This is a genomic window from Clostridium sp. 19966, assembly GCF_032335695.1.
Taxonomy (GTDB): domain Bacteria; phylum Bacillota; class Clostridia; order Clostridiales; family Clostridiaceae; genus JACTOJ01.
On sequence record NZ_JACTOJ010000009.1, the window covers coordinates 1 to 57671 of the forward strand.

Here is a 57671-nt window from a genome sequence, read left to right on the forward strand (position 1 = left end):
TTCGACGTGTCTTTCGTAAAACCTTTTTGTTAAGGTCATTTATGGATGAAAAGTAAAAGCGCCATCACTTTCGCGATGACGGCTTTATTTTGTCAGTTTTTCAGTGGCCTCGCCAAACCGAAGGAAGTTTTAAATCAGTGTAAAAATCAACACTGATTTAAAACAGAGCCTAAACATTAGAAGAAAGCATTGACATTAAATCTATCTTGCAATACAATATAGTCATAGTATCTTGCATTGCAAGATAGGAGGTGTGACTTTGAATAGTAAATCTCAATTTCTTAAGGGAACTTTAGAGGGATGCATACTGAAAATAATAAATGATGAAGAGATTTATGCTTATCAAATAGCTGAAAAATTAAAAGATTTGGGACTGGAGGATATAAGCGAAGGAACCATATATCCTCTGATTTTAAGGCTGGAGAAGGATAATTTGCTCACTTCCGTTAAAAGAGAATCTCCTCTTGGGCCTAAAAGAAAATATTACAGTCTGACAGAACGGGGAAAAGAAGACTTAAATGAATTTTACTCCAATTGGCAAATTTTAAAAAAGAGTGTGGATAATATATTTTCCGATTATATGAAAAAAGAGGTGTAGGTTATGAATTTAGTAGAAAAAATGATAAAAGAAAATTATGAAAATAGCAAAAAATTAAACCAGCAAAATGATAAGGCATATACAGATATAGTTTGCTATATAAGGGGAAGTTCCATGGAAAATACTAAACAGGAAGAGGTGATTTCAGACATATTGGAAATGCTCTTAAGGGCACAAAGCGAGAATAAAGCCATAGATGATATTATAGGTAAAGATTATAAGCAATTTTGCGATTCAATAATCGAAGCTTCTGGCAGCAGAAAGAGTAGAAAAAGTGAGCTTTCAGAATTTGGTGGCTTAGCTATTTATAGTTTTATCTTTATGCTTACTTTAGATTTTATAATTAGTTATTTACCAATGGCTATAAGAAAAAAAGAATTTATAGCACAATATAATATTACAGTGAATAATATAATAGCTCCCTTAGCAATTCTTTTGGCAGCTTATGGAATAGTTAAATATATAATGAAAAATAGCTTTAAACTTTCAAATAAAAAGTTTTCCAAGCTGACCAATTTTATTTTTGGGGCTTTTGTTGCAGCTATTTTTCTTGCCTTTGGATTTGTCGAATATTTTGCTGGAAAGCTGATATTATTTAAAATAAGCACCTTTATAGTAATTGCGGTATTAGTTGTATTTTGGATATATAAGCTTATTCAGAGCATAGATAGAAAGAGGGCTGCTACTAATTAAATGCGAATGGTTTATATAAATTTAACGAATTGATAAATTAATCAAATATAAAAAAAAATATCGCCATGCTAAAAACTTTCTATTATAATTGAAATAATAAATTTTGATAGAAGGTGATGCTATGGACATAAGAGAAATAATCGATAGAATACCAAAAGTGGAATTGCATTGCCATTTGGATGGAAGTGTAAGACCTGATACTATTATGGAACTATCTCGAAGAGATAATATAGAAATTCCTCTCATGAGTGCCAGTGAATTCAAAGATAATTTTCAAGTTATAGGTGGATGTAAATCTCTTAAAGAATATTTAAATAAGTTTCAATATCCTATAATGGTAATGCAAAAAAAAGAGAACCTTAGAAGAATAGTTTTGGAACTTTTGGAGGACTCGGCAAAGGATGGCATAAGATATATAGAAATAAGATTTGCACCTCTTTTTCATACTTCTCAAGGGCTGAAGCCGGAGGAAATCGTGGAAACTGTTTTAGAAGCCATGAAAGAAGGGGAAAGCAAGTATAATATATTTTCAGGACTGATTCTTTGCTGTATGAGACATCAGGAAGTAAGGGAGTCTCTTAAAGTAGTAGATCTAGCTAAAAAATATATGAAGGATGGAGTAATAGCTATAGATTTGGCTGGCAATGAAAGTGATTTTCCACCTGAACTGCATAAGGAAGCTTTTGATGCTGCCTATGAAAAGGGAATGAATATCACGGTTCACGCAGGAGAAACGGGCATTTACCAAAATATATTGAAATCAATTAATTTGCTTCATGCTGCGAGAATAGGCCATGGATTATCTGCAATTAAGGATAAAGGCACATTGGAATATTTGATAAATAATAAAATTACATTAGAAATGTGTCCCACAAGCAATTTAAATACTAATGCTATAGCAAGTTTAGAGGAGCATCCTATTAGAAAGCTGCTTAATCAAGGTGTTAAAATCACATTGAATACAGATAATAGAACAGTTTCTAATGTGAGTTTAGTAGATGAATATATGAATCTTATAATTAAGCAAGGCTTTACTTTTGAAGAAATAAAACAGGTCATTAGAAATGGAATAGATGCGGCATTTATTAATGATGATAAAAAGAAGCATCTATTAAAGGAATTTTCTAATTGGTAATAAAAAAAGCGGGTTGCCGCTTTTTTTATGCTTTCCAGTTTAAAAATACTTTTTCAGCAGGCTTATTGTAAAGGGCATATCCTTTATCATCATTTGTTACTGATTGATTTATTCCCCAAGACCATACGGAATAACCTTTATGCCATTCATACTTTGAACATTTTTCAAGCATTATTTCGAAATATTGCTTTTGCATATCAAGGTCTATGGTATTTCCTTTGATTTTCGTCCAATCATTTGGTCTATAGCAGCAATCTTTAGCGGAGGGGCATCCGCATTCAGAGAAGAAAAAGGGCTTATCATATTTTGTTACTACCTTTTCAATCCTCTCAAGCTCTTGATCCCACTCATCTATAGGATAGTAACCAGAAGATGATATGCAATCCAAAGCGTCCCACCAATCTACATTGTCCTCTTGATATTTATCACAGTTATATGTAACTAGCCCAGAGTATATTTTTCTAACCTTGCTTACAAGTCTTCTCCACTCAAAGCTTCTGTGGTCTGTGCTGACTAATTCACAACCTATTATAAGCATGTCTACATCGTTTTCTTCTGCAAGCTTAGCATAGTGGGTAACATATTTTTCGTTGCTTTCAAACCATTCAGCCCAAGTTGGCTCACCAGGAACATCTTTATCAAAAAATTTTATCCAAGCTCTCCAATAGCCATCCTCTGGATTTACCATGGTTTTTAAAATGACCTTCAAGTCTTTTTCTTTGCAGTATTTAATAAGCTCTACAAGATCCTGATCTTTAAACATATGCTTCCAGGTAAAGTCAATGTCTGTGGAGAAGCAATGTTCTTGAGTAGCCTGAACAGCTATATTTACTGTATTAATTTTGCAGCGTTCTATCATATTATCAATTTCTGTTTTGGCCATTTCCAAGCTGGAAGCTCCCATATTCCATACAAGAAAATTAAAGGATTTTATGTTCCATAATTGTTTTTCCATAGCTATCACCTCATATGTTGAGTATTTAATTAGTATGCCTTAAATATGTATTTATACTTAACGCCTATTTAAAACATTACATTTTGATATTGATTAAGATTCATTCATATTATATTACGAGAAATCCATACTGCTAAATGGTATATCCTAGCTTTATATGATGTAATAATTTATTGGTACATTAATGAAATTTGTTTTGTAGAAAAAAAGATGTTTTAAATATCTCAAGAGGATATTTAAAACATCTTTTTAGAATTAATATTTACCACTCACCAGGGTATGCTATTATATACACAGTAACAGGTCTTCTTCCCCAATTGTTGCAATCTGCTTCGGAATTCATATATAAATCTATTATGTTTCCTACGATTGCACCACCGGTATCAGCACATATAGCGTATCCATATCCTGGAATGAAAACCTTTGTGCCTAAAGGAATTACACTAGGGTCCACTGCTATGGTACTTAATCCATTAGGATTATAGGCCGGTTTTAAACCTAAGGCAGTGATTCCTCCGCCTGTATAGGCTGTGGCAGACATAGAATAAGTGGTTTTAGCTTTGCTTATGGCATCCATGCCAATAGCACCTCTGTTAGCTGCCCCTAGCTTATTCTTCTCTTCCTGCTGAAGCTTAGCCAATTTATCTTGACCACTTTTAATATATTTTAGAGCTTTGTCTTTTACTGAAGGAGTATTTAGCTGATCCTTCAATGAATTTAATGTAGATATTGCATCTCTCACATCATCTATGCTTGAACTATTTGAGTCTATAACTGATAGAGAATGAGCTATAAGCTTTTCTTCATTATCTTGAATTAATTGAGCTGCAGCTTGTTTCTCAGAGTTAAATTCACTGATAGCACTTTGAAGCTGAGTTTTTTTAGAATTAAGCTGATTAAGGCTGTTTACATTATCAGCTTTAAGCTGCTCTAAAGCTTTATTTTTGTTGCTCACACTTTCCATGTCAGAGGATACTTTGTCCTTATTATTTTTTAGGTTCGAAAGTAACTGCTTATCAAAAGTAGCTATTTTGTCCACAGCTTCGAATCTAGAAAATAAGTCACTTAGACTTTTTGAAGACATTAATATAGATATATAGCCCTCATTGTTATTATTTTTATACATAGCTCTAATTCTTTTGTCCGCTATTTGCTGATTTTTGTCTATTTCTTTTTTCAAAGCGTCGATTTGCTTTTGTAGGTTATCAATCTGCTTCAGATTTTCTTGGATATCCGAATCATTTTTCTTGATTTTGCTGTTTAGTGCATCTATCTGAGTGTTTAATGTTGAGACTTCTGCATTCGCACTCATTATTTTATCATTAAGCTGTTGGAATTTCATTTTGTTTTCTTTGATAGCATCCTGCGGGGAGTCAGCGAACGCTAAGCTACTTATACTAAATATTAATAGAACACTTATTAGTATAGGTAAAGCTTTTTTAAGCACTATAACATCCCTCCTTCATAGTGATTAATTTTCAGTCTTAATTTTTAAAACTGAATTCATTATTTATTATATTTTATTATTATAACAGTAAAACTATGCTTTTTGCAAAAGTATGAACATTTTGTTAATTAAAATACATATAGTTAACGAAATGTTAAAAATTAAATTAATTATTCCATTTGAATATTCTTAATGCATCTTCTACTTTTATAGATACGTCCTCTTCCAATTTGCTTTCATACTTGAGAGCTCTTTTGCTTATATGAAATTTGCTTGGAGTTGTCTTAATTCTTTCAACCAGATTTGAAACCAGTTCTGTATTGATATCAGCATTAAATATAGCTAGAAGCTTCAAGTTAAATATATCCATATAGATGTCCTTAAAGCTTTCCCATTGAATATAATCTTCTCTGTCTTCAAATAGCTTGTCCATAAAATCCTGAAGAGTATTAAGTATTGAAGTAATATTTTCAACATAAAGAAAATCTATAGTGCCAATATAGCTTAGGATTTTAGCTGTGGCAATTAGAAAATCATATTTAATAAGTTCTGCTTCATGTGCTCCAACTAAGGAGTTTAGTTTTGCAAAGCAGGGGCTGTAGGCTATGGTGTCTCTTAAAAAAATCAGAAAGGTTTCGAAATCTTCAGCATTATTTCCTGGTTCAATTTCAAAAAGTATTCTAAAGAAAACATTCCATTGAAAATCCGAATTTATTGCTTTCAATATCGTATTACCTAAGATTGCTGTAAATTCATCATTAAATCTTGGCTTACGCTCAAAATAGATTTCCAAATCAAATTCCGTATTATTTTGAGAGATTTCATTTAATCTGGCAAAGGTTTTAAGCATTACAGCATTATAGTCTTTTACATCCTGACAATTGCTAGAAGTAAAAATGTAGTTGGTTATAACATCACAGGATTTTCTAAAGTCCACTAGAAAGCCTATGTCTTTTTTCATTTTAGTAGAATAGATATCATATATAAGCATGGATATCATCATTTCTGATTGAAACATTATGCTTGGTTTGTTGTTGTTTCCTACATCATTCATTTGATTGTATAGCATATTAAGCTGATTATCTATCATGGTTAAATTCCCTTTTATAGAAGCCATGGTATCTTTTATAAAATCGTTTCCTGGAATATAATTATAGTTTTTATATATGATTTTATGTTCTATTTCGCTCCAAAAAATATTTACTAGGGATTTTATTTGAAGCTCAAAATTTATATCTATGTTATTATAAGTAAAAACACCATCGATCCTGTATATAGTAAAGCCATTTTTTTGCTCCTGAGGCTGCTTTCCGGCAAGTTCTAATTTAACATCTTCATTTTCACAGTTATAATATAAATTATTGGAAGAGACTTTGTTAAAATATTTTTTCAAAAGCTTATATAAGCTGGCTTCATCATCTATAAATCTGCATTCAATTCTTATACCTATCAAGTCTGATAAGTTTTGGAATAATTCACTGCAGGAATATTTTTTATAATAAGAATTTCTAAGAATCTTTTCTTTTAAGCTTATAGCAGATTTAACTCTGCTGGTTACATTTGAATAATCATTTTCTGAATATGATAATATAGTTCTAAAATAAGAACATAAAATTTCAGCTGCATCTTCTAGTGTAGGCTGGTTTTGTTCTAGTATATCGGTTGCTTCTTCAATGTAGTTAAATATTTTTAATTCCATATGGATCTCCTATCAAATTTTATATTCCAATTCATGTATTTTATATTTTACCATATAAATATCACAGCTTATTGACAATTAACTTAAAAAAATATGAATATTTAAATATGTTACTTTAATTTTTATATAACTTTAGCCATATATAGTGAATAGATGAAATATATAATAGTATAATATTGATGTAAATAATTACAGCAAGGGAGATAGAAATTATGAATTATGGATATTTTGATGGAAAAAACAAAGAGTATGTAATAACTAAACCTAATACCCCCGCTCCTTGGGCTAATTACTTAGGCTCTCCTGAATATGGTGCTATAATATCTAATAATGCTGGAGGATATAGCTTCGTTAAATCAGGTGCTAATGGAAGAATAATTAGATATAGGTTTAATTCTATAAATATGGATCAGCCAGGCAGATACATATACATAAGAGACAATGAGAGCAAAGATTATTGGACAACTTCCTGGCAGCCAGTAGGTAAACCTTTAGATAAGTATAAGAGTGAATGTCATCATGGTACAGCCTATACTAATATGATAGCTCAGTACAGTGACATAAAAACTGAAACTCTATACTATGTGCCATTAGATAAGACTTACGAAGTATGGAGACTTAAGTTAACAAATGAAGGCAGCAAAGCTAGAAAGCTTTCAGTAACTGGGTATATAGAATTCACTAATGACAGCAATTATGAACAGGATGGAGTAAATCTTCAGTATACACAGTTTATAACAAACACAGAATTTAAGGAAAACAAGATAGTACAGAGAATAAATGAAAATGTAGATAAGGATTCAAAGGGAAGCAATGGTAAAGAAAGATTTTTTGCAGCTTTGGGAGAAAAAATTTCTGCTTATAACGGAGATAGAGATTCCTTCATAGGAGAATACAGAAACTATTCAAATCCAATAGACGTGGAAAATGGGAAATGCAGCAATACCTTAAATTACAATACTAACTCCTGTGGCGCCCTTCAGATGGATATTGAATTAAATCCAGGTGAAACAAGAGAATTCGTATTTTTATTAGGACCTGGGGATGGCTTTGCAGCTGATGGCATAATAAAGAATTATGATAATTTTGAAAAGGTAGAAGAAGAGCTTAAAGAGCTTAAGGCATATTGGCACGGCAAATTGAACAATCTTCAGATAAATACTCCTGATGATAATTTCAATAATATGATAAATACTTGGAATTCTTATCAGTGCTTTATGACATTTATCTGGTCTAGAGCAGCTTCTTTCACTTACTGTGGACTTAGAAATGGTTATGGATATAGAGACACTGTACAGGATATACAGGGAGTAATACATTTAGCACCAGAAATGGCTCTTAAGCAGATTATATTTATGCTATCTGCTCAGGTAGATAATGGTGGTGGACTACCTTTAGTAAAATATGATCATAATGCAGGACACGAGAATACTCCTGATGATGCTGATTATGTTAGAGAAACAGGACATCCTTCTTATAGAGCAGATGATGCCCTATGGCTTTTCCCAACTGTTGAAAAATATATCAACGAAAGTGGAAATATAGCCTTCTTAGATAAAGTAATACCTTTTGCTAACAAAGATCAGGGAAGTGTATATGAACATTTAAAGAGAGCTATAAAATTCAGTATGGAGAGACTTGGAGATCATGGAATGCCAGCAGGACTTCATGCAGATTGGAATGACTGCTTGAGACTTGGCAAGAAGGGTGAATCAAGCTTTGTAGCCTTCCAATTATATTATGCTATAAACATACTTAAGCCATATGCAGAGCTGAAAGGTGATGCTGAATACTTGAAGTATTTAGAAGAGACTCAGAATAAGTTATTTAAGGCTATAAATGAATATTGCTGGGAAAAGGATCAATTTGTAAGAGGAATAAGAGAAGATGGAGTTGTAGTTGGTTCTCAAAAGGATGAGGAAGCAAGCATTTGGCTTAATCCACAAACTTGGTCAGTAATAAGTGGTTTTGCAGATGAAAAGCAAGCGAAATTAGCTATGGATAAGGTTTATAATATATTAAATACTGATCATGGAGCTATGCTTCTATATCCTCCATATAAGGATCATGCTTTTGATGGAGCTTTAATGCTTCTATTCAACCCTTATACAAAGGAAAACGGCGGTATATTCTCACAATCACAAGGCTGGTTAATACTTGCAGAATCACTTCTTGGAAATGGAGATAGGGCTTTTGAATATTATAACGAGTTCAATCCTGCATCCATGAACGATAAGGCAGAAATAAGAAAATTAGAGCCTTATGTACATGGACAATTTGTTGAGAGTAAGGGAAGCCCTTATGAAGGAAGAGCTCATGTTCATTGGCTAACAGGAACTGCTTCTACTGTAATGGTAGGATCTGTAGAAGGAATACTAGGCATAAAGCCTCAGGTTAAGGGAATAGTAATAGAACCTTGCATACCTTCAAGCTGGAAGGGCTTTACTATGCATAAGGTATTCAGAGGAAAGACCCTTGAAATAGAAGTGGCAAATGAAAATGGAAGCCAAAAGGGAGTTAAGAAGCTTTTCTTAAACGGAGAAGAATTACAAGGCAAATTTATTCCAGAAGAGCTGCTTAAGGAAAATAATGAAGTTAAGATAATAATGTAATATGGTATTAAAAAATGCCGATATAAATGAGTGATTTTTTATTTTGCTCGTTTTATCGGTATTTTTTCTTTTGTGATAAATTCTATAAATAGTTTTATGGTAACTCTAATATTATATAACAAGCGCATAAATGATTAAAATTAGGTTGTTTATTAACGGAAAAGAGAAGGACATTGACATCCTTCTCTTTTTTGTTATCCTATCGGAACGCCTGGAACATCTACTAATACATGAATAATTGGTAAACTGTAGGTTGCTACTGTTACTGTAAGTATAAATAGTATTGAGAAAAGTTTTTTGTGTTTGAAAAACAATTCGGTCACATCCTTTTTAATTATTTTTTAAATAATCTCCGCAATATGCACATATTTCTGTCACTGCTTTAGTATCGTTAAATGTGGAAAAATACTGTAATATGTTTACTAATAGTATGTTACTAACAATACCAGAATTAAATACTAACTGCTTAAATTCTTCTTTAATGTCTATATCTATTTCTTCTTTTGGAATATGTACTGTTTCCATAAGAACATCATTGATTACAAAAGTATAATTAAATGACTTAGCCAGATTTAAGCTTTTCTTTAAATAAGTAATGGCATTTGTAATATTCTTTAATTTAATATACCTTTTAGCTATATCTAAATGCATTTGCGGTAACATATTAAAATCGTTAGATATATTTGGAATGCTTTTTAGTGCCATACTTAAGTATTTATTAGAGGTATCTAATACATTCATATCCATATATATTTCAGAAAGGTTATTATAATATATAGCTCTATTACCATAATCGTAATCAGGAGTATGTGTTAAAAGATTTTCATAAGTCTGTATTGCTTCGTCATATCGGTTTAGGTGATAGAAGCATGAAGCCTTTAAAAGTAATGTTTTTAGAGATATATCTTTAATTTTGGTGTCCATAATAGGCTCTAGCTTGTCTATAAATTCTAAAGCTTTCTCATAGTCTTTTAAGTAGTTAAAATAAAGGCAAATATTAAATAAAAATATTGTTTTAGAATAAGAATCCATTTCTTGGAACCTATCCATGGCATAATTACAGACATCAATTCCTTCCTGATACTTCCCCATATAAAAATATGTCTTAGATAGCTTTATTAGAACAGGAATTAAAGGAATCATGTACATATTTACATTGATAAGACGTTTTACTATTTCATAATAAACTGAAGCCTTAGAAAAATTATTATTGTTATAAAAATAGTCACCCGCTAAGTCGTATATGATTATTTTTTCGTCAATAAAATCCCATCTAAGAATAAACTTCTCAGCATCCTCTAATGTACTTATAAAGCTTGTATCCTTGTTTTTCATAAGCATCCTAAGTTTTTCTATAAATTCATCCAATATTTTTCTTGCTTGTGATTCTTCATCTTCTAATAGATATTCTATACCTATATCTAGAATCATGTTATTTTTCTTTAGTATTTCCTTTACGTTGGATACAATTATTTCTGCTGTATTTTTAGTTAAGTTAGCTTTACCATTTTCGATTTGACTTATTAAGTTCCTTGTTACAGCTGTACCAACAATTTCATCCTGATTCAAATTATATTTTTCCCTAAGCATTCTTAATTTTTCGCCTATAGGGATTACCCTAGAACATTTCACGTATTCTCACCACCTCAATATTTAATTATACATATTATACCACTGTAAAGTCATTTATTAACAGCTAAAAATTATTTTTACAAAAAAACTAATTGTTGTAAAATTATATAACTAGCTATATAGTTGAATTAATGGTTCAAGAATTTCAATATTATCATCGTACTTTACAATTTTTGCATAAAAAGAATTAAGTAAAAAATTAAAAAAATAGACAAAGCATCCCCAAAAATAATTTTACTGAAAATAAAGGTTTTTATTATTACGACAGTAAATAAAAAGACCCGCAATTAGTTAATGATACTAATTGCGGGATTTTAATAAGTCTATATCAACATTCTTTTAAAACATAACCCAATTAAACAAATCTTCCTTCATTGAAATCATCTACGGCTTCAATCAATTCATCTGTAGTGTTCATAACGAAAGGGCCATATTTGGCTACGGGTTCATTTATAGGGTCAGCGCTTAAAAATAAGAAACCTGCATCTTTACCTTTTACTAAAATTTCTGATGCATCAGTAATAACTGCTAAATTTCCTTTTTCAATAACTGAGCTCTTCTCTGATTGAATTTCTACCTTTCCTGTATGCACATATACTAAATTAGTACCTTTGACTTTTTTATTGAAGACTCCTTCCGTTTCTGAAAGTCTTACATCAAAATAATCCACATCAAAATATAATTCTACTGGTCCTTTTGCTCCATGATATTCACCAGAAATTATTTTTACGTTTATTCCATCTTCCTTCACTATGGGCATGATTTCATTGGTTAGATGTCTGTATTTTGGATCTACCATTTTAAGCTTTGCAGGCAGGTTTATCCAAAGCTGATAGCCCCATAGATGACCATTTTCCATGGCTGGCATTTCCTCATGTATTATACCTTTTCCTGCAGTCATCCATTGAACTTCTCCAGCATTAAGATTTCCTACATTTCCTTTGGAATCCCTATGTGTAAAGCTGCCCTCCACCATATAAGTTATAGTTTCAAAACCTCTGTGTGGATGCATTGGAAAACCTGCTTCATAATCCTTCTTATCATCATTTCTGAATTCGTCCAACATTAAAAAGGGATCTGCCATATCTAGGTTTTGTGTACCTATCACTCTGTTTAATTTAACTCCAGCACCATCTTTTACCGATTGCCCTTTAACTATTTTAATCAAAATAACACCACCTTAAAATTTATATCTATATACTAACTAAAAATAATCAAGTTACTTTATATAACTAATATATATTAAAAAATTAAATTAGTCAACTAGTATTACTATTTGAGTTATAATATTAATATACATTACTTAATTTGCCATTTTATTTATATAATTTATATTTTTTCAGGAGAGGTAAGTTCATAATGAAAATTGATCGATTATTAGGCATAGTTACAATTTTACTAGAAAATCCTAAGGTTAAAGCTAAGACCTTAGCAGAAAAATTCGAGGTTTCTATAAGAACTATTCACAGGGATATTGAAGATATATGCAAGGCAGGGATACCAATAGTAACCTATCAGGGCGGAGATGGCGGCATAAGTATCGCAGAAGGCTATAAGCTAAATGACAGTATTCTTACTTTAGAGGATATGAATAATATAATCATAGGACTTAAGGGAATGGAAAGTATATCTAATGAAAAGAATGTAAAAATGCTTTTAGAAAAGTTTCAGAGCAGAAGGGAAGAGATTATAGCTGCTAATGATAGCATCTTTATTGACTTGGCTTCATTTTATAAGGAGGGATTATCCTCAAAAATTAAAAGCTTAAGAGAAGCTATAATGGAAAGACATAAGGTTGAGTTTCAGTATTTTTCTGCCAGCAGAACCTGCAAAAGAATAGTTGATCCATATTATATATCTTTTAAGTGGGGTGCCTGGTATCTTATTGCATATTGCAATCTTAGGAATGATTTTAGAGTTTTTAAACTGAATAGGATGGACAAACTTAATAAGATTGAAACTGAATTTCAGTCTGTGGATATTTCTGATGAAAAACTAAATATGGATAATTATTTTAACGGTGATGAAGAAATTGCAGAGCTTCTTATAGATAAAAGCATGGAATATAAAATAGTAGATGAATATGGTGCCGGTTCTTACGAAATAACAGAAGAAAACAAGATTAGGTTTCAGCTTACCTATGTTAATAAGGAATATGCTATAGAATTCATTCTTAGCATGGGAGACAAGGTAAAAATCATTTCACCTGATAGCTTAGTGGAAGAAATAAAAAATAAAGCTAAAAATATTTTGAGTAATTATGAATGAACATGACATATAGATGACATGTTCATTTTTTTATAATTAGTATATATCAAAAAATATTTATAGGGAGATGAAGGCATGGATAAAAATATGATGGCTATGTGTGGTACTTACTGCGGAGTATGTGAATGGAGAGAAAAAACAAATTGTAAAGGCTGCCAGGCTTCAAAAGGAGATATGTTTTGGGGCAAATGTCAGGTAGCAAAATGCTGCATAGAAAAAGGTTATGAGCACTGCGGCTTTTGTGATAAACTGCCCTGCGATAAGCTTCAGCAGGCTTTTGACAGTCCAGAGCATGGTGATAATGGAGAAAGGTTAATTAATTTAAAAAATTGGGCAAGGGGTAAGCAGGAGTATTTGAAGATAGGAGATATAGCAAAGGAGTAAGCACATGAAGGAGATAGTTAGAAGGTTTTGGAGATATATTAATGATGCCAGCTTTGATAAGCTAAATGAGGTGATGAATGAGGATGCAAGTGTTTATTTAGTTAACACTAGAGAGGTTTTTGAAGGACGAGAGAAATACATAAAATTTAATAAGAGATATTCAGGCAGGTGGTATGCTGAATTAGAAGAACTATATTCCATGGAGGATACTGTTATATCAATAGCTAGAGTATTTAATTCTTTAAATAATGCAAGCAGCTATGTAGTTGCAATTTTTAAATTCAAAAACGGATTAATACAGGAAAGCAAAGAATACTGGAGTGAAAATGGAGAGGCTCCTAAGTGGAGACTTGATGAAAAATTGAGCAAGGTATATTAAAAAACATAGATGGAGGTATAAAAATGAAAAGAGAATTTACAAACAAGCCAGCCAATATTAAAGAGGAATGGCCAGGAGAATTAGAGGCATTTTCTTGGCAGGATTTTATCACAGCCATACCATCACCCATATTTGTTGTTACAACTTACAAGGATAATGGCAAGGAAAATGCTTGTTTACAGTCTTGGTCAACCTTTGTGGGTTCTCAAGGAGAGTTTATCTGTGTTCTAGGGTCAGTATCAAAATATGGTCATCTTTATAAAAGTCTTTTACAGAAAAAAGAATGCGTACTGAATTTTCCATCTTCAGATATTTACAAGAAATGTGAGGAAACTATTGAAAATAATGCTTATGAGGATGACGAGATAACAATGTCGGGTCTTACAGCAGAAAAAGCAGTTGCTGTAAATGCACCAAGAATTAAAGAATGCTTTCTTAATATAGAGTGCCAGCTTTTATGGGAAAAAGAACATTTTCAAGGGTCCGATAGTGTAGTCATAGCTTTGAAGGCAAAGCATATCTGCATGGATAGCGAATTTTATGATGAAAGCAAAAAAGGAAGATATGGGAAGACAGGATATATATATAACATACATGATCCACAAAATCCTGACACCGGTGAAGCTTTTGGCACCTGTCTTGGAGCTCTGGAAAAATATAATATTTAAGCTGGAGGATATTATTATGGGTAAGGAGTATAAAGGTATAATAGTGGAAGAAAGTTTAAATGATAATAGAATTTTAAATAAATTAGATATTAAGAAAATACATATAACAGAAGCTGAAAATTCGAAGGATAGATGGCATATGTATGAAGTTAAGGTTTCAAAACTGGAGATATTAGAGATGTCCAAGCATATCATAGAGGATTGGTACATGCACTTTTGGAAGGAAAAAGAGATTATTGCTGTTTTTAAAAATAAAACTTTTGAATTTGATTATGAAATAAAAGATACTTGGAAGGAAGTATTAGAGTATGGTGCTTCTCTTGGGATTTCTAAAGAACAACTGGATTTTCCTATATTTGGGCTATAAACTACAATTCTTAATTTACAAATTATAGGTAATAAGTAAGAGATAAAAAATAATAGTTTCCAGAACTATAAAATATTAGCCTTGCATATAGATAGAGTAGTGATATAATTTAATTAATAACAATTATTAATTGATAATTTATCTGAGAGGATGATATATATGCAGGTTTTAGAGGCTATTGAAAGCAGGAGATCCATAGGAAAAGTTAAAGAAGCTATGGTTCCAAAAGAGATAATCGAAAAGATAATTGAAGCAGGTACTTGGGCTCCAAATAGATATTTAACTGAGCCTTGGAGATTCTTTGTGATAAGCGGAGAGGGAAGAAAAGCTCTCTCAAAGGTAATGGTGGATATAGCTATTGCTTCGGGAGTGGACGAAAATACTGAAGAGGGTAAAAAGAAAATAGAAAAAGAGAAAAACAAACCCTTTAGAGCTCCAGTAATAATAGCAGTGGCTGCTGAGGTAACTGAAAATGGAAAAGCTTTGAGAATAGAGGAACTAGGAGCTACTTACGCAGCAGTGGAAAATATGCTTTTGGCAGCTCATGAATTAGGAATAGCGGCTTATTGGAAGACAGGAAAAGCCTGCTATGATATTAAAATGAAGGAATTCTTTGGACTTAAGGAAAAAGATGAAGTGGTAGCCCTTATCTACTTAGGCTACGCAGATATGGAAAAGAAGGCGGCACCAAGAAAAGCTGTAAGTGAACTTACCAAATGGATTAACGAATAAATTTCCAAATTTAAAAGGCAGACTACAAATTTATGTAGCTGCCTTTTTTAAAGTTTTGATATGTGTTAAAAATATAATTTTATGGTATATGTATATGAAAGCTATAATATAACTACATTTCAAAAAAAAATTAAAAAACCTTACTATTATGGTAATATAAGGCAAAATATAATATATCAGTACTGATATATTATATTTTATAGGAGGGATAATTATGAGAAAATTCAGAATTTTAACTTCTTTAGTTTTGACATTTGGAATAATAATTGGACAGGCTGTTACAGCCAATGCCGACGGTTTCTACGCTGATCAGCAAGCTACTGTTCAGGGTTATAGTGCAGTAGGTATTCTTGTTTTGCAGGAAACGCTTCATGCGGATGGATATAGTTATAGCAATTCTGGTAGGGTAACTGATTTATGGTTAACGACAGATAGATGTATATTCCCTAATAACGTAGAAAATGAGAAGACATGGAAGGCGTCATATCCAACAGGACAGTATGCTAAAGGTTCTTTCAATAATAAGATAGGTATACCAAGTCCTTGGGGAGCAGTTGGTCTTGGCACATCCACGCAATACATGAGTATTCTTTTCTAAATTAATGGTAATTTAAATTTTATAGTATAAATAATATTATAACTATAGAGATGAATTAACTCATAGAGCTATCCATTTCTATAGAATTTTCTATAGAAAGCTCTAAATTATTATGATGATATTTTATAATAATTTTTATGGTAGGTGTACATATGTTAGAAATTAAAAATTTAACCATAAAATATGATTCAAATATACTTGACAATGTTAGTATAACATTTCCCAGAGGAGCAGTTACAGTTATTAAAGGACCATCAGGTTCTGGAAAATCTTCATTATTAAATGTTTTAGGATTAATCCAAAAACCAAATCCTGAGTGTTCCTATAGTTTGGACGGCCAAAATATAAATTTTAATGATGAAGCTCAAAAAGCTAAATTTAGATTAAAAAAAGTAGGATTTGTATTCCAGCAAAATAATTTATTGCAAGAATTGAAAACAATAGATAATGTCATGTTACCTATGAATATGTTGTCTAAAGATTACTCCTATGCAAAAGAACAAGCCCAGAAATGGATTGATTATATAGGACTAACAAAGGTATCTAATAATTATCCAGCAAGTTTATCTGGTGGAGAAGAACAACGGGTAGCCATAGCAAGAGCACTTATGAATGATGCAGATATTATCTTAGCTGATGAACCTACAGCTTCCTTGGATTTATACAACAGTAATATAATTTTAGAGTTATTTAAAAAACTTGCTAGGGAATTAAACAAAATTGTAATAATTGTTTCTCATGACGAAAAGGTCGCTGAAATTGCTGATGCAGTATATGAGATAAAAGATTTTAAGCTTAAAACAATAAAAACTTGCGCAAATGATATTAGAAAAACAAGTGGAAATAGTGAGGTTGAAGATAAAAAAAATATATATAGATTTATAACACATTATACTAAAAATAGAAGGAAAGAGAAAAGGCTAAATTTAGTATTAATAATAATTACAGCAATAATTGCCGCAGTTGCTACATTATTTATAAATTTTGGGGACTCTTTTAGCAAGCAGCAAAAGGATTTTATAAATGCCATTTCGGAAAGGAGTATGTTTGTAATAAACGACACTCTTGGACTCAATTCTCAAACCGACTATGGAGATGCATTGAAATTTTCGGAAGAAGATTTAAAAAAGATAAAAACTGTCCCCAATGTTAATAAAATTTACTCATACTATGAATTCACATCTTTTGGCATTACAAAACAAAATACTGAAAAAGCTGAAATAAACATATTTGATAAGTCTAAAAGTATAAAAGAAGTAGAGTATAGTAATCCTTATATATATAGCAATCAGGGGGCACAATTTCGTATATTACCACTATATCCAGAAGAACAAATAGGAAATCTTCTGGAATACACAAGTAATAAAAATAGTTACAAAAATGGATTTATATTAACAAGTGCTTTTGCTAAAACACTAAGTGATAATCCAAGTAATTTAATTGGCAAGAGTATGGAGATTAAATGCTTTGTTCCAGTAAAGCTATATGATAGTCAGACAACGAAACCTAGTGGAAAAAATGGGACTAAAAATGAAGAAACATTAAAAATTGATGGAGCTATTAGTAAATTAGTATCAATAAAGAAAGAAATAACAGGCATACTTCCTAACTCGTATTCTTATCAGCGCTCTGAAGAAAATAAAAATATTATTTTACTTGATTATAATGAAATGTCAAAAATATTGAGCGAAAATAAGGAGATAGACTATCAAGAAACATTTTCAGGATTTCCAGAAAAAGAACTTGGACCTAGTGCTTTAGTGATTTATGGTGACAGCTATGAAGATATTTCTAATATTAAAGCAAAAATAGAAAATATATCACCCACAATAAATGTTATTAGTAAAGGACTAGATGTGCACAGGATTCAGGATAATATACATATGATAAAAAACATTATGAGAGTTATATCATTAATCCTTATAATAATAGTAATGATTATGTTTTACTTTGTATATTACTTTAAAAATAGAACTAGAAAAAAAGAGATAGGAATTTTAAAAGCTATAGGATTAACTACAAAGGATGTAGTTTTTTTAGTAGCATATGAGATGGCTAGGGTAGCGACTAAAACGTTTATTCTTTCAATGATAGTTGCTACATTCTTAATGGTATTTGGAAATTTTATTATTGGGTCTAATGATATATTTACAATTTCCATATCATCAGTTGCATTTAGTTTCTTCTTATCCTTCTTTATAGTAATAGTATCTGGTATATCCTCTATATGGAAAACAAGCAGAATTGATATTATTGATGCTATAAGAAATAATAAGTAGTTATTTTGCTAGGGTGCCATATAAAAATATTAGGTTCTGTTTTAAATCAGTGTTGATTTTTCACTGATTTAAAACTTCCTTTAGTTCGGTAGGCTATGTTTTAAAATGTTGATATTATCGTTTGAGTTCATCCCATGGGTTCTGAAAGAAACCATGCCATTGCGAAAAACGCCTTTATCAACATCCTTTTAAAACATAGCCAAATATTAAAAGGGGATGATATTATGACAAAAGCAATTAAGATACTACTTATAATCTTCATTTTAATAATATTTATACTTTTATTCATTTCAGCAATATTTGGCTCGGTAAGTTATAAAAACATATAGTTATATTCTTGAAGAACATTGGGTTTAAAATTTCGTTTAGTCTATAAATCTATATATTATAACAGGATATAATAAAAGGTAAATTACATTAATTTGTAATTTACCTTTTGTAGCATGCCTTTAATAATTTTAATTATTTTCCTGCTATAGTAACATTATAGAACTCTAAAGACTTAGGACCAACAAAGCCTTCATCACTTTCACTTTCCTTTGAAAGGTGCATGTTACCTTCTAACTCCTGTATGTTAGCAGATAGGGATCCGCCAGTTACAGGAGTTACAGTATTGCCATCAAAGTATAAGCCTAGTCTTATTTCTCCACCGAAATCACCTGTGGTAGGGTCCATCTGGAAATCTGAGAAGGTTAAAAGCTCTAAATATGGTTCACTTTTCATTTCAGCTGTGGTTTTATTGCCTGTTTTTACTATAAAGTTTCCAATGCTTCCTGTAGGCTTTTGCTTCAAATAATAGCTGTGTCTAAGGTCTCCATGGTAAGCTTTAAGCACTCCGTCTTCAATGATTGAAACTGGTGATAAAGCGATACCATCATTGTCAAAAGGAACTGAATGAATAGAATTTTTTATAGTAGGATCAAGAGAAACATTTATTAAGTCACCTGTTATATCAGTTCCTTGAACAGATTTTCCAACCTCAAAAGTTGATATTTTATTGTAAACTGCTGAGGCAACAGTTTTGTAGTAATAATAGGATAAAGTTTCTTTAACCAAATCTCCACCAGTTAATATAACCTTATATTTTCCTGAAGGAGCAGCTTCCTTTGCTTTAGCTCTTGCACTTGCACGTGATATCATATCTTTAGCAGTGTTAGCTATAAAATCTGCATCAAAATCAGAGAAAGTGATAGCTTTGTATAATTCTATCTCTTCATCTTCTGGACTCTCTTTCCAGTTGGTTACAAATTCAAGCATTCCGTCGTAGCTTTCGTAGCTTACATCAGTTCCTTCAGAAGTAACTATTCTCTTATAATTCTTGTTTAAGAATATTTCAGTAGAATTGATGCCGCCTTTTTCCTCTGTGTCATATACGTATAGGGCATCAACTATTTTAGGCATCCAAGCATTTAGAGGAAGCTCAGCGAAATTGCTTGTAAGCTTCTTTGTGGTACTTGCTTCACCCTTTGGAAGTTCATAATATTCATTCTTAACAAAACCTGCTGCAAATATTCCACTTTCAATAGATTTCTTTATTTCAGCTTCTGTCATAGTTGGATGGATATCAAGAGCTGCACTTCCTGTAAATTTTGAATTTCCCTCTGTAAAATCCTTATAGACAGTAACTTTGAAATGATGTACATCCTTACTTCTAGTTATATCAACATCTTTTTTTACTAAAAATACTTCTTCAGAAGTTGTACAATCTTCTACTATCTTATAAGCTTTTATATCAAAGCCGTCTAATATGTTTTTTATTGTATTTATCATTATCCTAACCTCACTTTCACCTTCATGTATGGACCACCGTCAGAAACCTTAGCCCATTCCTTATAGCCTTTTCCACAAGCTCCAGAACCACCTATTTCTACTTTTTCAGAAACCATGGAAATGGATTTTAATAAATCAGGTACATAACCTGTGAGAACTATAGGAGAAACTAAATTGTCAGTAAGCTTACCATCTTTAATCTCTATGCCGTAGGTAACCATACACTGGATTCCCCAGTTTTTAGGGTCTTCCATACCACTAGAAGGACATTCTAACATGTAGCCATGCTTTATTGAAGCAATCATATCTTCAAGCTTGTCATTACCTGCTTCGAAGAAGGTGTTTGTCATTCTAGCATAGGTCTTTCTTTCGAAGGAATGTCTCTTTCCATTTCCAGTTGGGGTAGTACCTAGTCTTAAAGCAGATAAGGTATCAGAAATACCAGCCTTCAATATACCTTTGTCTATTACTACTGTATCTGTTCCAAGTACACCTTCATCATCGAATAGGTATGAAGACATATGATGAGCTGCGGCCGCACCATCGTGCATAGTAACAAGCTCTGAGGCTACAGGCTTATTCATATATTCAGGAGCCTTTGCTCTATTTTTAACAAACATATCCATTTCTACTCCATGACCAAAAGCTTCATGGGCAATCATACCTGTAACAGTAGGAGAACAGATTGCATCATATTCACCAGGCTCGATAGGCTTAGCATCAAGAAGCTTAACAGCCATAGCTGTTATAGGCTCAACTCTCTCTACCATTTCATCAAGAATTTCCAAGCCTTTAAGGCCAGAAAAGCTTTCATAATTTACTTTTACATTATTATCTCTTCTTGCTAGAGCGAAGATATAACTTTCGCTCCAAATATAAGATTGGGCTAAATCCTTTTTACTAGAAACAAATATCTTAGATACTTGTACAGTTTGAAGTCTTACTCTAGTATCCACTATTAGATCTGAAGAAGCAATTCCTCTGTCCTTAAGAGCTGTCATTTTTTCAATTACGTCTTTGTCATTCACATTTTGAGGAAGTATTTCACCTTCATCTAGAAAACTTGAAGTAATAGCTTCCTCTTCAATGATTGGATAAGCTGTTAAAGCTACTTTAGCTTTAAGAGTTTCTATTTCAGCTAGTACATTATTCTTTATAGTAGCAGCTACCTTTGAAAGGCTGCTTTCATCAATTTCGTTAAAGGAATACTCAGAATAGCCTACCCCGTTAAACACTCTAGCAACAAAGCCTCTTTCGTTCCACATTTGTGAATCGTCAATGCTTACACCAGTTCTTTGTACAGAATAAACCTTGCCTTTACTGTCAGTTCCAAGCACTGATACATACTTGAAATCTTTTTCAAGTTCCCCAATTAATTTTTTTAATGTCTCTTTTTTTTCTAATAAGAAACTGGACATTTTAACTTGCATTTCATCCCCGCCTTTTATACTATATTATGCTTTAATGCATTATTATATTGATAAGAATATAAGCATGCTAACATGGCATATATTTTAGTCCTATGAGAGAAAAACTTCAAGTGTATTATGATTTTTGCAATAAAAATATAATTTCTGCATAATTAATGCCTTTAAATTAATAAATTGGAAAAAGAGCAGCTTTCCTTTTTAAATTTTAAAATGCATAAAAAACACAATATATAGTGTGGAAAAATGAGTTTTTTATACTACATATAGAAAAATAGACCAATTTATAAATTGCTTTTATTTCATTTTGCTTTTATAATAAATGCAAAAGTAATTGTTATGTAATAATTATTATGTAGAAAGTGAAGGATAGGGGCATGGATATTAAAATAAGAAAAAGAAATGGTGAATTCGAACCTCTCTTTGTAGAAAAAACTAAAAAAATGGTTAGTCTTGCTTGCAAAGGCATAGAAGGTTGCGATCCTTTAGAGCTTGAAATGGATTCAAGAATACAGTTTAGAGATGGTATGACTACAAAGGAAATACAGAAAACCCTCATACAAACTGCTATTGAAAAAGTAATACAGAATGGAAAAGATGAATTTGGAAATGAGGTAAAGAAAACTAATATTAATTGGCAGTATGTGGCTGCAAGGCTTTTAGTATTCGACCTCTACAAGGAAGCTAAAATAAATAGAGACTATGATTATTTTGGTTATGGAGATTATAGTTCTTTAGTATATAAATTAGTGGAGAAAAACTTATATGGTAAGTATCTCATAGAGAATTATTCATCAAAGGACATTGAGGAACTAGCAGCATACATAAAGCCTGAAAGAGATGAACTTTTTAATTATGAAGGTTTAAAGCTTTTAAATGATAGATATTTAATAAAGGGCTATGAAGGAGAAATACTTGAACTTCCTCAGGAAAGATTTATGACTATTGCTATGCATATTGCTATACCTGAAGGGAATAAAAAAGTATATTACGCTAAAAAATTCTATGACATAATGAGTCAGCTAAAAATGACAGTAGCTACGCCAACTCTTGGAAATGCAGGAACACCTTTTTATCAGTTGAGCAGCTGCTTTATATCTTCCGTGGGGGATAACCTATGGTCAATTTATGATGTAAATCAAAAATTCGCTCAGGTATCTAAGCATGGTGGAGCCCTAGGCATATATTTAGGTAAGGTAAGAGCTTTAAATAGTGAAATAAGAGGACATAAAAATGCCTCTGGAGGTGTGATTCCGTGGATAAGGCTTTACAATGATACCGCTGTAGCTGTAGATCAGCTTGGGAAGAGAAAAGGTGGAGCATCTATAACCTTGGACGTCTGGCACAAAGATGTATATGAATTCCTAGATCTTAAAACTAACAATGGAGATGATAGAAGAAAAGCTCACGATATTTTCCCAGCGCTAAGCATTCCAGATTTGTTTATGGAAAGGCTTGAAAGCAGAGGAGAATGGTCTTTATTCGATCCATATATGGTAGAAAAAATCATGGGATATAGTCTGGAAGACTTCTTTGATGATGAGGATAAAAAAGAATTTACAAACAGATATATAGCATGTGAAAAAAATCTTGATATTCCGAGAGAAACAATTAAGGCTTTGGATATAATGAAAAAAGTAATGAAAAGTGCGGTTGAAACTGGAACACCTTTTATATTCTTTAGAGATACTGTAAACAGGGCTAATCCAAACAAGCATGCTGGAATGATCTATGCTTCTAACCTTTGTCATGAGATTGCTCAAAATATGAGTGAATGTGAGCTCATAGAAGAAGAGATAAAGGATGAAAATGGATATAGCACTGTAATAACTAAAGTTAAATCTGGGGATATGGTTACCTGCAATTTAAATTCTACTAATTTAAGCAAGGTTGAAATAGATGAGCTTAAGGATATAATTCCGCTTCAGATAAGAATGCTGGATAATGTTATCTCTTTAAATAAATTACCTGTAATGGAAGCTAGAGTTACTAATGACAAGTATAGAGCTATAGGACTTGGCACCAGCGGCTATCATCATTATCTAGCCAACCACAAAATAAGATGGGAAAGCGATAGACATTTAGAGGTGGCAGATAAGCTTTTTGAAGAAATAGCATACAATGCTATAAAAGCTTCCATGGAATTAGCTAAGGAAAAGGGTGCTTATCCAGCCTTTGAGGGATCGGAGTGGCAGACTGGAAAGTATTTTGAGAGAAGAGGCTATACTTCTGAAAGATGGAGGTCTCTGAAGGAAGAGGTTCAAAAGTACGGTATGAGAAACGGGTATATAATGGCTATTGCGCCAACAGGCAGTACTTCAAATATAGCTAATACTACTGCTGGAATAGATCCTGTATTTAAAAAATTCTTCATAGAGGAGAAAAAGGGAAGCTTCACTCCGAAAACAGCGCCAGACTTAAATGATGAAAACTTCTGGTATTATAAAGAAGCCCACACTATAAATCAGCAGTGGAGCATAAAAGCTTGTGCTGCAAGGCAAAGGCATATAGATCAGGCACAGTCCTTTAATTTATATATAACTCCTCTGGTGAAAGCTAAGGAAATACTAGATATGTATACATCCTGTTGGAAACAAGGGGTAAAAACTATTTACTATGTTAGAAATAAATCTTTGGAAATGGATGAATGCACTAGCTGTTCAAGCTAATAGGAGGGTGATTTTGTGTTAAAGAAAAAAATATTTAATGAAGAAGGGCTTCGTGGAACTGAGTCAATGATAAATGGAAATACTACGAATCTAAGAGAATGGAACAGAATAAAATATGACTGGGCCAATGACATGTACAGAACCATGCTTAATAATTTCTGGATACCAGAAGAAATTGCTCTAAATGAGGATGTTAAACAGTTCCCATACCTTACAGATGGGGAGAGAAATGCTTTTGATAAGATAATATCCTTTTTAAACTTTCTAGATTCTGTTCAAAGTGAAAATTTACCTAATATATCCAGATATATAACTGCTGCTGAGGTATCATCACTTTTAAACATTCAGGCCTTTCAGGAAGAGATTCATGCACAAAGCTATTCATATATATTGGATACAGTAACCAATCCGGTAACTCGAGACAAGATATATGATGAATGGAGGGAAGATAAGCATCTTCTTAAGAGAAATAAGTTTATAGCAGGAATATATCAGGCCTTTAGTGATGATAATAGTATAGAAAATTTTCTTAAGGTTATAATGGCTAATTATATATTGGAGGGGATATATTTTTATTCAGGCTTCAGCTTCTTTTATACCTTGGCTAGACAAGGGAAGATGACTGCTACCAGTACTATTTTTAAATATATAAACAGAGATGAAGTTACGCATTTGGTCCTATTTCAAAATATAATTAAAGAGCTTAGAAAAGAGAATCCAGAAATATTCTCTAAAGAACTGGATGAAGAATTTAGAAATATGATGAAAATAGGTGTGGAGCATGAAATAGAATGGGGAATGTATGTTACTAACAATGAAATACTAGGGTTAAATGCAGAGCTCATAGATAGATATATTAAGTATTTATCTAATATAAGGCTTACAGCTATAGGCTTGGAGATACTTTATCCAGAGCACACACAGCATCCTATGGAGTGGATAGATAGCTTTGCGAGGCTCAATAGCACAAAAACAGATTTTTTTGAGGCTAAAGTAACAAATTATACAAAAGCTGCTGCTTTTGATTTTGATGAATTAGAGTAAATCTCATATTTTACAGAAAAACTGATAAGGATTAACAGTCTTTATCAGTTTTTTTATTATTAAATGTTAGCAAAAAGAAAACGATTTTATGCAAAAACGCGTATTATGTTAATGGGAATTATTGAATAAAATGCTATTTAAGCAATTATTATCATAATTATTGATATATTTTTAACAAATGTATATAATTATCTGCTAAAGACTATATAAATAAAGAATTTATGGGGGATTAGAAAATGCTTAAAAGGTCATACGCTATAATGGTAGTAATACTAACTATAGTTTTTACGTCCGCATTAACTGGCTGCGGATTTACGAAAGATAAAAATACATATGATGTGCCAACTTTAGTACAAGCATCTGCAGCTAGCAACCAAAAAACTGCTAAAGTACAAAGAGGAGATGTAGCAAGAACTGATACTATAATTGGAAAGGTTATAGCTGCTACAAAAACAGACTTATCTTTTGGAAGCGCAGAAGGGTATCTTGCAAAGCTGAATGTAAAAGTTGGCGATACAGTAAAACAGGGAGATGTAATCGCAGAATTAAATAAGGATGAAATCCAATATGAGATAAAGCAGCAAGAAATAAGTGTGCAATTAGCTCAATTAGATTGCGACCAGATAAATAAAACACCTAATGCATCTGATTATGATAAGCAGAAGGCTAGTTTGCAGCTTGAATCTGAAAAATTAAAGTTAGATCAATTAAATGATCATCTAAGTAAATCTGTGCTTGTGGCCAGCACATCTGGAATAGTTATAAGTATGCCAGATATAAAAATAAATGAAAAACTAGAGCCCTTTGAAGCTGTAGCAACTATAGCAGATAAAGGCAGCTATCAGGTAGAAGGTGATGTAAGAAATGCAACACTTACTCCTGGAACAAAAGTAAAAATAAGCGTTAAAGCCACAATATCCATGCCGGATGTAGATGGAGAAGTTGTTAATAATGAGATAGATAATACTGGTGCAGTAAAAGACAATAGTAAAATAATATTTAAATTTGACAGCGATACTAAAGGACTTAATTTGGGAGATGAAGCTACCGTAAAATATACGCAGCAAAAGGCGTCTAATGTTTTATTCTTGCCAGATAGTGCGGTTAAGAAGGGATCTGGAAATCATCCTTATGTAGAAATTATAAAAAACGGTGAAGTAAGTGATAAATATATAGAAACAGGAGTTGATGATGGAACTAACATAGAAATAGTGTCTGGAGTTTCAGAAGAGGATACTGTTATAAGTGAATAGGAAGGAGAATAAGTCATGTTTAATATAACTATAAAGAATATGCTTAAGGATAAAAAAGTTACTATAAGTCTTATAGTTGGATTTCTTCTCTCCATAGCTATTGTGAGCAGTATACCAATATACACTAGAGGCATTTTAAATAATATGTTAATAGATACTTTTGCTAACTATAAGGCAGATAGTACTTCTAATGCGTCAAGCAGCTCGCAAAGCAGTGATGCATCAAGCAACAGTTCTTCAACTACGACAACAACTGCTACAGATAGTAGCTCTAAAAATACTACTAATACTAGTAGTGATAATAACAGTAGTGGTAAAGCAGATGAACTTTATCAAAAGCCTGAGCTTAATTATTCTGAAAATAAGGGCGAAAGCAGCGACAGCAATAAAACTTATCCAGCTATGCTAGGAGTTTCTTATTCAACAAAGGTTAATTCAAATTATCAGAATTTCATAAGTAATTATACCCAGTTGAAGGAAAACTTCGATAAAGAAACATCAAAAATAGATGCCCCAATTGCTGCTAAAAAAAATACAATAACCCTTCAGGGAATGGATTTTAACTATAAAACTAAAAGTAATACTGATGAAGATGCTGAATGCGATATGGTGGGGATTTCTGATATTACTAAGCATATAGATATAATAAAGGGTGAAATGCCGAAAGAAAGCATAGACTCGGAAAAAATTGCAGATGTGCTGGTAGATCAGAACACCTATGATAACTTAAATATGGAGATAGGGAAAACTTATGAAATAACGTCTTATGGAAATGACCATCCACTTAAGATTAAGGTAGCAGCTGTATTTCAGGAGAAAAATGATAAATTTTGGAGTGCAAAGGATACTAACAATTTTTATGGTAAATTAGTGGTGTCTGAAAAAGAACTTTTAAATATATTAAAAACAGATGAATTCTATTTTAAATACTTTAAAGATATGAACCTTAGAATAGATTATGACTACAATTCGATGCAAAGCAGTAAGGCAGATGCTATTAATAGCAATTTACCAAATATAATTCATGAACTTAATGCAAACACAAATACCATTCAAGTAAAGTGTACATTAAATGCATGTCTTGACAAATATGCAAAAAATGAGTCTTTATATGTTACTTTAATTTGGATTTTTACATTACCCATTATTATAATAATACTATTCTATGTGTATGTGGTATCAGGATTTGTAGTGGATTCTGATAAAGATCAGATTGCCTTATTTAAAAGCAGAGGCATAGGTATTTTTGAAATATTGAGAATATATCTTTACGAAGGCTTTATGATATGCGCTTTAGGAATAGTTATCGGTCCGCTGATAGGTTACTATATTTGCAAAGCAATAAGTTATATAACAGGATTTTTAGAGTTCGATGCAGCAGCGAAACCTATTAAGTTTTTAATTAGCATGAACTCATATTTATACGCTATCATGACTGCAGCGGTTATGCTTGCTACTCTCCTTGTTTCGGCTTATTTTGCATCCAAAAGCAGTATTGTGGAGGCTAAGAGAAGTAGAAATAAATATTTAATGTCTATATTAACCAATAAAAACTTAGATATTGTCTTACTGGGAGTATCAATATATGGTTATTATGTGTACTCAAAAGGAAACAGCAATATGTTTTCAAAGAGCGGAGACGTACCAGTAGACCCTCTTTTGTATTTGCTTTCCACAGTGTTCATAATAGGTTTTGGAATGTTTGCATTAAGGATATATAAATATGTGACTAAATTGTTATTTCTTATAGGAAATAGATTGTCAGGTACATCCTTCTACCTAGCTATAATCAATGTGCTTAGATATCATTTAGTCAAAAATGTAATAATGCTTTTTGTGATAATGACAATCGCTATAGGAATATTTGATATTAAGATTGCAAAAAATATTAATTTATCCAATGAAAATACTGTTAAATATTCAGTTGGAGCGGATATGACTATACAACAGTACTGGTCAAGTACTGTTGATACTGAGTATGCTACAGGGGATGAAGAAAATGACAATGGAACAAGGTATATATATAACGAGCCTTCCCAGGCTGGACTTAAAAATGTTAAAGGCGTAGAGGCATATACCAAAGTATTAAATGCTAAAAATCAAGGTGACGTAAAAACAAAAAATGGCACTACTTTAATCACTTCTATTCAGGGAATAAAACCCTATGAATTTGGGAAAATAGCATGGTTTGACAGCAATCTTTTAAACTATAACTGGTATTATTATCTTAACGCTATGACTAAAAACAGAAGTTATGTGATAATATCCAGTGGTTTAAGCAAGGCTTCTGGAATAAACAAAGGTGATACAATATCCTATAAGCTTGGAAATGGACTGTATGTAAATGGTACTGTAATGGAGATAGTAGATTATTGGCCAGGCTATCAGAACTTAAGCACAGATAAGCTGGTTATAGGAAATTTTGATTATATATTTTCAAAGGTGTCCATTTATCCATATGAGGTTTGGATAAAAAAAGATGGAAAGACCTCCAATAAGGACATATATGACTCCATGAGAAAACAGAATTTAAATATAATAGGATATAAGGATACCTCTATAGAATTTTATGAAGCAAAGGAAAATGCATTTCTGAAGGCTACTAATGCAATTTTATCCTTGGGAATAATATCCGTAACCATAGTTACGGTAATTGCATTTGTGCTTTACTGGGTAAATTCATTAAAAAATAGAAAATTGAGCTTTGGAGTATATCGTTCCTTAGGAATAAATTCTAAAAAAGTATCACTTATTCTTATAATAGAGCAGATATTTACCTTGGGGGCTTCAGTACTGATAGGAATAATTAATGGAAATGCAGCCTGTGATTTATTTTTGCCTCTCATAACTGGAATGTGGAAAAGCGGAAGTTTTTCATTGCCAGTTAATTATATAAGTTATATAGACGAATATTTATCCTTTGGCAGTATACTAGCTATTGTATTTATATGCTCACTGATTATACTCATTAGGTATATTTCTAAGTTAAAGATAAATGAAGCAATAAAATTAGGAGAGGATTAATATGAGCACTATAATTAAAACTGAAGGAATATGTAGGGATTTTAAAGTAGGTTCCAGTACTATAAGTGCATTAAAAAATATAAGCATAGAAATTGAAAAAGGGTCGATAACTCTGCTAAGAGGAAGATCTGGTTCAGGAAAAACAACGCTTATGAACATACTTGGCATAATTGATGCTCCTACCAATGGGGAAATATATATTGATAATAAAAAAGTAAGCGAAATGAATGACAGTGAGAAAAATTACTTTAGGCAGAATAGAATCGGGTATGTATTTCAAGCAGGTGCTTTAATTCCCAACATGACTATATATGAAAATGTAGAACTTATGCTGAGAATAAAAAAAATACCTCTAGCAGAAAGAAAAAAGAGGGTAGAAGAAAGTGTAGCTAAGGTAGGATTAACTAAAAAACTCCATAGATATGCTCAGGAAATGTCAGGAGGAGAAGTTCAAAGAATAGGAATAGCAAGAGTATTAGCCTATAAGCCGGATATAATATTTGCTGATGAGCCTACCTCTGCATTAGATTTTAATACTGGTTCTGCCATGGTTAGATTATTTAAAGAAATGGTAGCTAAGGATGGATGCACTTTAGTTTTAACTACCCATGATCCTAAGGTAGTTCCAATAGCTGATTATATATATAATCTTTCGGATGGGGAGGTTGTAAATGAGTAAGAATATAATAGAGTGTGATAATTTATACAAAATATATAAAACAGAGGATGATGAAGTGTTTGCTCTTCAGGGATTAGACTTTACCATAGAAGAAGGAGAGCTTATGGCTATAATAGGAAGCAGCGGCAGTGGAAAGTCTTCTTTGTTAAATATATTAGGAGGATTAGATAAGCCTACTACGGGGAAATTATTTGTAGATGGCATAGACATGTTTAAGCTCTCAGAAAGGCAGATGAGACTGTATAGAAGAAACACAGTGGGGTTTGTATGGCAAAATAGCGGAAGAAATCTGCTAAGCCACCTTACTGCCTTTGAAAATATAGAGCTTATAGCAAGAATGTCCAACTCCAGAGAAAAAAGTAGAAAAATAGCTTCTGATTTACTAGAGATGGTGGGGATGGCAAGTAGAATGAACAACAAAGTAAGTCAAATGTCAGGAGGAGAACAGCAAAGAGTGGCTATAGCTATAGCACTTGCCAATAATCCAAGAATATTGCTTGCGGACGAACCTACAGGATCTGTAGATTCTAAAACTTGTGAATCTATTTTTGATTTATTTAAACATCTAAATAAAAACCTGAATTTAACCATAATAATAGTTACTCATGACATGCAGGTAGCTCATAATGTAAAAAGAGTGGTATCCATAAGCGAAGGTAAGATATCCAAGGAACTCATTGCAAAAGAATCTTATGCTATGGCTGCTAATGGAGAAAGCATAGTAACTAATATAGATAATGAAGACACCCATGAAGAATTTTTGATACTGGATAGGCATAATAGAGTTCAGATTCCAGAACAGTTTTTAGAAGAAATAAATATAAAAAAGCGAGGGAAAATAAAGGCTAAACTTGAGGAGGATAGAATAATATTGCATTCAGGTGAAAAAAATTAATATGTATTGACATTTTATTATTTAGATGATATGTTTTTATCTATGGATAATTATTATTATATTTGGTATTAGCTCCATCCAATTTTAATGAGGAAAAGCCTATGATTATAGAAAAGATAATAAACAATAATGTAGTTACGGTTGTAGATGAGAAAACAAAACAAGAAAAGGTCATAATGGGAAAAGGCATAGCTTTTCAGAAAAGAATTGGTGAAAGCGTAGAGGAAGATAAGATAGAGAAAATTTTTGCTATAGAGAATAAAAGCAAGAATCTAAGATTTCAAAGCATGTTAAAAGACGTAAATATGGAATATATAAAGGTTTCTGAAGAAATAATCAGTTACGCTAAAAAACAGTTAAATTCAGAACTAGACGAGCATATTTATATAGCTTTGACAGATCACTTGGCCTTTGCGTTTAAAAGATACCATATGGGACTGAAGATAAAAAATAATTTAATATGGGAAATTCAGAGGATACATAAAAAAGAATATGCTATAGGTTTATGGGCAATTGATTATATAGAAAAGAAGCTTGGCATAAAGTTTGATTTAGATGAAGCTGGATTTATAGCCCTCCATATTATTGATGCAGCCTTCAAGGAAGGCATGGATGACACCATGAACATGACAGAGATAATTCAAAAAATACTGAATATAATAAAGTATAATTTTTCAGTGGAATTCGATGAAGAGGATATTTTGTATGATAGGTTAATAACTCACCTAAAATACTTCGCTCAAAGAATATTGCTGAAAACAAAGCTTCCTGAAGAGGGAGAGGCTTTGCTGAACATGATTAAGATAAATTATAAATCTGCATATAATTGTGCACTTAAAATAAAAAAATTTGTGGAAAATAATTATGACTATGAAGTAAATGATGGGGAAGTTGTATATTTAGCTATCCATATTCATAGAATAGTATCAAAAAAAATTCAATAGTCGGGATTGTTACTGGTTAAGCAGGCAAGACCTAAATACAGGATTAAATAAGCTAATCCTGTATTTAGGTCTTTTATTTTTTATAAAAAATAATGACTATGTTTTAAAACAGAGCCAAAATAATAAAACAGGAGGAATAATCTTAATGGATTATCAAAACACAGGTAAAGAAATACTTAAACTTATGGGTGGAGAGAAAAATATAGTAAGTGCCACACATTGTGCCACAAGGCTTAGAATTGTGGTAAAGGATGAGCAGGCTGTAGATACAAAGAAAATCGAAAGCCTCGAACAGGTAAAAGGGGTATTCAATAGTTCCGGTCAGCTTCAGGTAATTATAGGTCAGGGGGCTGTAAACAAGGTTTACAATGGCTTTATAGAAGATACAAAAATAGCAGAAAGCAGTGTGTCCGATATAAAGAAGGATGCTATGAAAAACATGAATCCTTTTGAAAGATTTGCTAGAATGCTTTCAAATATATTCGTGCCAATAATACCTGCTATAGTAGCAAGTGGTCTTTTGATGGGACTTTTAGGAATGCTTAATTCTTTCAATCTGGTTAATTCCAAAAGCGGTATATACACTTTATTAGATATGTTTTCTAATGCCGCTTTCGTATTTTTGCCTATGATCATAGCGTTTAGTGCTGCTAAAGAGTTTGGAACAAATCCTTATCTTGCAGCAACCTTGGGAGCTATAATGATTCACCCCAATCTTCAAAATGCATGGACACTTGGCAATGGAATTCAGAATAAAATAGAAATTTTTGGACTTCATGTAGGCATGGTAGGCTATCAGGGAACGGTACTTCCAGTGCTTATAGCAGTATGGATTATGGGATATATAGAAAGAGCTGTAAGAAAAATTGTACCAGATGTGCTTGATATTCTAGTAACACCTTTTGTTACTTTAATGATTACAGCCCTATTCACTATGCTGATCATAGGACCTATAGGAAGAGGGGTAGGAGACGGTATTTCCTATGCACTACAGTCACTTTATAATTCCGCAGGTTTTGTTTCTGGAATAATATTTGGAGGGCTGTATCCCCTTATAGTTATAACAGGAATGCATCACAGCTTCCATGCTATCGAGGCAGGTCTGTTAGCTAATCCTAATATACACAAGAATTTCTTGCTGCCAATATGGTCTATGGCTAATGTAGCACAAGGCGGAGCAGCCTTAGCAGTATATTTCGGAAGTAAAAATAATAAAATTAAAGCAATTGCAGCACCAGCTTCTCTCTCTGCGCTGCTTGGCATAACTGAACCTGCCATATTTGGAGTAAATCTTAGATATGTTAAACCATTTATAGCAGGATGCATAGGCGGAGCTATAGGGGGAGGTTACGTAGTATTTACTAAGGTTGCCATGACTGCGGTAGGAGTTACTGGGATTCCTGGACTTACAATAGTGAAGCAAGGTGCCATGATTAATTATATTATAGGATTGCTACTTGCCTTTGGAGGAGCTTTTGCTATATCCTTTTTATTAGGTATAAAAGAAGATGAAACAGAAAAAAATTCAAAAGTTTCATTAGAAGCTGCGGAAGCCGCTGATAATTCGGAAACAGAAGCTGCTGAAGAAATAGATACTATAGTTTCACCTGCCAATGGAATTGCCTTAAGCCTAAAGGAAGTACCAGATGAAACCTTTGCTCAGGAGCTTTTAGGAAAAGGTGTAGGAATAGATCCTATTGACGGCAGTGTTTTATCTCCTATAGATGGAGAAGTCATACATGTTTTCGAAACAAAACATGCTATTGCCATAAAAGCTTCCAGCGGAATTGAGCTTTTAATACATGCTGGTATTGATACAGTTAAAATGAATGGAGAAGGTTTTACAAGTTTTGTTCAAAACGGAGACATAATAAAAAAAGGTGATAAGCTATTGGAGTTTGATTTAGAGAAGGTAAAAAAAGAAGCTAAATCATCAATAATATTAGTGATAGTTACTAACACAGATGATATGAAATATGTTAAAAATATTAAGCTGGGCAAAGTTAGTCAAAAGGATGAAGTGGTAGCTGTAGCCATTAAATAAAAGGAGGTGTAACAAGGCATTTTATGCTTTGTAATTTTATGAATAATATTTTATGTATAGGAGAATTGCTCATCGATTTTATATGTTCAGATATAAACTCAACTATGGTACAGGGTGAGAATTTTAAAAAGAAAGCCGGCGGTGCACCAGCCAATGTTACTGCGGCAATATGCAAATTGGGAGGAAAAGCTTCATTTTTAGGTAAAGTTGGAAATGATCCTTTTGGAGTATTTTTAAAAAATACCTTAGAAGAAGTCAATGTGGACACATCTATGCTTATTATGGATAAAAACTCCAATACTACCCTTGCTTTTGTTTCTCTTAAATCAGATGGTGAAAGAGATTTCGTATTTAACAGAGGTGCAGATGGACTTTTAAGATATGAGGAGTTAGATGTAGAAAAAATATATTCTAATAAAATCATGCATTTTGGTTCCGCCACTGCCTTATTAGAAGGAGAAATGAAAAATACTTATTTAAGGTTGATAAGGGAAGCCAAAGCAAAAGAAATATTTATTTCATTTGATCCTAACTACAGAGCAAATCTTTGGGATGACAATAGGGAAGATTTTATAGATATTTCAAAGGAATGCATAGCTATGGCTGATTTTGTAAAGCTTAGTGATGAAGAAGCAAGGATAATATCGGGATACCAAGACATAAAGGACGCGGTCAAAGCATTAGCAGCGGGAGAAAAAAAGCTTATTGCTGTGACCCTTGGCAAAGATGGCACTTTGATAAGTGATGGAGAAAATATTGAAGTTGTAGAAAGCATATCAATAAAATCCATAGACTCAACAGGTGCTGGAGATGCCTTCGTAGGTGCTTTTTTGTATAAGGTATCTTTATTGGAGGATAGTAAGAGGTTTTTATCAAGCTTTGATGAGGCAAAAAGCATTGTAAGTTTTGCCAATAAGGTGGGAGCTATTGTTTGCACAAAGTTAGGAGCTATAGCTGCTATTCCAACTTTAGAGGAAGTAGAAAGTTTATAAAGGCGGTACAGTATGTCTAAAGAGCAAGAATTATATATGAATGCTAATAAAGAAATTGAAAAACGTAAGTATAGAATCGATGAGGATTATTATAGATTAAACTATCATTTGATGCCTCCAGTAGGTTTTATGAATGATCCTAATGGCTTTATAAATTTTAAGGAGGAGTACCATATATTCTATCAGTTTAATCCTTTTTATCCAGCGGGAAAAAAAGTATATTGGGGGCATTATAAAAGCAGTGATTTAATTAATTGGCAGCCCATGCCAATTGCCTTATGCCCAAGTGAATGGTATGAAACTCATGGCTGCTATTCAGGCAGCGCAGTTTCTGTAGATGGTAAAATGACGCTCATGTACACTGGAAATGTGAAGGATGAAAATAATAATAGAGAAACTTATCAGTGTCTTGCCCACAGCTCGGATGGAATAACTTTCACAAAAAATGAGAATAATCCTGTTATTTGCAATCAGCCAAAAGGATATACTAGACATTTTAGAGATCCTAAGGTTTGGAGGCATAATGATCTATGGTATATGGTTCTTGGAGCTCAAACAGAAGCACTAAAAGGAACTGCTTTAATTTATAGCTCTGAAGATTTAAAAGAGTGGAGTATGCTGGGGGAGGCTGCTGGATCTAACAATAAGGATTTAAGCTTTTTAGGATATATGTGGGAGTGCCCTAATATATTCAGTGTAGATGGTGAGGATATACTTATGTTTTGTCCCCAAGGAGTTCAAGCTCAAGGAGATCTTTACAATAATATATATCAATGCGGGTATCTGATGGGAAAGCTTAATTATGAAACAGGAAAATTAAGCTATGGAGAATTTATTGAACTGGACAGAGGCTTTGAATTTTACGCTCCGCAGATAACAAAGGATATAAAGGGAAGAACTTTAATCTCTGGGTGGATGGGACTTCCTGAGGAAGAAGAGGCTCCAACAGCAGAAAAAGGTTGGCTTCACTGCCTCACTATGATGAGAGAGTTGAAAATTAAAGAAAGAAAGCTAATCCAGCTTCCAATAGAGGAAACAAAACTCTTAAGAAAAAAAGAAATTAGTTATAGTCAAGTTATTGCTTCTGATGAAAGTGTTTCATTTGAAGGAATATGCGGTGACAGCTATGAGCTATTATGCAATATTTCCTGGGAAAAGACAGAAAGCTTTGGAATAAGACTTAGATGCAACAGTAAGTTGCAGGAGGAGACATTGATTTATTATTCCAGTCGAGAAGAAAAATTAGTGCTTGATAGAAATAGAAGCGGTATGTGCAAACAAGGAATCAGGAGATGCAGCATAAAAAATAACGGTAAGCTGAATTTAAGAATATTCATGGATAAATCGTCTATTGAGATATTTGTTAATGAGGGTGAGGAAGTATTTACTTCTAGAATATATCCATCCAAGGAGAGCCAAGGAATAGAATTTTTTTCAATTGGCGGGGAAATAGATTTAGATATTAATTTTTGGCAGATATAATTAATAAAAATTTAAAGACATCACAAGTCAGAGTTAATCTAGCTTGAGATGTCTTTATGCTTCCATATATAGAAAATAGGGTTACTAGATTTTTTTATTTATGAATGTTAAAATATTAATGTATTAAACATAGGATGATTCAATATATGATAAAGGAGAGAGATTTAATGAAGGCAAACTTAAATGAGATACTAGATATAGCTACCAGCAGCAGCTTAACATATCAGCAGAAACTTTTTAATATTGCAAATGCAGCAGAAAGACTATTTGATCCAAGAGAAATATTAGGCTATACAGATGAAGAAATGACTTATATAGAAAATGAAATGATCTGTGACTTAAATGAAGGGTATGCAATTTACAGACCAAGATATATAGTTCCTGATTACAGCGTATTGGTGAAGAAAGGCTGTGAATTTTTGGAATTAGATCCGCCAAAGGATTTAGACGAGCTATTAGATAGTCTTTTAATATTATATGCTCACGTACCTTCAATTACATCTTTCCCAGTTTTTATAGGGGATTTAGACAAGCTTATAGATCCTTTCATAACTGATGAAGATAAAGACTATATTAAAATAAAGAGATTTTTGAACCATGTGGATAAGACTATAGTTGATTCCTTCTGCCATGCAGATATAGGACCGGAAAAAACTAAGGCAGGAGAATTGATTTTAAAAGCAGTTATAGAATTAGAGAATGTTACTCCAAATATGACTATAAGATACGACAAGGATATTACTCCAAGAGATTTTGCTTTAAAGGCAGCAGAAGCATGCCTCAAGGTATCCAAACCTTCCTTTAGCAATAATAAAAAATATGTTCAAGATGTAGGAGATCATAGAATAGTCAGCTGCTATAATGCACTTCCTAATGCTGGAGGAGCTTATACTCTTCCAAGACTTAGACTTGGAACTATTGTAAAAGGGGTAAAATCCCTTGAAGAGCTCTTAACAGATAGATTACCTAAAGTTACTAAGGCAATGGCAGCTATGATGGATAAAAGAGTAAAATTTATAGTAGAGAAATCTAATTTCTTTGAAAGCTCTTTCTTGGTAAAGGAAGGCTTCATAAAAAGAGAAAACTTTTCAGCTATGTTTGGAATAGTGGGGCTTGCTGATGCAGTAAATTATATCTTAGATTTAGAAGGGCTTAACGAAACCTTCGGAACTTCAGAGCGTGGAGATGAAATAGGGCACAGCATACTAAAAGTAGTGGAAGGAATAGCATTGAGTCATGAAGCAGTATATTGTGAGAGAACTAATAATAGATATCTTCTTCATGCTCAGGTGGGAGCTAGTTTGAGCGAAGAGGATAAATGCAATACCCCTGCTCATAGAATAAAAGTAGGGCAAGAGCCAATACTTCCTATTCATATAAAGCAAGCTGCACCTTTTCATGAATATTTTACTTCAGGAACTGGAGATTTATTTGCTCTTGATCAGACATATTTAAATAAACTGGATGCGGCTTTAGATATAATTGATGGAGCTTTTGCTTCAGGTGCAAGATATATAACTACTTATCTTCACAATACAGATTTAATAAGAGTTACTGGATACTTGGTTAAAAAGAGCGAAGCAAACAAGGTAAAAGAAGGTAAGGCAGTGCTAAGAGATACAGATATGCTTGGAAATGGTTCAAATGCTATGGCTCATGTATTTGATAGAAGAGTAAGAGAAGATGGAAAATAAAGCAGTAGTAAATAAAATCATACCTTTTTCAAATGTAGACGGACCAGGAAATAGATTAGCTATATTTTTTCAAGGCTGCAATATACACTGCGTATACTGCCACAACCCTGAAACAATAAATAAATGTGTAGGCTGCATGGAATGCGTTTGTAAATGTCCAGTGGAAGCTATTAAGGATAATGATGGGAATATAAGCTTTAATCAGAAGCTTTGCGTAGAATGCGATACATGTATAAAAACCTGTAAAAAATTTTCTTCACCAAGAACTGCAGAATATACGGCGGAAGAGCTTCTTAAGAAAATAGATGATTATAAGCTATTTATAAGAGGAATTACTGTTTCAGGAGGAGAGCCAACTCTTAGAGCTGATTTTATTACTGAACTTTTCAAAGAGGTAAAAAAGCTGGGACTTACCTGTTTTGTTGATACTAATGGATTTTTTGATAAAGCTAATATGGCGCCTCTAATTGAGGTTACAGATAAATTTATGGTGGACATAAAAGCTGTAGATAATATAGGAAAGCTTTGTGCTACGGATATGAGAAATAATTTAGATAATCTTAAGTACCTTTTAAGCTTAAACAAGGTTTACGAGGTAAGGTCTGTAATCATCGAGGATTATATGGATGTAGAGAATACAACAACCACAGTGGCTTCCATTATAAAGGATTATCCAGAGGTAACCTATAAGCTTATAAGAGTTCATGCAGTTGGACTTCAGGAAAAACAGAAGGAGCTAATTAAGGCTAAAATTCCTTCTGAAGAGAGAATTAGCAGCTTAGTTGAAAAGATAAAGAAAATTGGAGTAGAAAAGGTAGAAGTTATACTTTAGCAAAATATAAATTATGAATTATAGATGGCAAATTGGAGTATAACAAAATATTATGAGCTTTGTCCTAAGCTTAAAATTAACTTGGGCAAAGCTCATAATAATTTTTAAAGCAATTTGCTGTTTAACGTTTTTATTCAAAAATAATATTTTTATAAGGGGGACGAATTAATGGATAAGTCCAAAGAACTTGGGGTGGAGAGCGTAGGTAGATTATTATTAAAATTTTCTATACCAGCAGTTATAGGAATGCTGGTAAATGCTCTATATAGTGTAGTGGATAGAATATTTGTAGGAAGAGGAGTGGGCGAAATCGCACTTTCTGGTGTAGGTATAACTTTTCCTATATCAAATGTAATAATGGCGGTGGGTATGCTGGTTGGAATAGGAGCAGCAGCTGTTGTATCTATTAAATTAGGTGAAAAAAAGCAGGAAGAGGCAGAAAAAATAATAGGACATACTTTTACACTCTCTATAATGCTTTCAATATTGGTAACTATAATTGGTCTCATATTTTTGAATCCTATTTTAAAGGCTTTAGGAGCTAGTGCTGAAACTATGCCATATGCTAAACCTTTTGCCACAATAATATTGATTGGTGCAGTTCTACAAAATGCTGGGTTTGGATTGAATCCTTTAATACGTGCAGAAGGAAATCCTAAAATGGCTATGGTAACTATGCTGATAGGAGCAGTTCTCAACTTTATAATAAATCCTATATTAATATTTGGTTTCAAATGGGGAGTCGTAGGCTCTGCATCAGCTACACTTATATCTCAAGCGGTATGTTCAATTTGGATATTTGCATATTTTACTAAGGGAAAAAGCCTATTAAGATTAAAAAGAAAAAATATGATATTAGAAAAGAAAGTTGTTAATGAAATAATAGCCATAGGAATGTCACCTTTTTCTATGCAAATAGCAGCTAGTTTAGTAACTATAACCTTCAATAAAAGTCTTTCCAAATATGGAGGGGATTCTGCTATAGGAGCGTTTTCTGTTATAAATAGTATAGCTGTGCTTATAATAATGCCGCTATTAGGAATAAATCAGGGTGCTCAACCAATTATAGGATATAATTATGGAGCTAAAAATATAGCTAGAATAAAAAGAACCTTAAAATATAACATAATAGCAACAACTTGCTTTTCTACAGTAGGTTTCATATTAGTGCAGCTATTTTCTAAGCAGATAATAGAAATTTTTTCTAAGGATGATAATCAATTTATACTAATGGCAGCTCATGGAATGAGAATTTTTATGCTAATGTTTGCCTTTGTAGGCGCCCAAACTACTTGTGCAAATTATTTTCAAGCCGTAGGGAAAGCAAAAAATTCTATGTTTCTAAGCTTACTTAGACAAGTCGTATTATTGATTCCTATGATACTCATACTACCTAATTTTATGAAATTGAATGGTATATGGGCAGCAGCAGCAGTTTCTGATTTAGTTTCTTCAATAATATCCTATGTTATGACGGCCTCAGAAATGAAGAAGCTTACAAGAATTAAGTATGATAAAGATACGGAACTAGAAAATAAAATAGTAATTTAAATAAGAATACCGAAGTTTTCACACTTCGGTATTCTTATAATCTTTTTTGCTGTTATACATATTCATATCTGCTATTTTGAACCATTCATCATATTTTGAATAAGAGGAATATCTTACAGCGTAACCTATAGCAGCAGATACCTTAAAAGACCTTCCGTCCTCTGTGGAAAAAGATTTTGAGGCGGATAATGAGGCTATGCTTTGAATAAGCTCTTCTGCCTTTGAAGCATCACAGCTGCTTAAAATAATTATGAATTCATCTCCACCGATTCTAAATATTGAATCTTTATTAGAAAAAGCAGTTTTTAATATATCTGCGAACATTTTTATTAAAATATCTCCATAATAATGACCATAATTGTCATTTACATATTTTAGATTATTTATATCACAAATTATTAGTGTTTGAGGATAAACCATGCTATCAAGAGAGGGTAATACCTTCGAATGAAAGTAATTCCTATTAAATAACTCTGTAAGAGAGTCTATTGAAAGCAGATATTCTCTTTGTTTTAAAAGCTCTTTTTCTGTCCTAGATTTTATAAGTTCACGAATAAGCTTTATAGAGAATATGAATATAAAAATTACTACTAATATTAATACCACATTGATAACAATAAGCCTCTGATAACTTTTATCAAGATTCTCATGAGGAACTTCAACATAACCTTTCTTTGATAATTTGGTTATATCCAGCAAAGGCAGTACCTTGGTTATAATACTGGCGAGCTCAGGAGAATTTTTTGATATACCCAGATATAAATAGGAGGCAGTACTAGTAGTTCCTTTTTGCACTAAATCGAAATATCTAAGCTCATTAATATAATAATTTATTATAGATGGGTTATCTATAAGATAGTCTGCTTTACCTTCGTGTACAAGCTTCATTGATTCTTGAATATTATCTGTTTCGATTATTTTAACATTAGTTAAATTTTTGGTAAGAAAATCATTATGCCAATATCCCTTTACTACTGCAACTTTTTTTCCTTCAAGTCCAAAGATATCCATTACTTCTTCGTTGGAATTTTTCCCTACTATAACATCTTTATCAGTGCTTAATGGTGCAGGGTAAATTATATAATTGCTTCTATCCTGGGTTTTAGCCACGTTTAGCATGTCTATTTCACCAGATTTCATCTTTGGCAGCAGTTTATTAAAATCATCAACTTCATATCTAAATTTTATTCCTACCAAATTAGTGATTGCATTTAATATTTCACCATCAATGCCTTTTAACTTGCCATCATAGTAATCGAAGGGCAAGTAATTTTTAGCTACTCCAAAGGTAGCAATTTCGTTCTCATTAAGCCATTTCTTTTCAACATCAGACAAATTAAGTATCATTATATTGTAGTCTATTTCAGATTTATTCACCATTTTAGCTAAAGTTCCATTTGAGATGAGATGATTAAGCTCTTTATCCAGTATATCAATAAGCATAGTATTGTTTTTTACAGATGAAAAGAACATATTTGAGGTTATATCATCAATGGTAAAGGAATAGGACAAATCTTTATATTTATGTATATAATAATACATGGTTTGTTTAGAGGAAGTTATGAATGCATCTATTATACCTTTTCTTAGATCATTCACCGCATCTTCTTCAGAATTATATCTATTATAGGGCAGAAAAACATTTTTGTATTTATCCGAAAGCTTTTCTACAACAAAATCATCGGATGATACTCCAACCATTTTGTTATCTAAGTCACCTAAAGTAGATATATTGCTGCCATTTCTAGTGAGAACCAAGTAAGAATTCTTAATCACAGGTATTGATACAGCAGCATTATGAGATGCGATTTTGTTATATATAAGATCAAAATTATTATCTTCGGGCCTATCAGTAGGTTTCAGTTCCAGATTTATTTTTAAATCTTTATTAATTGTATCAATTAAGGGAAGTAGGTAACCTTTGGCGGAATTATCAGAGTTAAAATATTCTATGCTGGATTTGTTATCTATTCCTACTGAAATAGTTTTGTTAGAACCTCCATCCAACCATTGAATTTCATCCTGTGTAAGATTTAAGTTATTAATGTTTTCAAAAGCATAAGTAATCTTGTTTGGATATGCAAGGGATAATAAAATAGATAGCATAAAAATAAGTCCTATTTTATGATTCATTGGTAAAACACCTACTTAAAACATTATAGAAATATAATTGAAGCACTGGGTTACAATAACGTATTTTACAATAAATATTAAAACATGCGTCAGTCATTACATATTAAATAATTACATTATATCATAAAAGTGATCATATAACATATTTAAAATCTTGATATACATAAATAGCATCAAGGCTAGTATTAATAGCTGTTATATTATTGAGGATTATTTTTTATGTTATAATGATATTATTATATTTATTTGACAAGGTGGTTGAGAATGAGTAATATTGGTTTAGTTTTAGAGGGAGGAGCACTAAGAGGACTTTATACTTGCGGTGTTCTGGATTTTTTTATGGAAAAGAATATATGGTTATCATATTCTATAGGAGTATCTGCAGGAGCCTGTAACGGAGTTTCTTATGTATCTAGGCAGAAGGAGAGAAGCAGGAGAATAAATGTTGATTATGTTAATGATAAGAGATATCTAAGCTTTAGAAATCTCTTAAGGGAAAAAAGTGTATTCGGTATCGATTTTGCTTACAATCAGCTTCCTAATATACTTGATCCTTTTGATTATAATAAATTTTTTGACTGTGAAGAGAATTTTACTATAGTTGCTACTGATTGTGTTACAGGAAAACCAGTGTATTTTAATAAAGACCATTTTAAAGGAAATAAAGAGGATATACTTACAGCTATAAGAGCTTCAAGCAGCATGCCCTTTTTAGCTCCAATAGTTCACTATGATGGACTAGCTCTTCTAGATGGAGGTATAGCAGATCCAATTCCTATAAGAAAAGCCATAGCAGATGGGAATAAAAAAAATATAGTGGTGCTTACAAGAAATAAAGGATATAGGAAAGAACCTTTTAAACTTGGGTGGGCAGCAAGCAAGCTTTATGCAAAATATCCAGGAATAGTTAAAGCTATGAAGGAAAGATACATGCTATACAATGATACTTTAGAGTACATAGAAGAGTTAGAAAAAGAAAACAAGGTATTAGTCTTAACACCTAGTAAACCGATAGAAGTTGGAAGATTAGAGAAGGATAAAGATAAACTAATAGCTTTATACAAAAATGGTTATAGGGATGCAGAGGAAAAATATAAACAAATAATAGAATTCCTGCAAAAATAAAATTAGCGGGGTTTACATTCTTATTTAATAAGGCTGTAAACTCCGCTATAAAAATTTCTCAGTTGTATATTTCATTTGAAAATACAACTCCCATCTACTGGGTGCTACAAACATAATGCTACCTCCGAATGCATTAAGCAAATAGTATATAATCACTATAATTGCTTAGAAAGGATTATAAAGACTGAAAAAAGCAGAAGCTAAGATGATTGCAGCTGAAAATGTTAAAGGTGCAGCTTTTCTTATTTTTGCCATAATATACCCTCCTTTTAATGAATTTTCTAACGATTTAATCTTTAATGATATTATATAATGACTATTGACGAAATGCTTCACTATTTATTAAATACGGAGGAAAATTATCAATGTGTCAAAATATATTGATAATTATTAGTAAATAGTTAAAAAACAATTTCTAATAAGCCTTTCAATAGAACAATCGTATTTTATACGTGTAGTAATAAGCTCTTAATAATTGGAATTCAATCTTTGTTTTGGTATAATAAAACAATGAATATTCTTGGAAGTGATTAAATGAAAAAATACAATCCTATGATTATATTAATTATTGTTACTTTAACTATAGCGCCATTGATTTTTATGAATTATGTCTTAGTTTATAATTCTGATAAAGGTAATAATGGTCAGTTGCATTATTATTATAAGTCAGTGAATATAGCTGAGGTAAATTCTGCTATTCCAGTAGATTCACAATGGAGCAAAACTGGTTGGAGCAGCTTCAATATACCTGGTAAACCTAAAGTTAATAGCAATAATTATGTCTGGATTAAAATTAGTATTCAAGGCGAGCCTATTAAAAATGCAGCCCTGATGCTTAAGGCTTATGATCAGATTTTTCAAGTGTATATGGATAAAAATGTGATTTATAGCTATGGAAGCTTTAATAAAAGCACTTTGAACAATACCATAGGGTCTCCTACTCATTTTATTGACCTGCCTAATGATTATTCAGGCAAGGATTTATATATTAAAATGTACTCCTCTGAAAAAGCAAATATAGGATATATTAGAAGTATTAGCATAGATGATAAAAACAAATTGGTTATTAATATGATAAAAACTAATCTTATGCAAGCTATATTAGCTTTTATATTCATTGTTATCGGATTATGTTCAATACCGCTGGGATTTATAAGGAAAAGCTATAAACCCATATGTATTAATTTTAGTGCAGCATGTATAATCACTGGAATATGGCTTCTATCAGATGGTGAGATTAAACAAATTTTCACATCTAATTATACTTTGTGTAAGTATATATCTGGTACCGCCTTTTACATATTACCAGCCATATATTACAATTTGATTAAGCACATATTAAATAACAGATTTTCTAAATATCTTTTTATAATGGCTAAGTCTCATGTTATTTTTGTTTTAGCTGCATTTACAATGGATTTTTTGAGAGTAAGTTCGATTATTCTAGTTCAACCTATATTTTTTATTTTGTTTGGAATAAATATGCTTTTGCTTATTTATATATTGATTGAATCTTATAGGGAAGGAAATCAGGCTACAAAACTTATATCTTTAAGCTTTTTCCTTATGTGCTCTTTTGCTGTTGAGGATTTAATAAATTGGAATTTGAATGTGAAGCATATACCAATATACTTTTCTCAGTGGGGGATTTTTATATTTATAATAACACTTATAATTTTAATGCTTAGAGATATGCTTAATAATGAAATGAGAGCTTATGAGTATTCTCAGAAGCTTAAGGAAGCCAAGGTAAATGACAGATTAAAAGCAGAGTTTTTTTCAAATATATCTCATGAACTAAGAACACCCATAAATGTGATTTTGAGCACAGTTCAGCTTCTAAATTTATTTTCCAGAGATGGCAGCTTAAAAAGTGAAAATAGAGACATTGATAAATATCTAGGAATAATGAAGCAGAACTCATATAGGCTAATAAGGCTGGTAAATAATATAATAGATATAACTCAAATAGATTCAGGATATTTAAAACTATCTATGGCTAAACATAATATAGTGGAAATAGTAGAAAATATAACTCAAGACGCAGTTCAATATATTAAAGATAAAAATATCAGTATCACTTTTGATACTGATGTGGAGGAAAAAATAATAAGTTGTGATTCTGAAGCAATAGATAGGATAATGCTTAATTTATTATCTAATGCAGTGAAATTTAGTAAGCCTAATGGTAAAATAATTGTAAGTGTATGCGATAGAGAAAGTTTTGTAGATATAATAATCCATGATGATGGTATTGGAATTGAAACAGATAAACAGAATATTATATTTGAAAGATTTGCAAAGGTGGATAAATCATTAACTAGAAATAATGAAGGCAGCGGGATTGGGCTATCAATTGTGAAGTCTTTAGTTGAAATGCATGGGGGAAGAATTGCTTTAGAAAGTGAGTATGATGTAGGAACTACTTTTACTATAAGTTTACCTGCGAATAAGAAGATAACTTATAAAGAAATTGCTATGAAAGAAATCAGCACAGCCCATGAAGAAAAAATAGATATAGAGTTTTCGGACATATATAATAACTAGCAAAAGAGCTGCATTATATTAGAAAGCAATCTAATATAATGCAGCTCCTTTTGTTCTATATTAAACAACCGCACATTTTTGTAAGCTTATTTCTTTTTGCTCATTTACATGTGCAGATGCATATTCCTTACAAAATAACGCTCTAATATATCCTCGATCCGTTGTGGTTGATTCAATATAAAAACCTCTTCCATAATAAAATCTTACAAGTGAAAACATTCGAGAAGCGGTATGCAGATAAAGCCTTCTTATGCCTAAGGTTTCCATATATTCATCTACGGCATTCATTAATATCTTGCCAACACCATTTTTTTGGTAAGATGAGCTCACACCGAAACGGCTAAGGTAACCAGTTTTGTCAGGTTTTATTTCAATTCTGACGCTTCCAATTACAGTACCATTACATACAGCAACTAAAACCAATTTTGACATTACATCATTTTTTATAATTTCATAAGTTTCGCAAAGTGCAGGAAGAGTTATTTTTATTTCTGCGTCTCTTGAATAAGATCCAAAAGCTTCCTTAGTTATGTTTTGAATTTGAGGAATATCATCCTCTACAGCCTTTCTAACCACAAAGACCATTTGTTCCATCGATCTACCCCCAGTATTAAAATATTCTAAATAAAAAAATCAACTTATAATCATGTGGATACAAGTAAATAATTACTTTTTAATTAACAGCTCTCCAATATTCTACATAATAAAAGCTTAGAATATTAGAATTAATAATACATGATTTTAAGTTAAATGGTTAATACAAAAATATATAAACTTACTGTCTGCGTGTAATTATACATCGATATGATTAAAAATGCAATAAATAATATAAAAAAAATATTGAAAAAAATTAGGGCCGTAAATTGTAAAATTGAGAGTGCAATACTGGATTTTTTGAATAATATGTAATAGAGAGATTATCATATATTTTTTATAGGTGATAGTTCCTTAAAGAACTAAAGGAGGAGATAGAGTGGGCTCATGTGCAAGAAGAAATTGTTGCAGACCATGCTGCAGGCCATGTTGTGAACCTATAGTAGTAACAAATGTAACCAGACCGAGAATAAGCAGAACATTGTTAGCTGGAGCGCTTCTAGCCTTGCTCGCAGGTACTTTTGTGAATAATGATCCCAATGTGAATACTAATGTAATAAATATAAATAGTGATCCTATAGATGGTGATCCCTGCGATTGCAATTGCAGCTGCAATAGATGCTGTTAAAAATTAAATTTTAATAAGTTAAATATGTATCCAAGCTCAGTATTAATTCAACAAATTGAAATTTTAAGTTGAAAGTAAAGTGGTGAGCTTGGATTTGCATTTTTAGAAGTAGTTACAAAAATCAATATTTGATGCTGTGAAGATATTTATAAACATACAATAATATGCATAAAATATGAGATGATTTTGAAAAATAAGTATTTTCAATATACATGTATCATTATCAATTAGTAATAATTATTGACAATAATATTTTACTATGATAAATTTAGATTATCAAAAAAGTGACATTATTTTCAAATAAGTTTTAAATTGAGTAGGCTGTAAATAATATATAGTAAGGTGATATAATAATGAATGATATATATATGAGACAGACAATTTACTTAGCTAAAAAAGGAATTGGCTTTGTAAATCCAGATCCGCTAGTAGGGGCTATATTAGTAAAAAACGATAAAATAGTTGGCAGTGCCTATAAGAGTTTTTACGGAGAAGATGCAGTTATAAAAGCTATAGATAATGCAGGTGAAGATTCCGCCAATTCGGAATTGTATACTAATTTTGAGCCTGATTGGGAATCAGTTTTTAAAAGCGGTGTAAAAAGGATATATATTGGAGCCTTAGATATTAATCCAGATAAAGATCCTAAAAATATAGAGCGTATTGCAAATTCTGGAATTGAAGTGATTACTAACGTATTAAAACAGGATTGTGAAAGCTTAAATGAAATATATTTGCATTTTATAAGTAAAGGGACTCCCTTCGTTTTTACCAAGTGGGCAATGAGTTTAGATGGTAAAATAGCAACTAGGACAGGGGATTCAAAATGGATAAGCGGAGATGAAAGCTTAGAATTTGTTCATCATCTAAGACAAAGAGTGGCAGCTATAATGGTTGGAGAGAATACAGTACGCAAAGACAACCCTATGTTAACCACAAGATTAAAAGGAGTTAAGATATCCAATCCTGTAAGAATAATATTATCTCGGCATGGAGATATAAATATGGATGCCAATGTTTTAAAAATAGATGAGAGTATGAAAACAATAATTGTGGTATCTTCAAATATATCAATTGAAAAAGAAAATGCATTTTTAAATAAAGGAGCTGAAATTATAAAATTAGATGAGGTCAATGGAAGAATAGATTTTAAGGTAATGCTGAAAGAACTTGGAAAAAGAAAAATAGATTCCTTATATATAGAAGGAGGGAGTGGAGTTTTAGGGTCAGCTTTTGAAAGCAAAATAGTGAATAAGGTATATGTAGCAGTTGCACCTAAAATAATAGGAGGAAAAGAAGCTGTTACAGCTGTGGCAGGCAAAGGGATAGATAAAATGGCTGATGCAATTGTATTAAATAAAGTAACCCACGAAGTTATAGGCAGCGATGTCATAATCAGTGGATATATAAATAACTAAATAGGAGGGTTTTTATGTTTGGAAGTATTGAGAATGCTTTGAATAGATTTAAGAATGGAGAGATTTTTATACTTGTGGATGAAGAAAGCAGTGAAAGCAGAGGATCATTAGTAATGGCTTCTGAAAAAGTTTCAAAAGAAGCTATTAATTTTATGATTAAAAATGGAAGAGGCTCAATTTATGTTTCATTGAAGGAAGATAGGTTGGAAGAACTAAATTTCCCCCAATTTAATGGAAATAATAATTTGAAAAAGGTAGATTTAACAGTATCGGTGGATTTCCAGGACACAATTAGTGGAGTATCAGCTGATGATATAGCGCTAACAGTACAAAAGTTGGCTGAAAATCCACAGGGTTCGAAAAATTTTAGGATTCCAGGGCATGTATTTCCTACAAAAGCTTTAAATGGAGGAGTGTTAAAAAGAGCAGCTAATGCTGAAGCGGCATCAGATTTAGCAGAATTATCTGGATTATATCCTTCAGGTGTAATATGTGAAATACTTACAGAGGATGGATCTATAGCATTTTTTCCGCAAATAAAAAAATTTGCAGAGGATCACAATTTAACGATAATATCTATAGAAGATTTAATAGCTTACAGAAGAGAAAGAGAATGTTATGTGGTTAAGGAAGCAGAAGCTAAGCTGCCTACAGCTTATGGTGATTTCAATATGGTGGGATTTGTGAATAAGCTTAATGGAGAACATCATGTAGCACTTGTAAAGGGCGATATAGCAAAAGATGATGAAGTTCTTGTTAGAGTTCATTCAGAATGTCTTACTGGCGATGCCTTTCATTCACTTAAATGTGATTGCGGAGAACAGCTGGCTTCAGCTTTACATGCAATAGAAAATGAAGGAAAGGGAGTTTTGCTTTATCTAAGGCAAGAAGGAAGAGGAATAGGACTTATTAATAAAATAAAGGCATATAAGCTTCAAGAAGAAGGCTTAGATACCGAAGAAGCAAATCTTGCATTAGGTTTTCCAGCGGATATGAGAGATTATGGAATAGGCGCCCAGATATTAAGAGAATTAAATGTAAGAAAGATAAGATTAATGACTAATAATCCTAAAAAAATAGTTGGGCTTAAGGGACACGGTATTGAAATAGTTGAGAGAGTTCCATTAATTATGAAAACAAATTTACATAATGAAAGGTATTTTAAAACTAAAAGAGATAAGATGGGACACCTTTTCTAATTATTAATGACAAAAGATAAATTTAAAATAAAAAACCTGCATGTAATAGAGGTTTAATTCTGTTCACGCAGGTTTTTGTATTCATAGCTTTAACAATTTATGGTCGTAAGGTTTAGTTTGTAATTACAAATTTAGTCCTTTTCGTCTATCTAATATTATCTTTTCAAGCCTATTTGCAGCTTCTGTAACATCGTCTTCAAGGATTAATTTTCCTCCAGTTAAGCCTTCCAAATCCTCTGTTAGAGTTTTTGTTACAATTTCACTTCCTTCTATGAAAGGAGGAATAGCTAGATGTAAAGGAAGTCCTAGAGCTAGCCCAAAACAGCCGTCTGCAAGAGCTTGCTCTTCTAGCCATTGAGGTGCAGATAAAACAAGAGGAAGCTGAGGGATATCTATATTTAAAAATTCTGCAAGCTCAGAGGCAACTATTTCAAGTCTTCCTATAGCAAGACAAGGGCCGAAGTTCAATACTGGAGGTATGCCAAGGCTCTTGCAGACTTCTTTTAAGCTGTCACCAGCAAGCTCAGCAGCAGAAGGAGACATTAAGCCTACGTTTTCAAGTCCACCGCTAGAACAGCCAGCAGATAGAATTAAAATATCTCTCTTTATTAGTTCTTTTGCAAGCTCCACAGTAAATACATCATGTCCCTTAGCAGTAAGATTAGAGCAGCCCACTATTCCTGCTACTCCCTTGATTTTCCCGGCAGCAATTAGATCTACTAGCGGTTTCCAGGTTCCGCCTAAAAATTCTTTTAAGGATCCTTCACTTACACCAGTTATTACATCGTCAAAGCCATGATTCATTGGAATATTTATCTTTACATCTTTTCTTCTGTTAGTATAACTATCTATAGCCTCATTTATAATTCTATCTGTTATAGCTTCTCTTTCTTCAAAGCTGTAATTTACATAGTCTGCATTAGCCTTTTTAGCCACGTCATCTATGCATAGCATTTTAACTTCAAATTCGTCGGCTATAGGCTCAATACCTGGAAGAGTACAGTTGAATTCAGATACTATCATATCAATTCCGCCTGTGGAAATCAGCGCTTCACTTGTGAAGTTATTACCAGCATGTCCTGAGAAAACTTCTTTATAATGCTCTCCTCTTAATTGAAGATCCTGTCCCACACAAGTGCATCCAACTAATTTAAAGCCCTTTGCACCAACAGCTTTAGCCTTAGCTATTACGGAATCTTCTAGTAAGTAATCCTGAAGATGCGCTATCATAGAATGCTGATGACCTGTTATCATTATGTTTATATAATCAGTATCAACTACTTTAAATCCTACCTTTGCAGGTCTTATAACTGGTTCACCTAGCATAACGTCATTAAGAAGGTTTGTAAGAGTAAGTCCATAAAGACCAGTAGAAATACCAAGATTTAAGCAGTTAACAAGCATATCTACAGGATCGCTGTTTAAATTTGTGGAAGTTTTTACTACGGCATCAAAAACCTCCGCTTTTGCTCCTCCAGGAAGAATATTAAGCTTCTGCCATAATTCATATCTTGGCTTGTAGGCTAACTTCTCTACTAAGTCCATCTTTTCATATCTAGGTTTATATAAATCTTTCAGTACCATATCTGCTACTGAAATAGCTTTCTTATGTAAGTCCTCTTCTTTTATACCAAAAACTTGGGACAAATGATTCAAAGTTTTTTCGCCTTTTATAATACCCTTGCTCTCTCCGGTTTTCTTTAGATTCAAAGCAGTAGTTTCAACAACATGCAAATAACAACCTGCACCAGCAGCTACAGCTCTTAAAAAGTTTCTAGCAACTATGGTATCAGCATTAGCTCCACATATACCTCTTGGAGATTTAGGAGTTATTCTGCATGGACCATTGGCACAAAGCTTACAACAGACTCCTTGCTTACCAAAATTACATTTTGCCTTCTGACCTTCAACTCTATGATGAGAAGTCTCTACATTAGAATTGGCAATAAAATTCTCAAGAACCTTATCAGCGCTGCTGCATAGTGTACAATTTCCACAAGTATTCATTTAAAATTTCCTCCTTGAATATATAAAATAAAAATTTGATAAATAGTATACTAATTTGGTATAGTATTTGCCTTTAAAAAGAGGAATTTTTCATTCCTCATTTATGTTCTATAGGTTATTTTGAAGGATACTCTAAATTTTTAAAATTTATTTTACCTAATTGGGCAAGAAGATCAATCTGTACTTGACTTAGAGCATTATGAATTTCACATTTATTACTTCTATGCACATTGCAATAAGATGGGTCATAAATGCATCTATTTACGCAAATGGGACCATCAATAGCTTGAATAACATCCTTAAAGGTTATATCTTCAGGAAGTTTATTTAGTGCATAGCCTCCATTTACACCTCTATAAGATTTTATAATGTCAGCAGTTATAAGCTTTCTAAGCAGTTTTAATAAAAATCTAAGTGGCAAGCCTTCATGCTCTGCTATAGTAGCTGCATCCATTTTGTTATCATAACCAAGCTTGGAGAGATAAAGCACTACTCTTAGTGCATAATCAGCTTCTTGCGTTATTTTCATAGGTTTTCTCCTTTAAAGTATACTCAATTGGTATAGATTAAGAATAATATTAGCTAAGCGTTTTGTCAATATATAAAATATTTTTTATTAACAAAACAGTGGAGCTGTTGCACAATGAAGATAAAGTTATTTTAAAGAGAAATAGATAAGAACACATTAATGAGTAAAAATTAAGAAGCAAAAGTAAAGGCAAAAATTCAACCTTGCTGAATTTTTTATAAATTTATAATTATTATTTTCCTCAACTCTTACTTCTTACTTGATTCAAATTATTGTTTAATAAGTTATTATAAATATTGTTTTTCAAATTCTATATGGTGATCCAAGGAGTACTTTGGTTGTAAATCATGAAAAATGAACAGAGCTCTATATTCATTTTCGGATACTTTTTCCACTATTTTTGCATTGAGAAAGTAGCAGCTTTTAAATATAAAGGACAAAGAAACCAAATCGCCTACATCTAAGCTGTTATTAGTCTTAAATCGCAGGCCCCAACAAGAAAGATCCACAGTAAAGCCTTTAATGACTTTTTTTCCGTGAATAATATTTAGAAAAATCTTAGTTTTTATTCTAGAGACAGTTCGAGCGTCTTTTAGTGTGGATATCATAAGCAATCTCCTCCTACAATAAAGTTAGCCGTTACTGTAAACGTATTCTTTATGATTTTATTTTACCATTAATTAATAAAGATGTAAATAAAAATTCTGAAAATTATAAAATCTATTGACAGTTATATATATTAAGAGTAAAATGTTTTTAAATTCGGTGAAGAGAAGAGTAATCTATTATCAGTAATCAAAGAGAGCGGGGATTGGTGGGAGCTTCGCATGAAAGTAATTGATGAAGGACATCTCAGAGAAGTTTATTTGAAATGAGGCCTCAAGTAGAGTAAATCGGAAGCCACCGTTAAAGGGCGTAGAGTTAATCATAAGGATGGTACCGTGAGATATATGCTCACTCCTATTTAGGAGTGGGCTTTTGTTTTTTGGATTCGTTTTTTAAATCAGAGTTGATTTTTACGCTGAATTAAAACATTTCTTTTGTACTATATGTATAATCCTTTTGATTAAATAGGATGGCACCGCGTAACTTCGCTCCTAAATTGGAGGGAAGTTTTTTTGTTTTAGTATATATATGTTTTAAAAAGAGGGGAGTTTGGTTATGGAAAGATTGTTGATAGAAAATTTAGAAGAAAATATCGGTAATAAAGTTTTATTAAAAGGATGGATTCACAGAGTAAGAAAGCTTAAAAATATAATTTTTGTTATTCTGAGAGATAGAAGTGGACTTGTACAATGTGTTGTCAGTAAGGAAATGGATAGTGCTGAGCTTAGAAATGAAGCTGTGGTAGAAATTCAAGGAGTTGTGCAAAAATCAAATAATTCACTGAATAACTTTGAAGTGGCTGTGGATAAAATTAATATAATTTCTAAATCGGAAGAGACTCCTATAGAGATAAATAAAGAAGAAATGGATATTAATTTAGATACTATGCTTAATAATAGAGTGTTAAGTCTAAGAAATCCTAAAAATAACGCTATTTTTAAGGTTCAGCATATATTGTTGGAAGGTTTTAGAGAATTTCTTTCCAATGAAGGCTTTACTGAGATAATTACACCTAAAATTGTTGCTGAAGGAGCTGAGGGAGGGACTGAACTTTTTAAAGTTAAATATTTTGATAGAGAGGCCTATTTGGCTCAAAGTCCTCAATTTTATAAGCAGATGATGGTAGCGGCAGGATATGAGAGAGTATTTGAAATAGGAAACTTTTTTAGAGCTGAGGAACATGATACTAAAAGGCACCTCAATCAATTTACCAGCATGGATTTAGAAATGGCTTTTATCCAAGATGAGAAAGATATTATGGACATGGAAGAGAAGCTATTGAAGCATATAATAGACAAATTATCAAAGGAGGGCAAAAAGTATTTTCAGCTCCTAAATGCAGAAATACCTAATATGGAAAAATCCATTCCCAGGATAACTTTTCAACAAGCGGCAGAAATTTTAAAGGAAAAGTACTCTAAAATTGTAGAGGGAGATGATCTAGATCCAGAAGCAGAAAGGCTTATAAGCGAATATGCGAAAGATAAGAAAAATATCGATTTTATATTTGTAACAAATTATAGCAGAAATAAAAGGCCTATGTATACTATGCCTAAGGGACAAGGGACAAAGTCCTATGATTTAATATTTAGAGGAATGGAGATAACCTCTGGAGGACAGAGAATTCATGATTATGAAATGCTGGTAGAAAGCTTTAAATTAAAAGGATTGAATCCAGAGGATTTTGGAAGCTATATAAATATTTTTAAGTATGGAATGCCTCCTCATGGCGGAATGGCTATTGGGCTTGAGAGATTTTTAGCTCTTCTTTTAAGCTTAAATAATGTGAGAGAAACCTCCATGTTTCCAAGAGACAGAAATAGATTGGTACCATAGAATACAAGTTTTAAATCATAACAAATAAATTAAATCTTTATTTCCATGTGATATAATAAGAATAGAAATTTGCAGCTGAGGTAAAAAGTAAGAAGTGGGGTCAAAATTAGCCTGCAGCAAATTTATAACTCTGTACTATTGACTCTTACTTTTTACCTTATTATAAGGCTATGGAATAAAGAAGGTGTGAAAGTGAAAAAATTTAAAAATCTGATAATAACGGATTTAGCTACTTCTGCTATTTCTATTGTTAATGGGGTGCTAAATATTATTGAGAAGAGGAATTTGCTTGCTTTTTTATGGATTTTGTTATGTGCATTCTGGGGCGGTATGGCTTATATTCAATACTTGAATTTAAAAAAACATAATAACAAAATACATATACCTGAAAATGTAGAACAAGTTAATATGTAATGAAATAAATAGAGCTTTAAGGCAAGTTTTTTTTCCTGGTCTTAAAGCTCTATTAAGCTTTATTCTAGATACTTAAGAGTTAAATAAGCGAAAAGTCTTGAGGTATTAGGTATTACATCTTCATCCACATTGAAGTTTGGATGATGAAGTCCATAAGTTGTATTCTTATTTTCGTTATAATTACCTATATGAAGGAACACTCCAGGTGCTTTTTCCTGATAGCAGGAGAAATCTTCTCCAATCATGGTTGGCCTTTCTATTAAGGTAACTTTGTCATTACCTAAATAATCTTTAGCGTTTTTCTCCACAAAGGCTGTTAAATCAACATCATTTATAACAGGAGGACAGAATGCCTCATATTTAAATTCGTAGGAAGCTCCATTGGCTTCACACAAGCCTTTTATGGTACTTTCCAAAATTGAAGGCACTTTTTTTCTTGCAGCATGGCTTAGAGTCCTTATGGTACCTTCTAATTCAGCAGAGTCCGGTATTATATTATAATTTGATCCAGCGTTGAATTTACATATGCTTACTAAAACTGGTTCTAATGGATCTATTCTTCTTGTAAGATCGTTTTGAATCGAGTTATAAATTTGGCAACCTATAGAAATAGGATCTATGCAATTTTGAGGAGTGGCCCCATGACCTCCCTTACCTTTTATTATTATCTTAAAGGCATCTGGTGCTCCCATCATGGCTCCATATTTTACTCCTATGCTTCCGCTGGGGATATCTGGCCATATGTGAGCGCCTAAGGCTATGTCTACTTTAGGATTTTCCATCACACCTTCTTTTATAAGAAGCTCGGCCCCTCCAGATCTTTCTTCACAAGGCTGAAAAACAAATTTCACATTTCCGTGAAGTTCTTCTCTTAATTTGGATAAGATCATAGCAGTGCCTATGAGCCAGCTAATATGAGCATCATGACCACAGGCATGCATAAGGCCAGGATACTCGGATTTGTATTCAAGTTCATTTAATTCTTGAATAGGTAGGCAGTCCATATCAGCCCTTAAAAGTACTGTTTTACCTGGATATTTACCTTTTAATAAGCCAACTACTCCAGTTACAGCTTTGTTTCTTTGTACTTCAATATTTAATCCTTCAAGTATATCAGCTATAAGGGAGGAAGTTCTATTTTCTTTAAAGCCTATTTCGGGATGCTTGTGAATATCCCGTCTTAGTGCTATAAGCTCTTCTTTTATTTCTTGAGAAATTTTGGCTATTCTATCTGAATACATATGAAATCAACTCCAATGCAAACTATATGATAGTGCATATTATATCATGAAGAATTTAATTTGGGACTAAATAATAAAAATTTTTTGAATTTAAAAAATAATGAGTTGACAAATGGAATAAAAAGAATATAATGAAGTATAGAAAACATATAAGAATAGTTGGAATACTGTGAAGAGAAGAGTAGATGGAAGTAAGCCTTCAGAGAGAAGCTGCCTTGGGTGTAAGCAGCTTTAGGTGGAAGTTCATTGAATTGCATCTCTGAGTACTGGTTTGAAATTTAGTAGATGCCAGCGGGTACGCCTGTTAAAGCGTTGAGGTATGATAGTACCAAAAAATGAGTTTTTGCATATTTTATTTGTGCAATAAACAGAGTGGAACCGCGGGATATACAACCTGCCTCTGTAACGGAGGCAGGTTTTTTTGTTTTCAAATTTATATAAATATAAAGCTATTTATTAAAGTAAGCCAAAATAAAAAATAGAGGTGAGTTAAATGAGTTCAGTAAAATATTTTGATTCCATAGCTCAAAATTGGGATGTAATAAGAAGTGAGTACTTTGAAGAAAAGCTGAAGTATGCTGCAATTTCAAAGGTTGATATAGATTCTAAGGTGTGCGCTGATTTAGGCTGCGGAACTGGATTTATATC

Annotated in this window: 46 protein-coding genes and 2 other annotated features (1 of these 48 running past the window's edge); of the genes, 33 read left to right on the forward strand and 13 right to left on the reverse strand. The window is 32.2% G+C overall.

The window, feature by feature from the left end:
• The first annotated feature begins 259 nt into the window (after positions 1-259).
• The 3 genes from IAI10_RS10860 (at position 260) to add (ending at position 2426) form a co-directional block, all read left to right on the forward strand.
• Complete coding sequence (locus tag IAI10_RS10860) at positions 260-598, forward strand: PadR family transcriptional regulator (RefSeq protein ID WP_315673284.1); 339 nt, start codon at positions 260-262, stop codon at positions 596-598.
• 3 nt (positions 599-601) lie between these two features.
• Entirely contained in the window at positions 602-1291 is a 690-nt protein-coding gene (locus IAI10_RS10865; protein ID WP_315673285.1) for a DUF1048 domain-containing protein, read from the forward strand.
• A 121-nt stretch (positions 1292-1412) separates the two neighbouring features.
• The gene (add, locus tag IAI10_RS10870) at positions 1413-2426 is read left to right on the forward strand and encodes an adenosine deaminase (protein ID WP_315673286.1); all 1014 of its coding nucleotides are present in this window, start codon (positions 1413-1415) and stop codon (positions 2424-2426) included.
• A gap of 25 nt (positions 2427-2451) precedes the next feature.
• Here the strand turns inward: add and IAI10_RS10875 are convergent, their stop codons facing one another.
• From IAI10_RS10875 to IAI10_RS10885, 3 genes are all read right to left on the reverse strand, one after another.
• Entirely contained in the window at positions 2452-3381 is a 930-nt protein-coding gene (locus tag IAI10_RS10875) for a glycoside hydrolase family 113 (protein WP_315673287.1), read from the reverse strand.
• A 262-nt stretch (positions 3382-3643) separates the two neighbouring features.
• Complete coding sequence (locus IAI10_RS10880; RefSeq protein ID WP_315673288.1) at positions 3644-4828, reverse strand: 3D domain-containing protein; 1185 nt, start codon at positions 4826-4828, stop codon at positions 3644-3646.
• Between the two features lie 166 nt (positions 4829-4994).
• Positions 4995-6527, reverse strand: a complete 1533-nt coding sequence (locus IAI10_RS10885; RefSeq protein ID WP_315673289.1) for a hypothetical protein — start codon at positions 6525-6527, stop codon at positions 4995-4997.
• Between the two features lie 212 nt (positions 6528-6739).
• Here IAI10_RS10885 and IAI10_RS10890 point away from each other — a divergent pair, with 212 nt between their 5' ends.
• Entirely contained in the window at positions 6740-9139 is a 2400-nt protein-coding gene (locus tag IAI10_RS10890; protein ID WP_315673290.1) for a GH36-type glycosyl hydrolase domain-containing protein, read from the forward strand.
• 330 nt (positions 9140-9469) lie between these two features.
• Here IAI10_RS10890 and IAI10_RS10895 read toward each other — a convergent pair whose 3' ends face one another.
• Both IAI10_RS10895 and IAI10_RS10900 read right to left on the reverse strand, forming a co-directional pair.
• Complete coding sequence (locus IAI10_RS10895; RefSeq protein WP_315673291.1) at positions 9470-10771, reverse strand: helix-turn-helix domain-containing protein; 1302 nt, start codon at positions 10769-10771, stop codon at positions 9470-9472.
• Between the two features lie 355 nt (positions 10772-11126).
• Positions 11127-11939: a pirin family protein gene (locus IAI10_RS10900; protein WP_315673292.1), complete on the reverse strand. Its 813-nt coding sequence runs from the start codon at positions 11937-11939 to the stop codon at positions 11127-11129.
• A gap of 191 nt (positions 11940-12130) precedes the next feature.
• On the opposite strand from IAI10_RS10900, the gene IAI10_RS10905 reads away from it, so the two are divergent.
• From IAI10_RS10905 to IAI10_RS10940, 8 genes are all read left to right on the forward strand, one after another.
• Positions 12131-13039, forward strand: coding sequence for a YafY family protein (locus IAI10_RS10905; protein ID WP_315673293.1), 909 nt, complete (start codon positions 12131-12133; stop codon positions 13037-13039).
• Between the two features lie 75 nt (positions 13040-13114).
• Positions 13115-13423 carry a DUF3795 domain-containing protein gene (locus tag IAI10_RS10910; RefSeq protein ID WP_315673294.1) on the forward strand — a complete coding sequence of 103 codons (309 nt, stop codon included), beginning with the start codon at positions 13115-13117 and terminating at the stop codon, positions 13421-13423.
• Positions 13424-13427: 4 nt separating this feature from the next.
• Positions 13428-13802, forward strand: a complete 375-nt coding sequence (locus tag IAI10_RS10915; protein ID WP_315673295.1) for a nuclear transport factor 2 family protein — start codon at positions 13428-13430, stop codon at positions 13800-13802.
• A 23-nt stretch (positions 13803-13825) separates the two neighbouring features.
• Positions 13826-14470, forward strand: a complete 645-nt coding sequence (locus IAI10_RS10920) for a flavin reductase (protein ID WP_315673296.1) — start codon at positions 13826-13828, stop codon at positions 14468-14470.
• Positions 14471-14486: 16 nt separating this feature from the next.
• A complete protein-coding gene (locus IAI10_RS10925) occupies positions 14487-14837 on the forward strand; it encodes a hypothetical protein (protein WP_315673297.1) in 351 nt (116 codons plus the stop codon).
• Positions 14838-14996: 159 nt separating this feature from the next.
• The gene (locus tag IAI10_RS10930; protein ID WP_315673298.1) at positions 14997-15569 is read left to right on the forward strand and encodes a nitroreductase; all 573 of its coding nucleotides are present in this window, start codon (positions 14997-14999) and stop codon (positions 15567-15569) included.
• A 214-nt stretch (positions 15570-15783) separates the two neighbouring features.
• On the forward strand, positions 15784-16167 hold the full coding sequence (locus IAI10_RS10935; RefSeq protein WP_315673299.1) for a hypothetical protein: 384 nt from the start codon (positions 15784-15786) through the stop codon (positions 16165-16167).
• A 152-nt stretch (positions 16168-16319) separates the two neighbouring features.
• Entirely contained in the window at positions 16320-18446 is a 2127-nt protein-coding gene (locus tag IAI10_RS10940) for an ABC transporter ATP-binding protein/permease (RefSeq protein WP_315673300.1), read from the forward strand.
• Between the two features lie 462 nt (positions 18447-18908).
• Here IAI10_RS10940 and IAI10_RS10945 read toward each other — a convergent pair whose 3' ends face one another.
• Positions 18909-20216, reverse strand: a complete 1308-nt coding sequence (locus tag IAI10_RS10945) for a TldD/PmbA family protein (RefSeq protein ID WP_315673301.1) — start codon at positions 20214-20216, stop codon at positions 18909-18911.
• Entirely contained in the window at positions 20216-21646 is a 1431-nt protein-coding gene (locus tag IAI10_RS10950; protein ID WP_315673302.1) for a TldD/PmbA family protein, read from the reverse strand. Before IAI10_RS10950 ends, IAI10_RS10945 begins: the two co-directional genes overlap by 1 nt.
• 374 nt (positions 21647-22020) lie before the next feature.
• Between IAI10_RS10950 and IAI10_RS10955 the strand changes: the two genes are divergently transcribed.
• From IAI10_RS10955 to IAI10_RS11015, 13 genes are all read left to right on the forward strand, one after another.
• On the forward strand, positions 22021-24312 hold the full coding sequence (locus IAI10_RS10955; RefSeq protein ID WP_315673303.1) for a ribonucleoside-diphosphate reductase subunit alpha: 2292 nt from the start codon (positions 22021-22023) through the stop codon (positions 24310-24312).
• Between the two features lie 15 nt (positions 24313-24327).
• A complete protein-coding gene (locus IAI10_RS10960) occupies positions 24328-25356 on the forward strand; it encodes a ribonucleotide-diphosphate reductase subunit beta (RefSeq protein ID WP_315673304.1) in 1029 nt (342 codons plus the stop codon).
• Positions 25357-25592: 236 nt separating this feature from the next.
• On the forward strand, positions 25593-26609 hold the full coding sequence (locus IAI10_RS10965) for an efflux RND transporter periplasmic adaptor subunit (RefSeq protein ID WP_315673305.1): 1017 nt from the start codon (positions 25593-25595) through the stop codon (positions 26607-26609).
• Between the two features lie 15 nt (positions 26610-26624).
• A complete protein-coding gene (locus IAI10_RS10970; protein ID WP_315673306.1) occupies positions 26625-29633 on the forward strand; it encodes an FtsX-like permease family protein in 3009 nt (1002 codons plus the stop codon).
• Position 29634: 1 nt separating this feature from the next.
• A complete protein-coding gene (locus IAI10_RS10975; RefSeq protein WP_315673307.1) occupies positions 29635-30312 on the forward strand; it encodes an ABC transporter ATP-binding protein in 678 nt (225 codons plus the stop codon).
• Complete coding sequence (locus IAI10_RS10980) at positions 30305-31207, forward strand: ABC transporter ATP-binding protein (RefSeq protein WP_315673308.1); 903 nt, start codon at positions 30305-30307, stop codon at positions 31205-31207. The genes IAI10_RS10975 and IAI10_RS10980 overlap by 8 nt, the downstream gene beginning before the upstream one ends.
• Positions 31208-31308: 101 nt before the next feature.
• On the forward strand, positions 31309-32151 hold the full coding sequence (gene licT, locus IAI10_RS10985) for a BglG family transcription antiterminator LicT (protein ID WP_315673309.1): 843 nt from the start codon (positions 31309-31311) through the stop codon (positions 32149-32151).
• 145 nt (positions 32152-32296) lie between these two features.
• On the forward strand, positions 32297-34195 hold the full coding sequence (locus IAI10_RS10990; protein WP_315673310.1) for a sucrose-specific PTS transporter subunit IIBC: 1899 nt from the start codon (positions 32297-32299) through the stop codon (positions 34193-34195).
• A 38-nt stretch (positions 34196-34233) separates the two neighbouring features.
• Complete coding sequence (locus IAI10_RS10995; RefSeq protein ID WP_315673459.1) at positions 34234-35187, forward strand: carbohydrate kinase; 954 nt, start codon at positions 34234-34236, stop codon at positions 35185-35187.
• Positions 35188-35199: 12 nt separating this feature from the next.
• A complete protein-coding gene (locus tag IAI10_RS11000; RefSeq protein ID WP_315673311.1) occupies positions 35200-36669 on the forward strand; it encodes a sucrose-6-phosphate hydrolase in 1470 nt (489 codons plus the stop codon).
• 167 nt (positions 36670-36836) lie between these two features.
• Entirely contained in the window at positions 36837-38363 is a 1527-nt protein-coding gene (locus IAI10_RS11005; protein ID WP_315673312.1) for a YjjI family glycine radical enzyme, read from the forward strand.
• The gene (locus IAI10_RS11010) at positions 38353-39195 is read left to right on the forward strand and encodes a YjjW family glycine radical enzyme activase (protein WP_315673313.1); all 843 of its coding nucleotides are present in this window, start codon (positions 38353-38355) and stop codon (positions 39193-39195) included. The genes IAI10_RS11005 and IAI10_RS11010 overlap by 11 nt, the downstream gene beginning before the upstream one ends.
• Positions 39196-39363: 168 nt before the next feature.
• A complete protein-coding gene (locus IAI10_RS11015) occupies positions 39364-40746 on the forward strand; it encodes an MATE family efflux transporter (protein WP_315673314.1) in 1383 nt (460 codons plus the stop codon).
• An 18-nt stretch (positions 40747-40764) separates the two neighbouring features.
• Here the strand turns inward: IAI10_RS11015 and IAI10_RS11020 are convergent, their stop codons facing one another.
• Positions 40765-42879, reverse strand: coding sequence for a diguanylate cyclase domain-containing protein (locus IAI10_RS11020; protein ID WP_315673315.1), 2115 nt, complete (start codon positions 42877-42879; stop codon positions 40765-40767).
• Between the two features lie 264 nt (positions 42880-43143).
• Between IAI10_RS11020 and IAI10_RS11025 the strand changes: the two genes are divergently transcribed.
• Both IAI10_RS11025 and IAI10_RS11030 read left to right on the forward strand, forming a co-directional pair.
• Positions 43144-44004, forward strand: coding sequence for a patatin family protein (locus tag IAI10_RS11025; protein WP_315673316.1), 861 nt, complete (start codon positions 43144-43146; stop codon positions 44002-44004).
• Positions 44005-44538: 534 nt separating this feature from the next.
• Positions 44539-46551 carry an ATP-binding protein gene (locus IAI10_RS11030; protein ID WP_315673317.1) on the forward strand — a complete coding sequence of 671 codons (2013 nt, stop codon included), beginning with the start codon at positions 44539-44541 and terminating at the stop codon, positions 46549-46551.
• A 60-nt stretch (positions 46552-46611) separates the two neighbouring features.
• Here the strand turns inward: IAI10_RS11030 and IAI10_RS11035 are convergent, their stop codons facing one another.
• Positions 46612-47145 carry a GNAT family N-acetyltransferase gene (locus IAI10_RS11035; protein ID WP_315673318.1) on the reverse strand — a complete coding sequence of 178 codons (534 nt, stop codon included), beginning with the start codon at positions 47143-47145 and terminating at the stop codon, positions 46612-46614.
• A 379-nt stretch (positions 47146-47524) separates the two neighbouring features.
• On the opposite strand from IAI10_RS11035, the gene IAI10_RS11040 reads away from it, so the two are divergent.
• The 3 genes from IAI10_RS11040 to ribA all read left to right on the forward strand — a co-directional run bounded on the left by IAI10_RS11040 (position 47525) and on the right by ribA (position 50390).
• A complete protein-coding gene (locus IAI10_RS11040; protein ID WP_315673319.1) occupies positions 47525-47773 on the forward strand; it encodes a hypothetical protein in 249 nt (82 codons plus the stop codon).
• 353 nt (positions 47774-48126) lie between these two features.
• The gene (ribD, locus tag IAI10_RS11045) at positions 48127-49191 is read left to right on the forward strand and encodes a bifunctional diaminohydroxyphosphoribosylaminopyrimidine deaminase/5-amino-6-(5-phosphoribosylamino)uracil reductase RibD (RefSeq protein ID WP_315673320.1); all 1065 of its coding nucleotides are present in this window, start codon (positions 48127-48129) and stop codon (positions 49189-49191) included.
• 14 nt (positions 49192-49205) lie between these two features.
• Positions 49206-50390: a GTP cyclohydrolase II gene (gene ribA / locus IAI10_RS11050; protein WP_315673321.1), complete on the forward strand. Its 1185-nt coding sequence runs from the start codon at positions 49206-49208 to the stop codon at positions 50388-50390.
• A gap of 123 nt (positions 50391-50513) precedes the next feature.
• On the opposite strand, the gene cooS is transcribed toward ribA, so the two are convergent.
• The 3 genes from cooS to IAI10_RS11065 form a co-directional block, all read right to left on the reverse strand.
• Positions 50514-52397, reverse strand: a complete 1884-nt coding sequence (gene cooS / locus IAI10_RS11055) for an anaerobic carbon-monoxide dehydrogenase catalytic subunit (RefSeq protein ID WP_315673322.1) — start codon at positions 52395-52397, stop codon at positions 50514-50516.
• 115 nt (positions 52398-52512) lie between these two features.
• Complete coding sequence (locus IAI10_RS11060) at positions 52513-52926, reverse strand: Rrf2 family transcriptional regulator (protein ID WP_315673323.1); 414 nt, start codon at positions 52924-52926, stop codon at positions 52513-52515.
• Positions 52927-53213: 287 nt separating this feature from the next.
• Positions 53214-53534 carry a PilZ domain-containing protein gene (locus tag IAI10_RS11065; RefSeq protein ID WP_315673324.1) on the reverse strand — a complete coding sequence of 107 codons (321 nt, stop codon included), beginning with the start codon at positions 53532-53534 and terminating at the stop codon, positions 53214-53216.
• 148 nt (positions 53535-53682) lie between these two features.
• Positions 53683-53891, forward strand: a binding site (T-box leader).
• A gap of 196 nt (positions 53892-54087) precedes the next feature.
• Between IAI10_RS11065 and aspS the strand changes: the two genes are divergently transcribed.
• Complete coding sequence (gene aspS, locus IAI10_RS11070; protein ID WP_315673325.1) at positions 54088-55368, forward strand: aspartate--tRNA(Asn) ligase; 1281 nt, start codon at positions 54088-54090, stop codon at positions 55366-55368.
• 192 nt (positions 55369-55560) lie between these two features.
• Positions 55561-55782 carry a hypothetical protein gene (locus IAI10_RS11075; RefSeq protein WP_315673326.1) on the forward strand — a complete coding sequence of 74 codons (222 nt, stop codon included), beginning with the start codon at positions 55561-55563 and terminating at the stop codon, positions 55780-55782.
• A gap of 59 nt (positions 55783-55841) precedes the next feature.
• Here the strand turns inward: IAI10_RS11075 and IAI10_RS11080 are convergent, their stop codons facing one another.
• Positions 55842-57023 (reverse strand): M20 family metallopeptidase, encoded by a 1182-nt coding sequence (locus IAI10_RS11080; protein WP_315673327.1) that lies wholly within the window; start codon positions 57021-57023, stop codon positions 55842-55844.
• 160 nt (positions 57024-57183) lie between these two features.
• Positions 57184-57428, forward strand: a binding site (T-box leader).
• Between the two features lie 88 nt (positions 57429-57516).
• Between IAI10_RS11080 and IAI10_RS11085 the strand changes: the two genes are divergently transcribed.
• Positions 57517-57671: the start of a class I SAM-dependent methyltransferase gene (locus IAI10_RS11085; RefSeq protein ID WP_315673328.1), read on the forward strand. It continues 469 nt past the right edge of the window; the window shows 155 of its 624 coding nt (coding positions 1-155); its start codon is at positions 57517-57519; the stop codon falls past the right edge of the window.

Bases quoted from the DNA above. Each gene is read 5' to 3' on its own strand.
- IAI10_RS10980 (WP_315673308.1), top strand. From the start codon at position 30,305: ATGAGTAAGAATATAATAGAGTGTGATAATTTATACAAAATATATAAA.
- IAI10_RS10905 (WP_315673293.1), top strand. From the start codon at position 12,131: ATGAAAATTGATCGATTATTAGGCATAGTTACAATTTTACTAGAAAAT.
- IAI10_RS10920 (WP_315673296.1), top strand. From the start codon at position 13,826: ATGAAAAGAGAATTTACAAACAAGCCAGCCAATATTAAAGAGGAATGG.
- IAI10_RS10950 (WP_315673302.1), bottom strand. From the start codon at position 21,646: ATGCAAGTTAAAATGTCCAGTTTCTTATTAGAAAAAAAAGAGACATTA.
- IAI10_RS10865 (WP_315673285.1), top strand. From the start codon at position 602: ATGAATTTAGTAGAAAAAATGATAAAAGAAAATTATGAAAATAGCAAA.
- IAI10_RS11010 (WP_315673313.1), top strand. From the start codon at position 38,353: ATGGAAAATAAAGCAGTAGTAAATAAAATCATACCTTTTTCAAATGTA.
- IAI10_RS11060 (WP_315673323.1), bottom strand. From the start codon at position 52,926: ATGAAAATAACGCAAGAAGCTGATTATGCACTAAGAGTAGTGCTTTAT.
- IAI10_RS10990 (WP_315673310.1), top strand. From the start codon at position 32,297: ATGGATTATCAAAACACAGGTAAAGAAATACTTAAACTTATGGGTGGA.
- IAI10_RS11065 (WP_315673324.1), bottom strand. From the start codon at position 53,534: ATGATATCCACACTAAAAGACGCTCGAACTGTCTCTAGAATAAAAACT.
- IAI10_RS11030 (WP_315673317.1), top strand. From the start codon at position 44,539: ATGAAAAAATACAATCCTATGATTATATTAATTATTGTTACTTTAACT.
- IAI10_RS11015 (WP_315673314.1), top strand. From the start codon at position 39,364: ATGGATAAGTCCAAAGAACTTGGGGTGGAGAGCGTAGGTAGATTATTA.
- IAI10_RS10995 (WP_315673459.1), top strand. From the start codon at position 34,234: ATGAATAATATTTTATGTATAGGAGAATTGCTCATCGATTTTATATGT.
- IAI10_RS11035 (WP_315673318.1), bottom strand. From the start codon at position 47,145: ATGGAACAAATGGTCTTTGTGGTTAGAAAGGCTGTAGAGGATGATATT.
- IAI10_RS10970 (WP_315673306.1), top strand. From the start codon at position 26,625: ATGTTTAATATAACTATAAAGAATATGCTTAAGGATAAAAAAGTTACT.
- IAI10_RS11005 (WP_315673312.1), top strand. From the start codon at position 36,837: ATGAAGGCAAACTTAAATGAGATACTAGATATAGCTACCAGCAGCAGC.
- IAI10_RS10945 (WP_315673301.1), bottom strand. From the start codon at position 20,216: ATGATAAATACAATAAAAAACATATTAGACGGCTTTGATATAAAAGCT.
- IAI10_RS10885 (WP_315673289.1), bottom strand. From the start codon at position 6,527: ATGGAATTAAAAATATTTAACTACATTGAAGAAGCAACCGATATACTA.
- IAI10_RS10965 (WP_315673305.1), top strand. From the start codon at position 25,593: ATGCTTAAAAGGTCATACGCTATAATGGTAGTAATACTAACTATAGTT.
- IAI10_RS10935 (WP_315673299.1), top strand. From the start codon at position 15,784: ATGAGAAAATTCAGAATTTTAACTTCTTTAGTTTTGACATTTGGAATA.
- IAI10_RS10940 (WP_315673300.1), top strand. From the start codon at position 16,320: ATGTTAGAAATTAAAAATTTAACCATAAAATATGATTCAAATATACTT.
- cooS (WP_315673322.1), bottom strand. From the start codon at position 52,397: ATGAATACTTGTGGAAATTGTACACTATGCAGCAGCGCTGATAAGGTT.
- add (WP_315673286.1), top strand. From the start codon at position 1,413: ATGGACATAAGAGAAATAATCGATAGAATACCAAAAGTGGAATTGCAT.
- IAI10_RS10875 (WP_315673287.1), bottom strand. From the start codon at position 3,381: ATGGAAAAACAATTATGGAACATAAAATCCTTTAATTTTCTTGTATGG.
- licT (WP_315673309.1), top strand. From the start codon at position 31,309: ATGATTATAGAAAAGATAATAAACAATAATGTAGTTACGGTTGTAGAT.
- IAI10_RS10975 (WP_315673307.1), top strand. From the start codon at position 29,635: ATGAGCACTATAATTAAAACTGAAGGAATATGTAGGGATTTTAAAGTA.
- IAI10_RS10915 (WP_315673295.1), top strand. From the start codon at position 13,428: ATGAAGGAGATAGTTAGAAGGTTTTGGAGATATATTAATGATGCCAGC.
- ribD (WP_315673320.1), top strand. From the start codon at position 48,127: ATGAATGATATATATATGAGACAGACAATTTACTTAGCTAAAAAAGGA.
- ribA (WP_315673321.1), top strand. From the start codon at position 49,206: ATGTTTGGAAGTATTGAGAATGCTTTGAATAGATTTAAGAATGGAGAG.
- IAI10_RS10925 (WP_315673297.1), top strand. From the start codon at position 14,487: ATGGGTAAGGAGTATAAAGGTATAATAGTGGAAGAAAGTTTAAATGAT.
- aspS (WP_315673325.1), top strand. From the start codon at position 54,088: ATGGAAAGATTGTTGATAGAAAATTTAGAAGAAAATATCGGTAATAAA.
- IAI10_RS11025 (WP_315673316.1), top strand. From the start codon at position 43,144: ATGAGTAATATTGGTTTAGTTTTAGAGGGAGGAGCACTAAGAGGACTT.
- IAI10_RS11080 (WP_315673327.1), bottom strand. From the start codon at position 57,023: ATGTATTCAGATAGAATAGCCAAAATTTCTCAAGAAATAAAAGAAGAG.
- IAI10_RS10890 (WP_315673290.1), top strand. From the start codon at position 6,740: ATGAATTATGGATATTTTGATGGAAAAAACAAAGAGTATGTAATAACT.
- IAI10_RS11000 (WP_315673311.1), top strand. From the start codon at position 35,200: ATGTCTAAAGAGCAAGAATTATATATGAATGCTAATAAAGAAATTGAA.
- IAI10_RS11020 (WP_315673315.1), bottom strand. From the start codon at position 42,879: ATGAATCATAAAATAGGACTTATTTTTATGCTATCTATTTTATTATCC.
- IAI10_RS10955 (WP_315673303.1), top strand. From the start codon at position 22,021: ATGGATATTAAAATAAGAAAAAGAAATGGTGAATTCGAACCTCTCTTT.
- IAI10_RS10930 (WP_315673298.1), top strand. From the start codon at position 14,997: ATGCAGGTTTTAGAGGCTATTGAAAGCAGGAGATCCATAGGAAAAGTT.
- IAI10_RS10910 (WP_315673294.1), top strand. From the start codon at position 13,115: ATGGATAAAAATATGATGGCTATGTGTGGTACTTACTGCGGAGTATGT.